This is a genomic window from Conexibacter sp. S30A1 (genome assembly GCF_023330665.1).
GTDB lineage: Bacteria > Actinomycetota > Thermoleophilia > Solirubrobacterales > Solirubrobacteraceae > Palsa-465.
In genome coordinates this window covers 1295224-1349617 of sequence record NZ_CP097127.1, presented here as the reverse complement: position 1 = coordinate 1349617, position 54394 = coordinate 1295224, and the positions used below count along the sequence as shown (strand labels likewise).

General features: G+C 67.9%; 60 protein-coding genes, 3 tRNA genes and 1 pseudogene (2 of these 64 running past the window's edge). 42 read left to right on the top strand and 22 right to left on the bottom strand.

Annotated features, from left to right (window positions below):
- The 16 genes and pseudogenes from rsmA to M3M54_RS06680 form a co-directional block, all read left to right on the top strand.
- Positions 1 to 291, top strand: the final stretch of a protein-coding gene (gene rsmA / locus M3M54_RS06750) for a 16S rRNA (adenine(1518)-N(6)/adenine(1519)-N(6))-dimethyltransferase RsmA (RefSeq protein WP_249021415.1). It extends 471 nt beyond the left edge of the window; 291 of the gene's 762 nt are visible here — the last part of the coding sequence; the start codon falls outside the window, past its left edge; it ends in the stop codon at positions 289 to 291.
- Positions 288 to 1199 (top strand): 4-(cytidine 5'-diphospho)-2-C-methyl-D-erythritol kinase, encoded by a 912-nt coding sequence (locus M3M54_RS06745; protein ID WP_249021414.1) that lies wholly within the window; start codon positions 288 to 290, stop codon positions 1197 to 1199. Before rsmA ends, M3M54_RS06745 begins: the two co-directional genes overlap by 4 nt.
- Positions 1196 to 1417 (top strand): hypothetical protein, encoded by a 222-nt coding sequence (locus tag M3M54_RS06740; RefSeq protein ID WP_249021413.1) that lies wholly within the window; start codon positions 1196 to 1198, stop codon positions 1415 to 1417. Before M3M54_RS06745 ends, M3M54_RS06740 begins: the two co-directional genes overlap by 4 nt.
- 7 nt (positions 1418 to 1424) lie before the next feature.
- Positions 1425 to 2663, top strand: coding sequence for a CdaR family transcriptional regulator (locus M3M54_RS06735; RefSeq protein WP_249021412.1), 1239 nt, complete (start codon positions 1425 to 1427; stop codon positions 2661 to 2663).
- On the top strand, positions 2663 to 3484 hold the full coding sequence (locus tag M3M54_RS06730; RefSeq protein WP_249021411.1) for an MTAP family purine nucleoside phosphorylase: 822 nt from the start codon (positions 2663 to 2665) through the stop codon (positions 3482 to 3484). The genes M3M54_RS06735 and M3M54_RS06730 overlap by 1 nt, the downstream gene beginning before the upstream one ends.
- A complete protein-coding gene (locus tag M3M54_RS06725; protein WP_249021410.1) occupies positions 3481 to 4173 on the top strand; it encodes a DUF2064 domain-containing protein in 693 nt (230 codons plus the stop codon). Before M3M54_RS06730 ends, M3M54_RS06725 begins: the two co-directional genes overlap by 4 nt.
- Positions 4174 to 4277: 104 nt before the next feature.
- A tRNA-Gln gene (locus M3M54_RS06720) sits at positions 4278 to 4349 on the top strand.
- A 93-nt stretch (positions 4350 to 4442) separates the two neighbouring features.
- Positions 4443 to 5876 (top strand): bifunctional UDP-N-acetylglucosamine diphosphorylase/glucosamine-1-phosphate N-acetyltransferase GlmU, encoded by a 1434-nt coding sequence (gene glmU / locus M3M54_RS06715; RefSeq protein ID WP_249021409.1) that lies wholly within the window; start codon positions 4443 to 4445, stop codon positions 5874 to 5876.
- 100 nt (positions 5877 to 5976) lie between these two features.
- Positions 5977 to 6933 carry a ribose-phosphate diphosphokinase gene (locus M3M54_RS06710; RefSeq protein WP_371878651.1) on the top strand — a complete coding sequence of 319 codons (957 nt, stop codon included), beginning with the start codon at positions 5977 to 5979 and terminating at the stop codon, positions 6931 to 6933.
- 178 nt (positions 6934 to 7111) lie between these two features.
- Positions 7112 to 7324 (top strand): annotated as a pseudogene (locus tag M3M54_RS16900) (LacI family DNA-binding transcriptional regulator); the annotation flags it as partial.
- Positions 7325 to 7372: 48 nt separating this feature from the next.
- Positions 7373 to 8209, top strand: a complete 837-nt coding sequence (locus M3M54_RS06705; RefSeq protein WP_249021407.1) for a LacI family DNA-binding transcriptional regulator — start codon at positions 7373 to 7375, stop codon at positions 8207 to 8209.
- Positions 8210 to 8411: 202 nt separating this feature from the next.
- A complete protein-coding gene (locus tag M3M54_RS06700; protein WP_249021406.1) occupies positions 8412 to 8777 on the top strand; it encodes an ATP-binding cassette domain-containing protein in 366 nt (121 codons plus the stop codon).
- 115 nt (positions 8778 to 8892) lie between these two features.
- Complete coding sequence (araA, locus tag M3M54_RS06695; RefSeq protein ID WP_249021405.1) at positions 8893 to 10434, top strand: L-arabinose isomerase; 1542 nt, start codon at positions 8893 to 8895, stop codon at positions 10432 to 10434.
- Complete coding sequence (locus M3M54_RS06690) at positions 10425 to 12056, top strand: ribulokinase (protein ID WP_249021404.1); 1632 nt, start codon at positions 10425 to 10427, stop codon at positions 12054 to 12056. The genes araA and M3M54_RS06690 overlap by 10 nt, the downstream gene beginning before the upstream one ends.
- A complete protein-coding gene (araD, locus tag M3M54_RS06685) occupies positions 12053 to 12796 on the top strand; it encodes an L-ribulose-5-phosphate 4-epimerase AraD (RefSeq protein ID WP_249021403.1) in 744 nt (247 codons plus the stop codon). The genes M3M54_RS06690 and araD overlap by 4 nt, the downstream gene beginning before the upstream one ends.
- 73 nt (positions 12797 to 12869) lie before the next feature.
- Entirely contained in the window at positions 12870 to 13034 is a 165-nt protein-coding gene (locus tag M3M54_RS06680; RefSeq protein ID WP_249021402.1) for a hypothetical protein, read from the top strand.
- Between the two features lie 32 nt (positions 13035 to 13066).
- On the opposite strand, the gene M3M54_RS06675 is transcribed toward M3M54_RS06680, so the two are convergent.
- Positions 13067 to 13354, bottom strand: coding sequence for a DUF4235 domain-containing protein (locus tag M3M54_RS06675; protein ID WP_249021401.1), 288 nt, complete (start codon positions 13352 to 13354; stop codon positions 13067 to 13069).
- Between the two features lie 134 nt (positions 13355 to 13488).
- Between M3M54_RS06675 and M3M54_RS06670 the strand changes: the two genes are divergently transcribed.
- Positions 13489 to 14196 (top strand): hypothetical protein, encoded by a 708-nt coding sequence (locus M3M54_RS06670; protein ID WP_249021400.1) that lies wholly within the window; start codon positions 13489 to 13491, stop codon positions 14194 to 14196.
- 21 nt (positions 14197 to 14217) lie between these two features.
- Here M3M54_RS06670 and M3M54_RS06665 read toward each other — a convergent pair whose 3' ends face one another.
- Positions 14218 to 14544 (bottom strand): hypothetical protein, encoded by a 327-nt coding sequence (locus M3M54_RS06665; protein WP_249021399.1) that lies wholly within the window; start codon positions 14542 to 14544, stop codon positions 14218 to 14220.
- A 79-nt stretch (positions 14545 to 14623) separates the two neighbouring features.
- Here M3M54_RS06665 and M3M54_RS06660 point away from each other — a divergent pair, with 79 nt between their 5' ends.
- The 8 genes from M3M54_RS06660 (at position 14624) to M3M54_RS06625 (ending at position 23677) form a co-directional block, all read left to right on the top strand.
- A complete protein-coding gene (locus M3M54_RS06660) occupies positions 14624 to 15298 on the top strand; it encodes a 50S ribosomal protein L25 (protein WP_249021398.1) in 675 nt (224 codons plus the stop codon).
- Between the two features lie 15 nt (positions 15299 to 15313).
- Entirely contained in the window at positions 15314 to 15931 is a 618-nt protein-coding gene (pth, locus tag M3M54_RS06655) for an aminoacyl-tRNA hydrolase (protein WP_249021397.1), read from the top strand.
- Complete coding sequence (gene mfd / locus M3M54_RS06650) at positions 15928 to 19368, top strand: transcription-repair coupling factor (RefSeq protein ID WP_249021396.1); 3441 nt, start codon at positions 15928 to 15930, stop codon at positions 19366 to 19368. Before pth ends, mfd begins: the two co-directional genes overlap by 4 nt.
- A 105-nt stretch (positions 19369 to 19473) precedes the next feature.
- Positions 19474 to 20727 carry a peptidyl-prolyl cis-trans isomerase gene (locus tag M3M54_RS06645; RefSeq protein WP_249021395.1) on the top strand — a complete coding sequence of 418 codons (1254 nt, stop codon included), beginning with the start codon at positions 19474 to 19476 and terminating at the stop codon, positions 20725 to 20727.
- A complete protein-coding gene (mazG, locus tag M3M54_RS06640) occupies positions 20727 to 21509 on the top strand; it encodes a nucleoside triphosphate pyrophosphohydrolase (RefSeq protein ID WP_249021394.1) in 783 nt (260 codons plus the stop codon). Before M3M54_RS06645 ends, mazG begins: the two co-directional genes overlap by 1 nt.
- A 70-nt stretch (positions 21510 to 21579) precedes the next feature.
- Positions 21580 to 22863 (top strand): phosphopyruvate hydratase, encoded by a 1284-nt coding sequence (gene eno / locus M3M54_RS06635; RefSeq protein WP_249021393.1) that lies wholly within the window; start codon positions 21580 to 21582, stop codon positions 22861 to 22863.
- Positions 22864 to 22956: 93 nt separating this feature from the next.
- Entirely contained in the window at positions 22957 to 23331 is a 375-nt protein-coding gene (locus M3M54_RS06630) for a hypothetical protein (protein ID WP_249021392.1), read from the top strand.
- A gap of 34 nt (positions 23332 to 23365) precedes the next feature.
- Positions 23366 to 23677, top strand: coding sequence for a hypothetical protein (locus M3M54_RS06625; protein WP_249021391.1), 312 nt, complete (start codon positions 23366 to 23368; stop codon positions 23675 to 23677).
- Positions 23678 to 23722: 45 nt separating this feature from the next.
- Here M3M54_RS06625 and M3M54_RS06620 read toward each other — a convergent pair whose 3' ends face one another.
- The gene (locus M3M54_RS06620; RefSeq protein WP_249021390.1) at positions 23723 to 24322 is read right to left on the bottom strand and encodes a hypothetical protein; all 600 of its coding nucleotides are present in this window, start codon (positions 24320 to 24322) and stop codon (positions 23723 to 23725) included.
- A gap of 193 nt (positions 24323 to 24515) precedes the next feature.
- Here M3M54_RS06620 and csrA point away from each other — a divergent pair, with 193 nt between their 5' ends.
- Positions 24516 to 24764: a carbon storage regulator CsrA gene (csrA, locus tag M3M54_RS06615; protein ID WP_249021389.1), complete on the top strand. Its 249-nt coding sequence runs from the start codon at positions 24516 to 24518 to the stop codon at positions 24762 to 24764.
- A 113-nt stretch (positions 24765 to 24877) separates the two neighbouring features.
- Here csrA and M3M54_RS06610 read toward each other — a convergent pair whose 3' ends face one another.
- From M3M54_RS06610 to M3M54_RS06600, 3 genes are all read right to left on the bottom strand, one after another.
- Entirely contained in the window at positions 24878 to 25030 is a 153-nt protein-coding gene (locus M3M54_RS06610) for a hypothetical protein (RefSeq protein ID WP_249021388.1), read from the bottom strand.
- A gap of 316 nt (positions 25031 to 25346) precedes the next feature.
- Positions 25347 to 25787 carry a hemerythrin domain-containing protein gene (locus tag M3M54_RS06605; protein WP_249021387.1) on the bottom strand — a complete coding sequence of 147 codons (441 nt, stop codon included), beginning with the start codon at positions 25785 to 25787 and terminating at the stop codon, positions 25347 to 25349.
- A complete protein-coding gene (locus M3M54_RS06600) occupies positions 25787 to 26326 on the bottom strand; it encodes a cupredoxin domain-containing protein (RefSeq protein WP_249021386.1) in 540 nt (179 codons plus the stop codon). Before M3M54_RS06600 ends, M3M54_RS06605 begins: the two co-directional genes overlap by 1 nt.
- A gap of 228 nt (positions 26327 to 26554) precedes the next feature.
- Between M3M54_RS06600 and M3M54_RS06595 the strand changes: the two genes are divergently transcribed.
- The 4 genes from M3M54_RS06595 (at position 26555) to M3M54_RS06580 (ending at position 29900) form a co-directional block, all read left to right on the top strand.
- Positions 26555 to 26758 carry a heavy-metal-associated domain-containing protein gene (locus tag M3M54_RS06595; protein WP_249021385.1) on the top strand — a complete coding sequence of 68 codons (204 nt, stop codon included), beginning with the start codon at positions 26555 to 26557 and terminating at the stop codon, positions 26756 to 26758.
- A complete protein-coding gene (locus tag M3M54_RS06590; protein WP_249021384.1) occupies positions 26758 to 28965 on the top strand; it encodes a cation-translocating P-type ATPase in 2208 nt (735 codons plus the stop codon). The genes M3M54_RS06595 and M3M54_RS06590 overlap by 1 nt, the downstream gene beginning before the upstream one ends.
- Before the next feature lie 29 nt (positions 28966 to 28994).
- Complete coding sequence (locus M3M54_RS06585) at positions 28995 to 29315, top strand: metal-sensitive transcriptional regulator (protein ID WP_256465841.1); 321 nt, start codon at positions 28995 to 28997, stop codon at positions 29313 to 29315.
- Between the two features lie 294 nt (positions 29316 to 29609).
- Positions 29610 to 29900, top strand: a complete 291-nt coding sequence (locus M3M54_RS06580; RefSeq protein ID WP_249021383.1) for a hypothetical protein — start codon at positions 29610 to 29612, stop codon at positions 29898 to 29900.
- A 23-nt stretch (positions 29901 to 29923) separates the two neighbouring features.
- On the opposite strand, the gene M3M54_RS06575 is transcribed toward M3M54_RS06580, so the two are convergent.
- Both M3M54_RS06575 and M3M54_RS06570 read right to left on the bottom strand, forming a co-directional pair.
- Positions 29924 to 30172, bottom strand: coding sequence for a hypothetical protein (locus M3M54_RS06575; protein ID WP_249021382.1), 249 nt, complete (start codon positions 30170 to 30172; stop codon positions 29924 to 29926).
- 36 nt (positions 30173 to 30208) lie between these two features.
- On the bottom strand, positions 30209 to 31129 hold the full coding sequence (locus M3M54_RS06570; RefSeq protein ID WP_249021381.1) for a 2-deoxy-5-keto-D-gluconate 6-phosphate aldolase domain-containing protein: 921 nt from the start codon (positions 31127 to 31129) through the stop codon (positions 30209 to 30211).
- 137 nt (positions 31130 to 31266) lie between these two features.
- On the opposite strand from M3M54_RS06570, the gene M3M54_RS06565 reads away from it, so the two are divergent.
- The 3 genes from M3M54_RS06565 to M3M54_RS06555 are packed head-to-tail and all read left to right on the top strand — an operon-like array spanning position 31267 to position 33079.
- Positions 31267 to 32022: a rhomboid family intramembrane serine protease gene (locus M3M54_RS06565; RefSeq protein WP_249021380.1), complete on the top strand. Its 756-nt coding sequence runs from the start codon at positions 31267 to 31269 to the stop codon at positions 32020 to 32022.
- Between the two features lie 20 nt (positions 32023 to 32042).
- Positions 32043 to 32396 (top strand): hypothetical protein, encoded by a 354-nt coding sequence (locus tag M3M54_RS06560; protein WP_249021379.1) that lies wholly within the window; start codon positions 32043 to 32045, stop codon positions 32394 to 32396.
- Between the two features lie 5 nt (positions 32397 to 32401).
- Positions 32402 to 33079 carry a metal-dependent hydrolase gene (locus M3M54_RS06555; protein WP_249021378.1) on the top strand — a complete coding sequence of 226 codons (678 nt, stop codon included), beginning with the start codon at positions 32402 to 32404 and terminating at the stop codon, positions 33077 to 33079.
- 23 nt (positions 33080 to 33102) lie between these two features.
- Here M3M54_RS06555 and M3M54_RS06550 read toward each other — a convergent pair whose 3' ends face one another.
- Entirely contained in the window at positions 33103 to 33435 is a 333-nt protein-coding gene (locus M3M54_RS06550) for a tRNA-binding protein (protein ID WP_249021377.1), read from the bottom strand.
- A 172-nt stretch (positions 33436 to 33607) separates the two neighbouring features.
- Here M3M54_RS06550 and M3M54_RS06545 point away from each other — a divergent pair, with 172 nt between their 5' ends.
- Positions 33608 to 34651, top strand: coding sequence for a hypothetical protein (locus tag M3M54_RS06545; protein ID WP_249021376.1), 1044 nt, complete (start codon positions 33608 to 33610; stop codon positions 34649 to 34651).
- A 41-nt stretch (positions 34652 to 34692) separates the two neighbouring features.
- Entirely contained in the window at positions 34693 to 36033 is a 1341-nt protein-coding gene (locus M3M54_RS06540; protein ID WP_249021375.1) for a sigma-70 family RNA polymerase sigma factor, read from the top strand.
- 39 nt (positions 36034 to 36072) lie between these two features.
- Here the strand turns inward: M3M54_RS06540 and M3M54_RS06535 are convergent, their stop codons facing one another.
- Positions 36073 to 37323, bottom strand: coding sequence for an RNA polymerase sigma factor (locus M3M54_RS06535; RefSeq protein ID WP_249021374.1), 1251 nt, complete (start codon positions 37321 to 37323; stop codon positions 36073 to 36075).
- Positions 37324 to 37447: 124 nt separating this feature from the next.
- A complete protein-coding gene (locus M3M54_RS06530) occupies positions 37448 to 38605 on the bottom strand; it encodes an RNA-guided endonuclease TnpB family protein (RefSeq protein ID WP_249021373.1) in 1158 nt (385 codons plus the stop codon).
- Positions 38606 to 38647: 42 nt separating this feature from the next.
- Here M3M54_RS06530 and tnpA point away from each other — a divergent pair, with 42 nt between their 5' ends.
- Entirely contained in the window at positions 38648 to 39088 is a 441-nt protein-coding gene (tnpA, locus tag M3M54_RS06525) for an IS200/IS605 family transposase (protein WP_249021372.1), read from the top strand.
- A gap of 134 nt (positions 39089 to 39222) precedes the next feature.
- Positions 39223 to 39307: transfer RNA gene (locus M3M54_RS06520), tRNA-Leu, on the top strand.
- A 1-nt stretch (position 39308) separates the two neighbouring features.
- Here the strand turns inward: M3M54_RS06520 and M3M54_RS06515 are convergent.
- The 4 genes from M3M54_RS06515 to M3M54_RS06500 all read right to left on the bottom strand — a co-directional run bounded on the left by M3M54_RS06515 (position 39309) and on the right by M3M54_RS06500 (position 43515).
- Positions 39309 to 39950 carry a helix-turn-helix domain-containing protein gene (locus tag M3M54_RS06515; protein WP_249021371.1) on the bottom strand — a complete coding sequence of 214 codons (642 nt, stop codon included), beginning with the start codon at positions 39948 to 39950 and terminating at the stop codon, positions 39309 to 39311.
- A 189-nt stretch (positions 39951 to 40139) separates the two neighbouring features.
- Positions 40140 to 41066 carry a Ppx/GppA phosphatase family protein gene (locus tag M3M54_RS06510; RefSeq protein WP_249021370.1) on the bottom strand — a complete coding sequence of 309 codons (927 nt, stop codon included), beginning with the start codon at positions 41064 to 41066 and terminating at the stop codon, positions 40140 to 40142.
- A 14-nt stretch (positions 41067 to 41080) separates the two neighbouring features.
- Entirely contained in the window at positions 41081 to 42007 is a 927-nt protein-coding gene (locus tag M3M54_RS06505) for a D-glycerate dehydrogenase (RefSeq protein WP_249021369.1), read from the bottom strand.
- Positions 42008 to 42042: 35 nt separating this feature from the next.
- A complete protein-coding gene (locus M3M54_RS06500; protein ID WP_249021368.1) occupies positions 42043 to 43515 on the bottom strand; it encodes an MFS transporter in 1473 nt (490 codons plus the stop codon).
- A 240-nt stretch (positions 43516 to 43755) separates the two neighbouring features.
- Here M3M54_RS06500 and M3M54_RS06495 point away from each other — a divergent pair, with 240 nt between their 5' ends.
- Both M3M54_RS06495 and M3M54_RS06490 read left to right on the top strand, forming a co-directional pair.
- Positions 43756 to 44076, top strand: a complete 321-nt coding sequence (locus M3M54_RS06495) for a helix-turn-helix transcriptional regulator (RefSeq protein WP_249021367.1) — start codon at positions 43756 to 43758, stop codon at positions 44074 to 44076.
- Positions 44073 to 44939 (top strand): N-acetyltransferase, encoded by an 867-nt coding sequence (locus M3M54_RS06490; protein WP_249021366.1) that lies wholly within the window; start codon positions 44073 to 44075, stop codon positions 44937 to 44939. The genes M3M54_RS06495 and M3M54_RS06490 overlap by 4 nt, the downstream gene beginning before the upstream one ends.
- A 43-nt stretch (positions 44940 to 44982) precedes the next feature.
- Here the strand turns inward: M3M54_RS06490 and M3M54_RS06485 are convergent, their stop codons facing one another.
- Positions 44983 to 45198 (bottom strand): hypothetical protein, encoded by a 216-nt coding sequence (locus M3M54_RS06485; protein ID WP_249021365.1) that lies wholly within the window; start codon positions 45196 to 45198, stop codon positions 44983 to 44985.
- 331 nt (positions 45199 to 45529) lie between these two features.
- On the bottom strand, positions 45530 to 45880 hold the full coding sequence (locus M3M54_RS06480) for a transposase (protein WP_249021364.1): 351 nt from the start codon (positions 45878 to 45880) through the stop codon (positions 45530 to 45532).
- A 3-nt stretch (positions 45881 to 45883) separates the two neighbouring features.
- Between M3M54_RS06480 and M3M54_RS06475 the strand changes: the two genes are divergently transcribed.
- On the top strand, positions 45884 to 46573 hold the full coding sequence (locus M3M54_RS06475) for a transposase (RefSeq protein ID WP_249021363.1): 690 nt from the start codon (positions 45884 to 45886) through the stop codon (positions 46571 to 46573).
- Here M3M54_RS06475 and M3M54_RS06470 read toward each other — a convergent pair.
- The 4 genes from M3M54_RS06470 to tdh all read right to left on the bottom strand — a co-directional run bounded on the left by M3M54_RS06470 (position 46533) and on the right by tdh (position 51829).
- Entirely contained in the window at positions 46533 to 47882 is a 1350-nt protein-coding gene (locus M3M54_RS06470) for a transposase (protein ID WP_249019087.1), read from the bottom strand. The genes M3M54_RS06475 and M3M54_RS06470 overlap by 41 nt on opposite strands.
- A 245-nt stretch (positions 47883 to 48127) precedes the next feature.
- Positions 48128 to 49174, bottom strand: coding sequence for an IS1595 family transposase (locus M3M54_RS06465; protein WP_371878650.1), 1047 nt, complete (start codon positions 49172 to 49174; stop codon positions 48128 to 48130).
- A gap of 457 nt (positions 49175 to 49631) precedes the next feature.
- Positions 49632 to 50798 (bottom strand): glycine C-acetyltransferase, encoded by a 1167-nt coding sequence (locus tag M3M54_RS06460; RefSeq protein WP_249021361.1) that lies wholly within the window; start codon positions 50796 to 50798, stop codon positions 49632 to 49634.
- Complete coding sequence (gene tdh, locus M3M54_RS06455; RefSeq protein ID WP_249021360.1) at positions 50798 to 51829, bottom strand: L-threonine 3-dehydrogenase; 1032 nt, start codon at positions 51827 to 51829, stop codon at positions 50798 to 50800. Before tdh ends, M3M54_RS06460 begins: the two co-directional genes overlap by 1 nt.
- A gap of 213 nt (positions 51830 to 52042) precedes the next feature.
- On the opposite strand from tdh, the gene M3M54_RS06450 reads away from it, so the two are divergent.
- Positions 52043 to 52116 (top strand) — tRNA-Met (locus tag M3M54_RS06450).
- 83 nt (positions 52117 to 52199) lie between these two features.
- Here the strand turns inward: M3M54_RS06450 and M3M54_RS06445 are convergent.
- On the bottom strand, positions 52200 to 53246 hold the full coding sequence (locus tag M3M54_RS06445) for an IS1595 family transposase (protein ID WP_371878649.1): 1047 nt from the start codon (positions 53244 to 53246) through the stop codon (positions 52200 to 52202).
- A gap of 605 nt (positions 53247 to 53851) precedes the next feature.
- On the opposite strand from M3M54_RS06445, the gene M3M54_RS06440 reads away from it, so the two are divergent.
- Positions 53852 to 54394 carry the 5' portion of a type IV toxin-antitoxin system AbiEi family antitoxin domain-containing protein gene (locus M3M54_RS06440; protein ID WP_249021358.1) on the top strand. It continues 198 nt past the right edge of the window, so only the first 543 of its 741 coding nucleotides appear in the window; its start codon is at positions 53852 to 53854; its stop codon lies beyond the right edge, outside the window.

Here is a 54394-nt window from a genome sequence, read left to right as displayed (position 1 = left end):
CTGCGGCCCGTCTCCCGACAGGTGTTCCGGCCGGTGCCCAACGTTGACTCGGTGCTGCTCGGGCTGGTCCGCCGGGGTGGCCAGCGGGCCACCCCGGCGGTGCGCAGGCTTGTCCAGGACGCCTTTCGCCACCGGCGCAAGGCGCTTGCACGGTCGCTTGACCTCGCCCGGCCGGGGATCCGTGAGCACGCCCGCGCAGAGCTTGAGCAGATGGGCTTGGTCGCGGACGTGCGCGCGGAGCGGCTTGCGCCCGAGCAGTTCGTGGAGCTGGCGCGGAGGCTTGGCGCATGAGGCTGCGTGCGCTCGCGCCCGCGAAAGTGAACCTCGGGCTGGCGCTCGGCGGTGTGCGTGCCGACGGCCGCCACCGGCTGGTGACGGTGTTTGAGTCGCTGTCGCTGGCAGACACCGTGGAGCTCGACGTCATGGAAAGCGGTGAGGACGTCGTCGTCTGTCCTGGGGTCAGCGGCGAGAACCTGGCGGCCCGGGCGCTTGCGGCACTGCGCGCGCGCGGCTGGGATGGCCCGCCGGTGAGGCTCACGATCACCAAGCGCGTTCCGGTGGCGGCAGGTATGGCCGGCGGCTCGGCGGATGCCGCTGCGGCCCTGCGCCTGGCCATGGCGCTTGTGCCCGGGCGCGCCGAGGAGGTTGAGCAGATCGCCGCCGGACTTGGCGCCGACGTGCCGGCGCAGCTGCTGCCGGGCCTCGCTCTCGGAGCCGGCGCGGGTGAGTTGGTGGAGCGCTTTGAACCACTGCCTGAGCATGCCTACGTGGTTGTCCCCGCGCCGGTCGCGCTGGCCACCCCAGAGGTCTTCCGCGAGGCTGACCGGCTCGGACTGGTGCGCTCAGACGCCGAGCTCGAAGCGCGCCACCGGGCGCTGGCGGCGGTTCTGGCTGCGCGCACGCGCATCCCGATGGAGCTTTTGGGCAACGATCTGCAGGCTGCCGCGGTGTCACTTCGCGGCTGGTGCGGGGAGGCGCTCGAAGCGGTCCGCGCGACGGGCGCCGAGGCGTCGTTTGTGTCGGGCTCGGGCCCCACTGTCGTTGGCCTGTGGTGGGGCGCGTCGGCGGCCGAGCGGGCTGGTGCTGCGGCCAACCTGCTCAAGCGACGCCACCCGGCTGCGACCACGGCGGTGCCGGTGGATGCCAGGTTTGCCGCCGCATCGTTAACCTGTGCTGGAGTAGAGACGAGCGTCGATTGAGCAACACCAACATCACATATCTGGTGGGCGGCGGCTGTGGCCTGATCGCGCTGATCGCGTTCATCATGCTGTTTGTCGCCCCGGCGCTGCAGAGCCACCGGCGGGCCTGGGAGCGTGTTGCTGTCGTGGTGCTATCCGGGTATGTGCTGGCGGCGTTCGTCGGGATCGGCGTGCTGGCTGGTGCGCTGCTGGTCCTCGAGTGGCCGAGCGTTTTCTGACGCGCTCATGGAGTCGGCGCACACGGCTGATGGCGACGCGGTGAGCTCCGGCGCCAGCCGTGGGCCGAACCTCTCAGCGCTGGCGGCGATCACCGAGGCCGTGCAGGCCGGCGCTGGGCTCCCGGAGATCCTGCGGGCGGCCGGCCGGGCGCTCGATGCGAGCCTGATCCTGGTCGACCGCTCCGGCTCGATCCTGGCCGTTGCCGCGCGCTCGCCGGCGGATGAACGCTCGCTGATGCGTGACAGCGATGATGTGCAGATACTCGACCTGAAGGTCGCCGACACGATCGTCGGGCAGCTGCGGATGCGGGCGCGTGAGCCAGAGCTCGATCCCGCCATGCTCAGCCTGGTGCGGACGCTGATCGCCTCTGAGGTCGAGCGCGTGCGGGCGCCGGAGCGCGCCGGCGAGCAGGCGGCGACGGATTTCATGCACGCCGTCATCGCCGGCTGGGGCGGCGACCGCGAGAGTCTGATCGCCCAGGGCAAGGAGTTCGGCACCGACCTGTCCGCCGGCGCTGTGGTGCTGGTTGCGCGCGGGCGGCCACGGCAGGCCACCGAGGGCGACTGGCGGCGGCGCCTGCTGGCGGTCACCGCCCGCGGCGCGCGGTCGGTGGCGCCAGGGGCGCTGGCGGCGCCGCTGGCCGGTGATGCAGCCTCCGTGATCGTGGCGGTTCCCGACGCCGATGGGGAGGCTGGCAGGCGTGTGTCGGCCGCGATCCTGCGGGAGCTCGAGTCGGGGCTTGCAGGCTTCCAGTTCGCGATCGGTCGTTCGCGCCGCGTTGAGGACCCGCTGGAGCTGCAGCGGGCAGCCAACGAGGCGCTGCTCTCCGCCAACGTCGCCGCGGAGGAGCCGGAGGTCGAGCTTGCCTTCGAGGCAACGGGGACCTATCAGCTGCTGCTGCCGTATATGAGCGACCCTGCCGAGCTCGGGCGCTTCTACGACGAGACGGTGCGGCCGCTGGTCGCCTACGACGAGCAGTATGAGACCGATCTGCTTGGCACCCTGGCGACCTTTCTGGAGTGCGACGCCAGCGTCAATGCGACCGCTGCCCGGCTGATCACCCACCGTCACACGGTGCGCTACCGGTTTGAGCGAGTGCGCGAGCTGACGGGCCTTGACGTGCAGTCCACCGATGGTCGCGAGAAGCTCTCGATGGGTCTGAAGGCGATGCGCGTGCTGGGGATCGCCGCGCCGCGTGGGCCCGCCACCGAGCCGGGCGCAGAGGGTGGAAGGGTGCCGCGCTGATGCGTGTGGGGATCATCACGGGTTCGGGCACCTATGCGCTGCGCGGGCTGTCCGCTACCACCGAAGTCCTTGTGGAAACTCCCTACGGGGAGGTGAGGGTCACCGAGGGCAACCTGCACGGGGTGGACGTGGTTCATCTCTCGCGTCATGGCAACGGTCACGAGCGGCTGTCCAACCTCGTCAACCATCGCGCCAACGTCTGGGCACTGCGCGAACGCGGCGCAGAATGCGTGCTTGGCCTGACCGCGTGCGGCGCGGTTGACCCGGACCTCGAGCTCGGTTCGCTGGTGATCTTCGACGACCTGCATTTCATTTCCAACCGCCTTCCAGACGGCTCGCTGTGCACGTACTTTGATCAGGTCGGCGATCCGCAGCGCGGCCACTGGGTGCTGCACGGCGGCCCTTACAGCGCGGCGCTGGTCTCCGCGCTGACCCAGGCTGCGCTGGAAGCTGAGATCTCGTTCCAGACCGGCGGGATCTACGGCCATGTCGACGGCCCGCGCTTCAACACCCCCGCGGAGATCGCTGCGCTTTCGGCCTGCGGGGTCTGCGCCGTCAGCCAGACGGGCGGTCCCGAAACGGTCTTGAGCGGCGAACTGGAGCTGCCCTTTGCGCTGGTTGGGTTCATAACCGACCACGCCAACGACGTGGTGCCTGGCCAGCCGACACCGGTCACCACGCTGTTTGAGCTCGTCGGACGCTCGAGCGAGGTCTTCGCCGAGCTGCTGATGCGAGCGCTGCCGCTGATCGCCGCGGCGCAGGGGACGCTTGCGGCGGCCGGCAGCGTCGTCCGCTTCGCCCCGGCAGACCCGCAGCGATGAGCTTCACGCGAGATCACGGCAGAGTGCCCGCCGGGGCGGCTGACCTGGCCGTGCTCGTGATGGCACGCACCCCTCGGCGCGGCGAGGTGCGCCAGGCGCTCGAGCCGCTGATCGGCCAGGATGGCTGCCTGGCGTTGCAGACGGCGCTGTTGTTGCAGACGCTCGCCTGGGCGCGGGCGCTCTCGCCACGGCTGCTGGGCGTTGCACACGAACCAGCCGATGCCGGTCGTGAGCTCCAGCGCCTGACCGGTCGTGACGTGATGCTGCTTCCCCAGAACGGCGAGGGTGTCGCTGCGCGTGTCGCCGACGCGGTGGCTCGCGTGCACGCGCACAGCCCTGGGCCGGTGCTGGTGCTGTGGCCCGACCTGCCACGCCTGCTTCCCTACCACGCGCAGGCGGTGCACGGCGACCTGCGCGCGGGCGCTGACATCGTGCTCGGCCCCGCGTTTGACGGTGGCTTCTATCTGATCGCGCTCGCGCGCCCGCTGCCTGGACTGTTTGCGCTTTCTGGGCAGGCCTGGCGGGGCCGCGATGCGCTGCAGAACGTGCTCGACGCCGTGGCGCGTGCGCATCTGCAAGCCGGGGTGTTGCGCAGCGAGCGCGCGCTCCACCGCCCGGCTGACGCGCGCGCGGCGCTCGCTGACCCGCTGCTGCCAGAGCCGATCGCCCGCGCGCTGCGGCATCGCTGAGCGCTTGGCCGCAGCGCCGCGTGCAGTAACGTCTGCGCGCGGCCTCGAGTGGCCCCGCGGAGTGGCCCAGCGCCATCCCTGCGAGGACGCTCGGTGGCGGCCGATGGGGAGTGGTCTAACGGCAAGACACAGGTTTTTGGTGCCTTGAGATTCCGGTTCGAATCCGGACTCCCCAGCTGGCCCGCCCGGCGTGCGCCCCGGCTGCGCGCACGGTCGCGGCTGCGGCGGCTCTGGCCACGGACGGCGAGGACTCAATAGCATCACTGCTCGTGAACGAACCCGTCATCGTCATCCTCGCCGCCGGCCAGGGCACGAGGATGCGCTCACGAACGCCCAAGCTGCTGCACACGATCTGCGGGCGCACGATGATCGGTTGGGCGCTTGCAGCGGCGCGTGCGGCCGGCGCCGGTCGCATCGTCGTTGTCGACGCTCCCGGTGAGCCGCTGCGGGCGCAGCTCGACGCCGACGTCGAGCTGGTCGTCCAACCGCTCCCGGACGGCACCGGCGGTGCGCTGCGGGCTGCGGCCGGCGCGCTGGGCGATGCGGAGACGGTGGTCGTCATCAACGGCGACGTGCCGCTGCTCGGCGCCGACACGATCGAAGCGCTCGCGCAGGCGCATGCTCGCTCAGGCGCGGCAGCGACGATCGCCACGAGCGTCCTCGATGAGCCCGCCGGCTGGGGTCGGGTCGTGCGCGGCGCCGACGGTGGCGTGGAGCGGATCGTCGAGACCCGCACGCCCGGCGACGCGAGCTCCGACGAGCTCGGCATCCGAGAGGTGAACACCGGGATCTACGGCTTCAGTGCCGAGGCGCTGGGGCCGGCCCTGGCGCTGCTTACGAGCGACAATGCGCAGGGCGAGTACTACCTGACGCAGCTGCCCGCGATCCTGCGCGCCGCCGGCCACCGGGTGCAGGCGTTCCCGCTCTCAGACGCCGGAGAGGTCTTCAACGTGAACGACCGCGTGCAGCTGGCACAGGCCACGGCCGTCGCGCAACGGCGCATCATCGAGCGCCACATGCGCGCCGGGGTGACGATCGTGAGCCCTGAGACGACCGTCATCGACGCGGATGTGAGACTCGCTCCAGATGTTCTGATCCAGCCCGGAAGCGCGCTGCACGGCGCGACAACGGTGGGGGAGGGCGCGGTGATCGGGCCGCACAGCACGCTGCTTGACTGCTCGGTTGACGCCGGCTCGCAGGTGCTCCACAGCTACGTGGTGGGTGCTGTCATCGGCGAGCGCGTGAGCGTCGGGCCGTTTGCCTACCTGCGGCCCGGCACGGTGCTGCACGCGGGTGCCAAGGCCGGCAGCTTCGTCGAGATCAAGAACTCCGAGGTCGGCGAGCGCAGCAAGGTGCCGCACCTCAGCTACATCGGCGATGCGACGATCGGCGCGGAGACCAACCTCGGCGCGAGCACGATCACCGCCAACTATGACGGCATCGCCAAACACCGCACGGTGATCGGCTCGCGCGTGCGCACCGGCGTCGACACGACGCTGGTGGCGCCGGTCGTGCTCGCCGACGACGCCTACACCGGGGCCGGATCGGTGATCACCAGGGACGTGCCCGCAGGCGCGCTGGCGATTGCGCGGGAGCGGCAGCGAAACATCGAAAACTATGCCGAGCGGGTGGGCGAGCAGCCCGCGCGGCACGATTCCACCCAGGCCCGTACCGGCCATGGCGGCTCAAGTCAGCGTGGGTGAGCCTCGCGGCCGCGGCTGTGCGTAGCATGCAGAGAGGATGAGCGTCGCCGAGATGCCCTACGAGTCCAGTGAGCTGCACGCCGACCCGGATAAGCGCCTGATGCTCTTTTCCGGTCGCGCCAACCGTGGTCTGGCCGCGCGCATCGCCGATCGGCTGGACGTCACGCTGGGACAGGTGAGCACCAAGACGTTTGCCAACGGCGAGGTGTACTGCCGCTACGGCGAGTCGGTGCGCGGCGCTGACGTCTTCATCGTGCAGCCCACCTGTGGCAACGTCAGCGAAGGCTTGAGCAGCAACGATGCGCTGATGGAGCTTCTGGTGATGGTGGATGCGGCCGTCGGCGGCTCAGCCCACCGCGTGGTCGCCGTGACGCCCTGGTACGGATACTCGCGTCAGGACAAGAAGTCAGCCCCCCGCGAGCCGATCAGCGCCCGCCTGGTGGCGCACATGCTGGAGGCCGCCGGCATCGACCGGATTCTCACCATGGACCTGCATGCCGGCCAGATCCAGGGCTTCTTCCAGAAGCCGTGCGACCACATGACGGCGATGTTCATCCTCACCCAGTACTTCACGGACCTCGGGCTCGACGACCTGGTGGTGGTCGCCCCGGATGCCGGGCGCGTGAAGCTCAACAAGCGCTTCGCGTCCAAGATGGGCGCTGACCTGGCGATCCTCAACAAGGAGCGTCCTGCTCAGCAGCAGGCGGAGATCAACTACGTGATCGGCGACGTGCGCGGCAAGACCGCTTTGATCGTCGATGACATCATCGACACGGCCGGCACGCTGCGGGCCGCCGCGGAGGCGGTCAGGGAAGCAGGTGCCCGCCGTGTATACGTTGCGGCCACGCACGGTCTGTTCTCCGGAAATGCCTTTGAGAACCTGGTTGCGGGCGGCTTTGAGCAGGTGGTGGTCACCGATACGGTGCCCCTGCCGCCGGGTGCGCCGGACTTCATCAAGGTGCTCTCGGTCGCCGATCTGCTGACCAGCTCGATCCGGCAGATCTTCACCGACGGCTCGGTCTCCGACGTGTTCGGTGGGGAGAACCAGCTGTTCTGAGCACGCCGTTCGCCCGGACGTCGGCCGACGGACAAACGCTTCGACGCGGAGGGCGCACCGTCTAGCATCATCGGCGCATGCGGTTTCCTCACTTCGAAGAGCGATCTCCAGGATGCCCGCGCCTGTGTGAGCCAGGTGCTACAGCGTGTCCGGCGCCGTCGACCGGGTACGCCTGAGCATGCCTGGTGCTAGGCGCAAGGAAGCTGGACGCCACGGCCGCAAGTCGCCACAGGGCCTGCCGTTGCCAGGTCGGCCGGTGACGATGAGTGATGTTGCCGCCGCGGCTGGGGTTGCTCAGAGCACCGTCTCGAGGATCCTCAACGATGCGCCCGCGCCGATCTCTGTCTCCGCGGAGACCCGCGAGCGCGTCCAGGCGATCGCGCGCGATCTCGGTTACAGCCCACATCCGATCGCGCGTGCGTTGCGCGGAGCCCCGACAATGCTGCTCGGCGCGATCGTGCGCGATATAACCGATCCCTTCTTCGCCGGCGCCATCGAGGCGCTTTCGGTCGAGTGCAAGGCGCGCGGCTATTCCGTGGTTCTGGGCCACGCGCGGGCCACTGAAGACGAGGCGCTCGCGATGACGGCGGTATTGGAGGCACGGCAGTGCGACGCGATCGTGTTGCTGGGCGACTTCACGGCAGAACATCGGCTGGTCGCGGATCTTCGCGACGGCCGAGCCCGCGTTGTCGGGCTCTGGCACGGGTCCGAGCGCGATCGGCCGTTCGTGACCGTTGGCGTGGATAACCACTTTGGCGTGCAGCTCGCGATGACTCATCTCACCAGTCTCGGCCACCGTCACATTGCCTATGTCGGCGTACGTTCGTTGGGAGATATGCAGGAACGCGAATCCGCGTACGCGCGATTCATGCGTGCGCAGGGCGTTGACCCTGAGGCCGGCTACATCCACAAAGTCGAGAACAGTGTTGGCAGCGGCGTACAGGCGCTGGCTGGAATCCTCGAGCGAACTCCGGATGTCACGGCGATCTTTGCGGCCACCGACAATATCGCGATGGGCCTTCTGCACGCAGCCTATGAGCGAGGGCTCAGGATCCCAGACGATCTCTCGGTTGTCGGGTTTGACGACATACCCATGGCCGCCGCTAGCGTCCCGACGCTCACGACCGTGCAGATGCCGATAGCCGAAATCGTGGCGCGCGGTGTCGAATATTGCATCGGTGAGGAAGTCTGGTCCGGCGAGGGGCCCGCACCGCACGAGCTGCTGACTCCGCGGCTCATCGTCAGGCGCTCGACCGGCGCCGTTTCACGGTCCTAGCGCCTCGATGACAGCGGCGCATCCGTGAGCGCGCGCCGCTGACTGGCTGTGCGTGCCGGAACCGGCGGGCCTTTGTTGCGCTTTTGTTAGGCGCGCTTGCGTGGACTGCATACGATTGCTTACAATCGTATGTGAGGAGAGCGATGGAGGCTTTCATAACGCAAAGAACCGGTTTGCTCCGGTCGCGCACGGTATCGGCGGCATGACGGTTGCAACCCCACCGCACAGGTTGCCCGAGCTCGGCTCGATCGCGTCGCCGAGCGTTTATGAGGCATCCGCAATCTCCAAGTCGTTCGCCGGTGCCATGGCGTTGAGCGACGTGTCAGTGTGGCCTGGCGAGATCCACACGTTGGTGGGCGAGAACGGAGCCGGGAAGTCGACCCTGTTGCGCGTGATGGCGGGGATCCATCAGCCCGACAGCGGTCGGCTGGTCATCAACGGCCAACAAATCCACCGCCTGACGCCACACATGACACAGCAGCTGGGCATCTACCTTGTGCCGCAGGAGCCAACGCTGATGCCGCACCTAACGTTCACCAAGGCCAACTACAAGAAGTACGACTTCTAGACACCAACCAGCCTGCGCACCACGAGCCGTGGTGAGGGGCGGGTGGCGGTTCGCGCTGCGGATCGCCACCCGCCCTCGCGGGCATACGTGAAGAAACCCACTTTGGAACCGACAAATGCAAACCTCACCTAGAGAAGCTCCGCGCTCGCGCGGTGATAAGCCGTATCCAGATCTCGAGCTGTGGCTGCTCTGCGGCAGCCAGGAGATGTATGGGCCCGAGACGCTGACGCAGGTGGAGGTCCAGGGGCGCGAGGTGGCAGCTGCGTTGGACGCCTCCGATGTGATCCCGCTGCGCGTTGTCGTGCGGCCGCTCGCAACGAGTTCGGACGGCATCCTCAACCTGTTCCAGGAGGCCAACACTGACCCTCGCTGCGTTGGCGTGATGGTCTGGATGCATACGTTCTCGCCGGCGCGGATGTGGATTGCGGGCCTGACAGCGATGCGTAAGCCGCTGCTGCACCTCCACACGCAGTTCAACCAGGAGCTCCCCTATGCCGAGCTCGACATGGACTTCATGAACCTCAACCAGTCGGCGCACGGCGACCGTGAGTTCGCCTATATCGCAACGCGCATGGGAGTGAGTCGCAAGACCGTCGTCGGACATTGGCGCGATCCACGCACCGTCGCCCGGATCGCGGCCTGGTCTCGCGCGGCCTGCGGATGGCACGAGGCACACCGGCTGCGCGTGGCCCGTTTCGGGGACAACATGCGCAACGTCGCCGTTACCGAGGGCGACAAGGTCGAGGCGCAGATTCGCCTGGGCGTCGCGGTCGATGGCTACGGCGTCGGCGATCTCGCCGACGCCGTAGCCGGCGCCTCGGAGGACTCCGTCAGGGCCATCCTCGACGGCTACGCTGATGCCTACCGTGTGGCTCCGGAGCTGGCGGCGGGTGGAGCCCGCCACCAGTCGCTGGTGGATGCGGCGAGGATCGAGGCGGGACTGCGCGAGTTCCTCGCCAGGGGCGGCCACGGAGCCTTCACCGACACCTTCGAGGACCTTCACGGGCTGGCGCAGCTGCCCGGCATCGCCGCCCAGCGCCTGATGGCCGACGGCTACGGCTTCGGCGCGGAGGGCGATTGGAAGACCTCGGCGCTGCTGCGAATCATTAAGACGATGGCACGAGGGCTTCCGGGTGGCACCTCGTTCATCGAGGACTACACCTACGATCTGATACCCGGGCGGGAGCGGGTGCTCGGCTCGCACATGCTCGAGGTCTGTCCGAGCATCGCCGACGGGATACCGTCGGTCGAGATACACCCGCTCAGCATCGGCGGGCGAGATGACCCCGTACGGCTCGTCTTCAACGCGGCCAGGGGACCGGCCGTACTGGTGGCGATGCTCGATCTGGGTGATCGCTTCCGGCTGGTCGCCAACGAGATCGAGCTGGTCGAGATCGAGGAAAGCATGCCCCGGTTGCCGGTGGCTCGGGCACTGTGGCGACCGCTGCCCGACTTCTTCACGGCAACCGAGGCGTGGTTGAGCGCCGGTGGACCTCATCACAGCGTGTTGACCACGTCGCTGGGGATCGAGGCGATCGCCGACCTGGCTGACATCGCCGGCGTCGAGCTGCTCAGAATCGAGGCGAGTTCGACCCTGTCGTCGCTGCTGAGCGAACTACGTTGGAACCGTCAACTGTTTTCCTGCCGATGTCGTTGAGCGCGACCTACGCGATTGGAATCGACTTTGGCACCGAGTCCGGCAGGGTGCTGGTGCTCGACTTGCTGGAGGGCCGACAGCTGGCCGTTGCGGTTGTGCCGTACCGCAACGGCGTCATCGACAGTGCGCTACCGGGGACCGCGGAGCAGCTGCCGCCGGACTGGGCGCTGCAGGACCCTGAGGACTGGAAGCGGGTGGTTCTCGAGGGCGTTCCGGAGGCCGTCGCCCGCGCCGGCATCGACCCGACGAAAGTGGTTGGCCTGGGAGTCGACTTCACCTCGTGCACGGTGCTGCCGGTGGCCGAGGACGCCACGCCGCTGTGTTGCAAAGGGCGTTGGCGTGGACACAAACATGCGTGGCCGAAGCTCTGGAAACACCATGCTGCGCAGGGCATAGCGGATCGCCTCAATGACGTCGCGCACCGACGTGCAGAGGGGTTCATCGCGCGCTATGGCGGCCGGATCTCGGCGGAGTGGACGTTTCCGAAGCTCATTGAGATCTGGCAGCAGGACCGCGCCGTCTACGACGCGATGGACTCATTCATGGAGGCGACAGACTGGATCGTTGCCTGGATGACGGGCGTGCAGGTGCGCCAAGCATGCACAGCCGGTTACAAGGCGCTCTGGTCTCCCGACCACGGGTTCCCGAGCGCGGCGTACTTCGCCGCTGCGTTTCCCGGGATCGGTGACCCGGCTGCCAAGCTGGGAGGCAGCTTCGTGCCGCTCGGCTCTCGGGCGGGGACACTGCGGCCAGAGCTCTCTGAGCGCATTGGCCTGACACCCACCGTCGCGGTCGCCGTCGGAAACGTCGACTCCTTCGTGTCGGTGCCCGGTGCGGGAGTCGAGGATCCGGGGACCTTCGTGGCGGTGATCGGCACGTCGATCTGTGACATGGTCGTGCACCCTGACGAGGTCCTGCTGCCCGGCGTCACGGGGGTGGTCAAGGATGGAATCCTGCCAGGCCTCTACGGCTACGAGGCAGGCCAGGCGGCCGTCGGTGACATGCTCGCGTGGTTCACGCGCACGCTTGGCGCGGGCCGGACTCATGCCGACTTCGAGGCCGAAGCGGCTGGCCTGCGCGCGGGTGCCACCGGCCTGCTGGCGTTTGACTGGTGGAGCGGTAACCGCGCGATCCTTGCGGACGCAGACCTATCGGGCGTCGTGCTCGGCCTGACGATCAGCTCGACCGCGGCGGAGATCTATCGAGCGTTGCTCGAGTCGATTGCGTTCGGCAGCCGGCGGATCATGGATAACTTCGAGGAGCACGGATTGCGGCTCGAGCGCATCGTCGCGTGCGGCGGCATCGCCGAGCGGAGTCCACTGATGATGCAGCTATTGGCGGACACCAGTGGCCGTACCGTCTCGGTCCCCGCAGAAGGTGACGTGCCGGCGCGCGGCTCTGCGCTGTTCGGCGCGGTGGCTGCCGGAGTCTTCCCGGACATTCGCGCTGCCGTGGCGGCCACCAGGTCGGCGCACCTCAAGCACTTCGAGCCCGAGCCACGGGCTGCATCCGTCTATGACGCCGTGTACGCCGTCTACCGTCGGCTCTATGAGCGGCTGGGCCGTGACGACGCGGAACTGCTGCACCGGCTCAAGCGCATCCGCCTGGAGGCGCGGGGATGACGGGCGAGGCAGACGACCGGAGGCAGGCTTCGACGCGCGGAGCTGAGCCTCGTTTCGAGCAGCTGCGTGCTGAGGTGCTGCGTGCCAATCAGGCGCTCCCGGCCGTTGGGCTCGTGACTCTGACCTGGGGCAACGCCAGCCAGATAGACCGCGCTGCCGGCGTGATCGCGATCAAGCCGAGCGGCGTCGCCTACGAGACGATGAAGGCCGAGGACATCGTGGTGCTTGGCGTCGACGGGCGGGCGCTCGACGTGGGCACCAGACCGTCAACCGACACCCCCACCCATCTGGTTGTGTATGGGGCGTTTGCGGACGTCGGCGGCATCGTTCACACGCACTCCCCGTGGGCGACCGCCTGGGCGCAGGCGGAGCGAGAGATCCCGCTGCTCGGCACCACACACGCCGATCTCTCTCCGCACCCGATCCCGCTGACCAGGGCGCTCACCGAGCAGGAGGTTGACGAGGATTATGAGAAGGCGACCGGGATGGCGATCGTGGAAGCGGTGGTGGGACTCGGGCCTCGCGAACTGCCCTGTGTGCTCGTGCGCCAGCATGGCCCGTTCTGTTGGGGGCGCAACGCGCAGGAGGCGCTTGAGCACGCCGTGACACTTGAGGCCATCGCGCGTTTGGCGGCGCTGACCTATGGGCTCGAGCCGCGCGCTCCGCTGCTCGATCCCGCTCTGCGGCGTAAGCACTTCGAGCGCAAGCACGGACCGCGGGCGTATTACGGCCAGCGCTAGTTCGACCCGAGCGTTGGACGGTTTTATGTTTTGGTGGGTTCCATTTCGGTGGCGCGAGGCGGACAATTCGACGATGACAAGACGCAGGTCGTTCACCAGCCAGCTCTACAGAGCCGCCCGCATCTCAAACAACATCGGTTCGCTGCGTAGCCCCACACGCGCCGTCAGGCGGGCAAAGAACGTGGCCGTCGGTCGCGCGCTGGGCCGCGCCGGGGTTTGGCGCAGGCTCTGGAAGTGAGACGCCCGGCGCTTGCCTGTCAGGCGCGCGTGTCAGGCGCGCGGGTCTGAGGCGCGCGAGCCGACGGGCCAGGCGCCGAACAGGCGGTGAAAGACGCGCGCCGCCAGCTGCCTGGCCACGGCGGCACCGGCGGCGAGCGTCGCAGCCTCGAGGGCCGCGGCGAGCGCGACCCGCGCGAGGGGCAGCTCAGGAGTGCTCGGGGACGGTGGGCCGGCTTGACCGGAGATCCGCTCCCAGACGGCTCGGAACGCTCGCCTGCCGGCAAACGAGCCAATCGCACCAGCTGCGACCGAGAACGGCAGGTAGGCCAAGCGCTTCATCGCAACTGAGACTACCCGACACGCGAGCCTCAACCGACAGCTAACAGGAGGCGATAAATGACCTAACCACGGCCGCCGCGAAATGTGCATAAATGGTTACGCATATCCCACCGTTGGCTGCTTGGAGGTGAGACATGCAGGAAGAGGCAAGCGAGTATCAGGACGGCGACGCGGAGGACCTGCTCAGGCGCGCTCTGCTCGACGCTGACTCGGCGGTCAGCGTGTCGCTGCGCATCGACGGCCTGCCCGTCAGCGACGCGGTCACGGTGATCTTCTACGCGCGACGCGATCTGGGGACACTTCAGACCTATCTGACGCCTGGGAGCCGTGGCGCGGGTGCGACCGTCTCGCCCGGTGAGCTCCTGCGTGTGCCCTGCGATCTGGATCTCGCGGATGCGGCCGACCGGGCCGACGCGGAGCGACTCTACGCCCAGCAGGCCCGAACCCTGCGCGACACGGTGCTGAGCGCCGATCTGATGCTCGAGCTCTGGCGCGAGGCGCTAGTTGAGCTGCTCGGCAACGTGGTGATCAGCACGTCGGCGAGCGTGCCGGTGCGTGCGCCGCTGCCGCGGCTGCTGCCGACGGCGCTGCTGGCCACGGAGTCGCAGGTGCTCGTCACACCGGTGTGCAGCGCCCGGACGCTCGCGGAGGGCCAGCCGCCGGTGGGCATCGCCTGCATCCAGCAGGAGCTGGCGCGGGTCTATCCGCTGGCCGAAGATCCGGAGGGCTGCGTGATCGACTTCATGGAGCGTGCGGCCCGTCATGCCCACGACCTGGCCGAGCAGATCGCACATCAGGAAGCGTCGGTCGAGCGCTTTCTCGAGTTGAGCGACGCCGCCTGAGCCGGCGCGCTCGCCTGGTCCTCAGCGGTCCGAGCGGACAGGCTTACGCGGCGCGGGCTCGTGCGATGGGCGCCGCTCCGGGGCGCCGAGCCGGTCGGCAACGCGGCCCGGTTCACGCAGGCGCACGCCGGACTGGTCGGCGTCCGGCAGGGGGATGCCTCCGCCCGGCCACCGGCTCGGGTCGGGTTTGACGTTCGGCAGGTTGCCCCAGCCGTCATCCGAGCCGTCGCCATCCTCATCCTGCTCGGGCGGAGACTCGCGCAATGCCGGCAGCAGCAGGATGCCGATCGCCGCGAATCCGAAGATGTGCACGCCGACGAGAAACAGCATCACCTGGAACGCCGTCATTGCTACAGAGTACAGCGCGCGCATAGCTGAGCTGGGGGAAGTTCGCGAACTGACAGCGCTCGCTACCATCGCTTGACCTATGTCAGAAAAGACCACAAGCCTCTCCGCCTCAAGACGCGAGCCAAACGGTTCGCGCGGGGCGCGCCGCCTCCGTCGTGAGGGCCAGGTTCCCGGCACCGTATACGGCGGTGGTAAGGACCCGGTCTCCTTCCAGATCGAAGCTCGCACGCTGCGCAACGCGCTCGCCAGCACCGGCGCCGTCATCGACCTGTCGCTCGACGGCGAAAAGCCCGAGCCGGTGGTGCTCAAGGAACGCGCCCGCCACCCCGTCAGCGGGGAGACCATGCACGTCGACCTGCTGCGTGTGGACCTCGCCAAGCCGATTCAGCAGCCTGTGCCACTCGAGCTCCTTGATGTCGAGGACTCCGACGTCAAGGTCGGCGGGATCCTCGAAAACACCGTGCGCGAGCTCGTGGTGGAGGCCGTCCCGACATCGATCCCCGACGTTATCCAGCACAGCGTCGCGGGCCTGAAGGTCGGCGCCAGTGTCACACTCGGCGAGATCCAGGCGCCTGCGGGCACGACGATCATCGGCGACCCGGAACTCGTGATCGCGACGATGCGCACCTCGCGTGGAATGGTGGCCTCGGAGGCCTCTGGTGTGGTCGAACTCGAGACCGAGGTGATCGGCGAGGAGGTCGCAGGCGTGGAAGACGACGCTCACGCCTCCGACAGCGCCGAGCGCAACCAATAGCCAAGCCGGCCGCGGATGCCGCCGGCGCCAAGCCGCAGCGCTCCCGTCGACTGGCTGCTGGTCGGCCTGGGCAATCCCGGACCGGCCTATGACTGGACGCCACACAACATCGGCTTCATGGTGGCCGCATCGTTGCGGGTGCGGTGGGGGCTCGGCAAGCCGACTACCAAGTACCGTGGGCTGATCAGCCAGGGCTCCGCGATCGTGGGCCACGACCCGCAGACCGGCATGCCGTTGCGGGCGCGTGTCGCGCTGCTCGAGCCGCAGACCTTCATGAACGAGGCCGGCAGGTCGGTCGGCCCCGCCAGTGGCGCGCTGCACGTACCCGCACAGCGAGTGATCGTGGTGCACGATGAGATCGACCTGCCGTTTGCCGAGATTCGCACCAGGCTTGGCGGGGGACTGGCCGGTCACAACGGCCTGAAGTCGGTGAAAGCCGCGCTAGGTACAGCTGAATTCCAGCGGGTGCGGATCGGCGTCGGCCGTCCGCCGAGCACCGACCCGGAGCTGGTCGCCGCCTACGTCCTCGGCCGCTTCAGGCAGCCAAGGGATGAGGTCCAGGCGCTGGTCGTCGCCGCCACGGCCGCGGTTGAAGAGCTGCTCGCCGCGGAGCTGCCCAAGCTGCTTAAGTGAGTGAGGTAGCGATGCTCCGCAGCCTGCTCCGCCACGCCGATGAGGACCCGCAGACCGGCCGACTGCACGCCGACGGCGGCCGTGCCTTCGTGTCGCAGTCGCTGCGCCCGTTCCTGATCGCCGCGCTGCTTGACCGTGAGCCGGCGCGGCCTGCGATCGTGGTGGCCGGCGATGACCGCCACGCGCGCGAGCTGGCCTCAAGCCTGCGGGCGTGGCTCGCGCCACGGCGCGTGCGCCACTACCCGAGCCGCGGGGTCACCTACGAGTCGCATCTCGCGCCGCCCGCGCACCTGACCGGCCAGCGCATCGCGGCCCTGGATGCGCTGCTCGCCCCCGAGTCGGACCGGCACGCCGTCGGTGCGCCGGTCGTGGTGGTGAGCGCCGTGGCGCTGTCGGAGAAGGTGCCCGACCCCTCGCTGCGACCTCACGGCTTCACGCTCCGGCGCGGCGAGCTGATCGATCTCAGCGAGACGCAGGCCGACCTGGTCGCGGCCGGCTACGAGCGGGTCGACCAGGTGGAGGACCGCGGTCAGTTTGCGATCCGCGGCGGCATCCTCGACCTCTTTCCCGCGACCGAGGACCGCGCCGCCCGCGTCGAGCTCTTCGGTGATGAGATCGAGCGGCTGAGCTGGTTCTCGACGTTCACGCAGCGCTCGCTCGGTGACGCCGACGAGGTGGAGGTGGCGCCGGCCGCGGAGCTGGCCGCCGAGTACCGGGAGCTGGCCGAGTTGGCGGCCGCCGAGGGTGAGGACAGCCGGCCCGACATCACCGAGCTTTTGCCGGTCGAGGACTTCCGCAGCCTGCTCGAGCTGATCGACGCGCGCACCAGCGTGCTGTTGGCCGCCGAGGAGGAGCTCGCGCCGGCGCTGGCGGACCACTGGCAGGATGTGACCGTCGCCTTCCACGACCAGGAGGCACACCACCTGTACCTCGCGCCCGAGGCGATCACCGACGAGCTCGAGGCCCGTGCCCACATCCGCCTCTCCTCGATCGACCAGGATCAGCGCTACCAGTTCCGCAGCCAGGCGGCCGACGTCGGCGCGCGCGGCATCCGTGAAGCCGAGCCCGAGCTCGAGAAGCTGACCCGCTCCGGCTACCGCACGGTCGTCACCTTTGCGGTGCGCGGCGAGGGGGAGCGCGCCGCCTACAACCTCGGCCGCCTGAGGGTCGCCTGGCTGGACGGCGAACGCACCGCCGGTGGTCCCGCTGGACCACCGGCGGGAGCGGCAGGCTCAGGCCAACTGAGCTTCGCCCACGCGCGGCTGCGCGATGGCTTCATCGCGCCGCAGTTCCACCTGGCGGTGATCCCGGAGCAGCGACTGTTCCGCCGGCGCCGGGCGACCGGCGGTGCCGACGCTCCCGCTCGCCTCGGTCGCCGTGGCGCGCTGCGCTCGTTCGCGGACCTGCGCACGGGCGACATCGTCGTGCACGAGGACCATGGGGTGGCGCGCTTTGCCGGCTTTGACACCAAGACGGTCGCCGGGATCACGCGCGACTACCTGAACCTGGAGTTCGCCGGCACCGACCGCGTCTTCATGCCGGTCGAGCAGCTCGCCAAGATCAGCCGCTACGTCGGCGGTGGGGGCGAGCACGGGCCGGCGCTCTCCAAGCTCGGCGGCACGCGCTGGGACACGGTCAAGGCGCGGGCGCGGCGTGCCGCCCGGGAGATGGCCGGCGAGCTTTTGAACCTCTACGCCGAGCGCAGGCGCCGCCAGGGTCACGCCTTCCCGCCTGACGGTGAGTGGCAGATCGAGTTCGAGGCCGCCTTCCCCTACAGCGAAACCCCCGACCAGCGCGACGCGATCGACTTCGTCAAGGCTGACATGGAGGCGCCGCGCCCGATGGATCGCCTGATCTGTGGCGATGTCGGCTACGGCAAGACGGAGGTTGCCCTGCGGGCGGCCTTCAAGGCCGTGCAGGACGGCAAGCAGGTGATGGTGCTGGTGCCGACGACGATCCTCGCGCAGCAGCACTACGGCACCTTCGCCGAACGCCTGAAGGACTATCCGGTGAAGATCGAGCACGTCTCCCGCTTCCGACCGGCGAGCGAGCAGAAGGAGGCGATCGCGGCCTTTGCGCGCGGCCAGGTGGACATCCTCATCGGAACCCACCGGCTGCTCTCACGGGACGTGCGGGCCAAGGACCTCGGCCTGCTGATCATCGACGAGGAGCAGCGCTTCGGCGTCAAGCAGAAGGAGCTGCTCAAGTCGCTCAAGCTGAAGGTGGACGTGCTGGCGATGAGCGCCACGCCGATCCCCCGCACCCTGCAGATGTCGCTGGCCGGGATCCGCGACATCAGTGTGATCGAGACCGCCCCGGAGGGCCGGCGGCCGGTGAAGACCTATGTCGGCGAGTACGACGAGGAGCTCGTCAGGGCGGCGCTCGAGCGTGAGCACGCGCGTGGCGGGCAGGCGTTCTTCCTGCACAATCGCGTCGAGTCGATCGACGAGACGGCTGAGCGCCTGCGCGGCCTGGTTCCAGGGATGCGCTTTGCGGTTGCGCACGGCCAGCTGGAGGACGCGGAGCTCGAGCGCCGCATGCTGTCGTTTCTGCGCGGTGACGCCGACGTGCTGGTGGCCACCTCGATCATCGAGTCAGGGATCGACATCCCCCAGGCCAACACGCTGGTCGTCGAGCGCGCCGACACCTTCGGCCTCTCGCAGCTCTACCAGATCCGTGGCCGTGTCGGGCGTTCGCGTGAGCGCGCCTACGCCTACCTGCTCTATCCATCCTCGGCGGCACTGACAGCGGAGGCCGCCCAGCGCCTGGCGGCGCTCAGCGACTACAGCGAGCTGGGGGCCGGTTTCAAGGTGGCGATGCGCGATTTGGAGATCCGGGGCGCCGGCAACCTGCTCGGCGAGGAGCAGTCCGGGCATGTGGCCGCCCTCGGCTTCGAGCTTTACATGCAGATGCTCGACGAGGCTGTCTCGGCGCTCGCCGCCGAGTCAGGGGCGGAGGGGCAGGAGCCGGAGTGGGAGCCGGTACGGCTCGAGGTCTCGGTCGACGCCTACGTGCCGGCCGACTACATCCCCTACGAGCAGGCCAAGGTGGACGTGCACCGCCGCATCGCCGCGGCCCGTGAGGTGGCGGAGATCGGCCTGCTGCGCGAAGAGCTGATCGATCGTTTCGGCGAGCTGCCCGAGCCGCTTGAGAACCTGCTTGTGCTGCAGACCGCCAGGATCAAGCTCGGGCAGGCGGGGGCCACCGCCGTCTCGTTCAAGGGCGGTCGTCTGGCCGTCACCCCGATCGAGCTCGACTCGGCGCGTGTGCGGGCGCTGCGCGCGCAGCTGCCGGAGGCGATCTACGAGTCCGGGCGCTCCCAGCTGTCGATGCGCGTAACCGGTGAGCCACACGCCCAGCTCGAGGCGGTGGTGCGTGCCGCCGATGCGCTGCTCTCGGTCATCGTCGCCGACGTCGGCGAGCCGGCGGCGGCCTGAACCGGAGCGCCTGCAGGCACCGCCGACAGCCCTGCTGAAGAAGCTTCTAAGGAAGATCGTCCGGCGCGCCGCCGCTTTCCCGGCCTGCCGCTACCATCGGCGCGGATGCTGATCTCCAGGAAGCTCGCGGCCGGTGCCGCATTTTTTGTACTGGCGGGCGCGGTGGCTGGCTGTGGCAGCTCAGTCCCGTCGAGCGCGGTCGCGGAGATGGCCGGTAACCCGATCACGCTGCCGGCCTACAAGCACTGGATGTACGTGGCCGCCAAGGACGTCGTCTCACAGGAGGCGGCCCAGGGTGTGAGCGCCCCGGTGATCGTCTCGAGCGACCCCAACAACTACTCGAGCTGCATCAACAACCTTCATACCGGTGTCGCGTCGCTGCACAGCGCGACTCACAGCACACTGCTGGGCTACTGCAAGGAGGTGTTCACCAGCGACACCTCCCAGGTGCTGCAGTTCCTGCTCGAGGGCTACTGGTACCAGGCTCAGGCGCACAAGCTCGGCCTCAAGGCGCCGAAGCTGCTCAAGGACTTTGACGCCTACGTCAAGAAGCAGTGGCCCACCAATAAGGTCTTCGCAAGCTACCTGAAGTCAAGCGGGCAGACCCGCCAGGACCTGCTCTTTCAGTACACGGTCGAGACCTACTACCTGAAACTGCTCAAGGCCGCTGAGAAGCCGGTCACCAAAAAGCAGATCGCCGCCTACTACGCGGCGCACAAGAGCTCCTACGGCACGCCTGAGAGCCGCGATGTGCATCTGCTGCGGACCAAGAGTGCGGCGCAGGCGCAGGCGGCGGTCAACGCGCTCAAGGCGGGCCAGAGCTGGACGGTCGTAGCGCGCAAGTACTCGGCCGACGCGACCGGCAAGCTCAACGGTGGTCTGCTGGATGGTGTGACCTCGGGCGAGTACGAGGTGGCGGCCAACAACGCGATCTTCAACAACCCCGTGGGCAAGCTGGTCGGCCCCGTCAAGGGTGTGCTCGGCTACTACGTCACGCAGGTCACCAAGATCGTGCCTGCGGTGCAGGAGCCGTTGGCCAAGGTCGCGGCGACGATCAAAACCACGCTCGAGAACGCACAGCAGACCGCTGCCGCGACGACGGTGGCGGACGCCGCCAAGAAGGCCTGGTTCAAAAAGACCACCTGCCGCAGTCCTTACGAGTCGCAGCTGGTCTGCAGTAACTACAAGGCGCCTCCGACCACGTCGGTGCCCTCGACCACCAGTGCGCCCTCGACCACCAGCTCGACGCCGACCACCAGCTCGACGGCGACCACCAGCTCGACGGCGACCAAGGCATCGACGACGGCGACCAAGTCCACGTCGACCACTACCTCGACGAAGAAGTCCAAGAAGGGCTAGTGGCTCCCAGCCCGGGCGAGGCGGAGAGCGCCGCCGCGCTCGGGACGCTCGATGCGATCACCAGGCGCCTGCGGCGCGACTGCCCCTGGGATCGCGAGCAGGATGCGCGCACGATCGTGCCGCACACGGTCGAGGAGGCCTACGAGCTGGCTGACGCAGCGCAGCGAGGTGACGATGCCAAGCTGCTTGACGAGCTGGGTGACGTGCTCTTCCAAGTTCACTTCCTGGCGCTGCTGCTCGAGGAGCGTGGCGCCGGCGACCTTGCTGCCGTTGCTCGGCACGCGTCGGAGAAGCTGGTGCGCCGCCACCCGCACGTGTTCGGTGAGGTGAGGGCCGACACCGCCGCCGAGGTGCTGCGCAACTGGGATCAGATCAAGGCGACCGAGCCGGGCCGTGAGGCCGGCGTGTTCGGCGAGGTGCCCGAGAACCTGCCCGGTCTGCTGTACGCGCGCAAGGTCCAGCGCCGCGCCGCCGCCAGCGGCTTTGACTTCGCCGGCACGGACACCGCGCTTGAGGCGTTGCAGGAGGAGATCGGCGAGCTTGGGGCGGCCGAGGGCGCCGAGCGCGGTTTTGAGGAGCTCGGCGACGTGCTGTTTGCGGTGGTCAACGTCGCGCGCAAGCGCAAGCTCGACCCAGAGCTTGCGGTGCGCGCTGCGGCCAGCCGTTTCCGCACGCGCGTCCAGGCGGCGGTGGACCTGGCCGCATCGCGCGGGCGAAACTGGAACGATCTCTCCGCCGACGAGCAGCTCGACCTCTACGCGCGGGTGCGCGTGGAGCAGTAGCGGCCCGAGCGCAGCCGCGGCTCTCATGCCGCGAACATATGGCAAGCACACCGAGGAGACCGACCCACAGATGAGCGAGATCGAGCAAGTCCACGCCCGCCAGATACTTGACAGCCGTGGCAACCCGACGGTGGAGGTGGAACTCGGCGTGCGCTCCGGCGCCTGGGGCAGGGCGGCGGTGCCCTCGGGTGCGTCCACCGGGGAATTTGAGGCCACCGAGTTGCGCGACGGTGGACCTGCCTGGCTGGGCAAGGGTGTCAGCCGCGCGGTCGCGAACGTCAACGGCGAGATCGCAGACGCGGTCCGCGGCCTCGAGGTCTCGGCCCAGGCCGCGCTCGATCGGGCGCTGATCGGCCTCGATGGCACGGCCAACAAGTCGCGGCTCGGCGCCAACGCGATCCTCGCGGTGTCGCTGGCCGCCGCTCATGCCGCGGCCGCGGAGGAGCGGATGCCGCTCTGGCGCTACCTCGGCGGCGAGCATGCCCGGGTCCTGCCGGTGCCGATGATGAACGTGCTCAACGGTGGCGCTCACGCCGACAACAGCATCGACTTTCAGGAGTTCATGATCGTGCCGGTCGGTGCGCCCACGTTCAGCGAGGCGCTGCGCATGGGTGCCGAGGTCTTCCACAACCTCAGGCGGACCCTGCACGATCGCGGGCTGGGCACCACGGTCGGGGATGAGGGGGGCTTCGCGCCAAACCTGTCGTCCAATCAGGAGGCGCTGGAGGTGCTGATGGAGGGCATTCGCGCCGCCGGCTACGCGCCCGGCGAGCAGATCGCCATCGCACTTGACCCCGCAACCTCAGAGCTCTACAGCGACGGTGCCTATCGGCTCGAGCACGAGGGCCGCACGCTCACGGCTGACGAGCTGACCTCCTACTGGACCGAGGTGGTGAACCGCTACCCGGTGATCTCGCTGGAGGACGGGATGGCGGAGGAGGACTGGGACGGATGGGTGAGGCTGACCAGTGCGCTTGGTGATCGCGTGCAGCTGGTTGGTGACGACATCTTCGTCACCAACACCGAGCGCCTGCGGCGCGGGATCGACCTGCACGCCGGCAACTCGATCCTGATCAAGGTCAACCAGATCGGGACTTTGACCGAGACGCTCGCGGCGATCAGGATGGCTCGTGAAGCCGGCTACACGGCGATCATCTCGCATCGCTCCGGGGAGACCGAGGACGTCACCATCGCCGACCTGGCGGTCGCGACGGGTTGCGGGCAGATCAAGACGGGTGCGCCCTCGCGGACTGACCGGATCGCCAAGTACAACCAGCTGCTGCGGATCGAGGAGGCACTCGGGGAGGCGGCTGAATACCCGGGACGGCGTGCCTTCCGCGCTGCCGGCAGCTGAAGCACACGCGCCGCCGCCGGCGGCGGGACGTAGCGACCACGGCACGGGGCAGGCAGGAAGCTGACCGTCGGTGGCGAAAGACGAAGCTCAGGGATGCCGCCCAGAGCCCAGACAACCGCCAGGCGTGACGCTCACACCGCACCGCTGCCGCACAGCAGGCCGCGCGCGGTCACGGGCCGGCTCCCCAGGTCGCGGGTTGGCTGGGACCGCAAGTTCCGGATTGTGCTGATCCTGGTCGTCGGCCTGATCGGATGGATCGGGCTGAAGGCGGGCCTGGCGCTGGTCGCCGCTCACGCCCAGGCGGCAGCCGAGACGAGGCTGGTGGTCTCCCTGCAGCGCCAGCACAGTGCACTGCTCGCGCAGGAGCGCTCCCTGTACCAGAAGGCGACGATCATCCGTGACGCCCGCAGCCTGGGGATGGTGGCCGCCGGCGAGCGGCCGTTCGTCGTGGTCAACCTCGGGCGCTGAGCGCCTCGGCTTGGCGGCTGACTTCGATCTGCTGATGACGCTCTGGCGTGATGGCCAGCAGCGTGTCGACGCGGCCGAGCCGGAGCTGCGCCGGAAGCTGGAGTCGGTGGTGGACGTGCTGGTTGCCGAGCTGCGGCGGCGGCTTGGTGTCACCGTCACGACCGCGGAGATCGCTGAGTACTACCTGTCGGAGGGGACCGATTGGTGTTTCCAGGCCGCGCACGCAGCCGCACCGGACACGCCCGAGGCGTGGGACATCGCCACCGTGGGCGGTGCCGCGTTTGCCAGGTTCTCCCGGGGTGCGCTGGACTGGAGCGGCGGCGTCAGGAAGTTCTCAGAGGATTGAGCGCGCGTCGCGGTCGGTGCCTGAGTGCGGGCCGGTGGCCGGCGCTCAATCTCCGGTGGTCTCGGGCGTTTCGGTCTCGGCTGAGCCGGCGCGCCGGATCGTGATCACGTCCTCGGCGATGGTCACCTCGACCGGACGGTGCCCGGCCCAGGACTCGGCATAGATCGGGTCGTCCTGGACGGCGGGATCAAGCCACAGGCCGATTCCCTCATCGCCGTGATCGAAGGTTGCCTCCCAGGGCCCGCCGGCCCTGGTCTTGCCACGGGCGCGGCCGCCACCGCGCCGGCTGCGGCGGCGCTTGGGCTTCTCCTCACCGTCGTCGTCAGCGGGCGCCTCGGCATCATCGGCCTGTGCTCTGGCGGCCGCCTCAGCCTCAGCGCGGGCGGCTGCAGCCTGAGCCTCAGCCTCAAGCTCGGCGGCGATCAGCGCGTCGTCGGCGGCGCGCAGATCGATCTCGTCGTCGAAGTCGGCGGTCGCCACGCCAGCGTCTGGTCCTGCGTCTGGCTCCAGTCCCTGCTCGCGCTTGAAGGTCTGGATCTGCTGAACGGTGACCTCGAGCTGGTGGGCGATCCAGGCGTCGGTGCGTCCCTGACGCACCCAGCCGCGGATCCTGTTGAGCTCCGGTCGCAAAGATCTTCTTGGCATAGAAACGCTGAGCATACAGAGCTGGCTGGACGCCGTTCGCGCCGGCTCACCGAAGTGGCTTTGGCGCAATGCACTTGCAAGCCGCCGCGTGGTCTGGATATGCTGGGCTGTGCGACTTGCCAACCCACCCCGGGTGCAGGTTCGTGCTCTGGTGGCGGATATCCACTGCAGGCTTTGAACCGGGGAGGAAGCGATGCTGGTACTTACACGGAAGGCGCACCAGAGCATCATGATCGGAGACGACATTGAGGTGTCGGTGCTTGCGATCATCGGCGAGAAGGTGCGCGTGGGCATCCAGGCGCCCCGCGATGTGCCGGTCTTCCGCAAAGAGGTCTACCTGGAGATTCAGGGCGAGCGCGGCGCCACGGTCGGCGCCGACGAACCCCAGGCTGAACTCGATGCGGCTCTGCGCGAGCTCGGGGAGCCTCCGGCCTCCGCCTAGAGCCAATACCGCTAGGTTAGGGTGCAACGCCGGTGATGCGGTGATGGCTTCTTTGGGCGCCTTGGCCGGTTGAGGCGGATCGCGGTGTTCAGGATGCTTGACCGGCCAGTTGCTCATCTTGCGCTTGATGACGGCTGGGTTGTGACGTGGCCGCCGATCACACGGACACGCTGGCCGTCGTTGCCTGCGCCCTGGTCTTTCTGGCTGGGGTAGATGCGGGCCAGGTATGAGCCGTCCGGTGGCTGGCGCTTGCGCGCTTGAACCATGCGACCATCGCGCCGAGAAGACCCGGGCCGCCCGAGCTTCCGCGCGTTGGCGAGTGTGTCGGCGACATCCAGGCAGGTGCCATCCAGGCTCATCAACCGCCACTGACGGTAGAACGCCCCTGTTCGACTCGCTCGCCAACGGGGCGCGCAGCCGTGTGCAACACCATTTCAAGCGGCTCCGGCAGAAAAAGCCCGCGTCAGAACCCCGATCGAAACGTGATCTGAAACGCGCTGATCAGACTGCGGCTTGACCCGACCAGACCGAGGCACACCACAGCACCAACCGGCACCCGGATCCTCACGTACCCTATTGCGTCTAGGCCGGCGATGTCCCGGCTTCGAGCTGCCGCCCGAGTCGGTCGAGCGATGCAGCATCCAGCGACTGTTCGATGTACGGGAACAGCTCGCGCTCCTCGAGCTGCACGTGCGCACGCAGGCGGGTGCCGAGCGATGCCGTTAGTTCGACCGTCGGCTCCAGGCGTCCGTGCCTGAGTGCGTCAGCCTGCTCGCGCAGGTACTCGTGGTCGGCGCGCACCCGTGCCCGCAACGACTCTGCTCTGTCGCCTGGCGGGAGCATCGGGAATAGCAGCGCCTCCTCGACCGCGAAGTGCCTGGCCTCGTGCTCGGCGATGAAGTCCGCGAACAGCGTCGCTGACGAGCGACAGGTGCCCTCGCCGGCGCGGGTGAGCGCGCTCGCGACAACCAGGGCGTGGTGGTGGTCGCGTGAGAGTGGTGCGAGCGCGGCGCTTCGCTTCATCAGGTCCGTACCGTCACCTGGCCGCGCATGTAACCATCATGCACCATCGCCCAGGAATCGCATGGCAGCGCGCACCACCATTGGTAGCTGCCAGGCGTCGCGGGAGCGACGAAGCTGAAGGTCGTCTTGCTTGGTGTGTCCGCCGAGCCGGCGGGGACCGTCGCGTCCACGCCGAGCGCTGAGGACGTGAACGAGTGGGGCATGTCATCGTAGTTGTAGACCGTAACCGTCACCCGCCGGCGGGCGCGCAGCGTGAAGTCGGCTGGCAGGAACGCGTCGTGCCAAGTGCCGTCTGGCCCGCGCCGAGCATGCTCGGCATCCGACCTCACGATGAGCGTCAGTGCCTGCGAGCCTTGTGCCTTGACCGTGCCGGCCCCCGAGTCGCTTTGTGGAGGCGGACTGCCGCCACGCATCATTCCGGAGCCCGGGCCCATCATCGAGTACCCGTCAGATCCGCGCGACGTGCGCGCCGCGAACACGTTTCGTGGGTGGCCATTCATGGCTATGGCGAGCACAACTCCGGCGAGGACGAGAACCAAGACCCCAGCGCCTGCGATCCCGGAGAGGGAGCGACGTGCCCGGTGCATTGGACGATCGTGACGCCATCGGGCGCGCTGCGCGTCCGTGCTTCTGTGCCGAGAGGGCGCGGCAATGCCGTAGCGTCCCCGGGGCATCCCTCGGTGGTGGCGGCCACCTCCTGCGAGATACTCCTCACGGGTATGCGATGTACCCCGTTGGGGTATGCTCTAAGAGACTAGGAGTGAACGATGGCCGACACGATCACCTACCGCGTTCCCGGGATGACCTGCAACCATTGCAAGGCGGCGGTGACGGAAGAGCTTTCCGGCGTCTCCGGGGTGGAATCGGTCGCCGTGGACCTCGACACCAAGCTCGTGGAGGTCAGCGGCGAGACCCTGGATGACAGCGCCCTGCGGGCAGCGATTGTCCAAGCGGGCTACGAGGCGGCGTGATGTCCACCCTGACCGAGCCGGTCCCCGCCCAGGCGCGGCCAGCCGAGCATGTCGAGCATGTCGAGCTGGTGATCGACGGGATGACCTGCGCGTCGTGCGCGACCCGCATCGAGAAGCGCCTCAACAAGCTGGATGAGGTGAGCGCGTCGGTCAACTTCGCGTCCGAGCATGCGACCGTCACCTTCGATGCAGGGAGCCTCTCGGTCGATGATCTGATCGGCGCCGTCGAAGCGGCCGGCTACCACGCCTCACTTCTCCAGGAGGCCACGCAGGAGGATGATCCTGCCCGCGTCTGGCTGCTCAGGTTGCTGATCGCCGCCGCACTCTCGGTGCCGCTGGCGGTGCTCGCCTGGGCGACGCCGCTTCAGTTCAACGGCTGGCGCTGGGTGTCCCTGGTGCTTGCGACTCCGGTGGTGGCCTACAGCGGCTGGCCGTTTCACCGTGCCGCAGCGGTGAATGCCAGGCATCTGGTGGCGACGATGGACACGCTGATCTCGGTGGGCACGCTGGCGGCGTGGATGTGGTCGGTGGTGGTGCTGGTGACCGGGATTCACGAGAGCGTGTACTTCGACGCCGCTGGATTGATCACGGCATTGATCCTGCTGGGGCGTTACCTCGAGGCGCGCGCCAAGCGCCGTTCGGGGGAGGCGATCCGCAAGCTGCTCGAGCTCGGCGCCAAGGAGGCGCGTGTGCTGCGGGACGGACAGGAGGTGCTCGTGCCGGTCGAGCAGCTGCAGGTCGGTGAGCTGTTCGTCGTGCGCCCGGGGGAGAAGGTGGCCACCGATGGGGTCGTCGAGAGCGGCACGTCGGCCGTCGACGCATCGATGCTGACCGGTGAGTCTGTCCCGGTCGAGGTGGCAGCCGGCGATCAGGTCGCCGGCGCGACGATCAACACCTCCGGCCGACTCGTCGTGCGCGCGACCAGAATCGGCGCGCATACCGCACTCGCACAGATCGCACGGCTGGTGAGTGACGCCCAGGCCGGCAAGGCGCCGGTGCAGCGACTCGCGGACCGGGTCTCAGCGGTCTTCGTCCCGGTCGTGATCGCGGTCTCGCTGCTGACGCTGGTCGGCTGGCTGGCGTTCGGCGCCAGCGCCGCCGCCGCTTTCACAGCGGCTGTGGCGGTGATCGTGATCGCCTGCCCCTGCGCCCTCGGTCTGGCCACGCCGACGGCACTGATGGTCGGCACCGGACGGGGCGCGCAGCTCGGAATCGTGATCAAGGGCCCGGAGATCCTCGAGCGTACACGCCAGCTCACCACGATCGTGCTCGACAAGACCGGCACCGTGACCGAGGGCAGGATGGCCGTCAGCGCAGCACTGACCGCTCCGGGCACCGAGCAGACCGAGCTTGTCCGGCTTGCGGCGGGTGCCGAGGACGCTAGCGAACACCCGATCGCGCGCGCGGTCGCGGAATACGGCCGCGCCCAGCTGGGCGCGCTTCCGACCGCCGAGAGCTTCGCCAACCGGGCAGGCCTCGGTGTCCAGGCGGTGGTCGACGGTCACGCCGTCCTGGTCGGCCGCCCAGCGTTCCTCGCCGAGTGGAGCGTCAAGCTGCCCGACGATCTCAATGCACAGGCTGAGCGGCTCGAGCAGAAAGGCAACACGGTCATCGCGGTCGCCTGGGACGGCGCCGCCCGCGGGCTGATAGCCGTTGCCGACCAGATCAAGCCGAGCAGCGCGCAGGCGATCGCCGAGCTGAAAGGCCTCGGTCTGCAGCCCGTGCTGCTGACCGGTGACAACGAGCGCGCCGCCCGCGCGGTCGCCGATCAGGTCGGCATCGAGCGCGTGCTCGCCGGTGTACTTCCCGACCAGAAGGCCGCCGAGGTCATACGGCTGCAGCAGCAGGGTGAGGTCGTGGCGATGGTCGGCGACGGTGTCAACGACGCACCCGCGCTGGCCCAGGCCGACCTCGGCCTGGCGATCGGCACCGGCGCCGACGTCGCGATCGAAGCCTCGGATCTCACGCTCGTCTCCGGCGACCTGCGCGCCGCCGCGGACGCGATCCGCCTGGCTCGCCGTACCCTGACGACGATCAAGGGCAATCTCTTCTGGGCATTCGGGTACAACGTCGTCGCCGTCCCGTTGGCGGTCGCCGGTCTGCTGAACCCGATCATCGCCGCCGGTGCGATGTCCTTCTCGAGCGTGTTCGTGGTCACCAACTCGCTGCGGCTGCGCCGCTTCCAATCCCGAAGGGAGACCCTGTGACGCGACCTGCAGCCAGCGCGACCGCCACACTGACCGCTGCCGCCACTCCGTCCGGCGCGCCGACCTACGGCTACACGGCCGACAAGGAGGCGCTCACCCGGCGCCTGCACCGCATCGAGGGCCAGGTCCGCGGGATCGAACGGATGGTCAACGACGAGCGCTACTGCATCGACATCATCACCCAGATATCGGCCATCACCACGGCGCTGGAGTCGGTCGCGTTCAAGATCCTCGACCAGCACGTCAACCACTGCGTGGCCGGCGCACTCGCCTCGGGCGACGAGGCCGTCGCCACCGAGAAGAGCCGCGAGCTGCTGGAAGCCGTTCACCGCTTCACCCACAGCCGCTAGAGGTCACACCAAGTGAGTAACCGGGTGCCCGAACGACGAGCACGCCGCCGCTCGCAACGACATTGATCCCGCACGTCGGGGACGCGCTGTCGTTCTCGTTCGGGATGTTCTGGGAGATCCCCTGGGCGCTGATCCTGGGTTTTGCTCTCTGAGCTAGCGTGCAGGCGGTTGTCAGCAGGCGCCAGATGTGGGAGCTGCTGACCGACGACGCGCTGAGCGGCTGGCAGTTCACCGCCACGCTCACAGGCCAAGCGCGGCGTCCTCGGCCGCATGGAGGGCGATGCCGAGATGGACATGAGCGTCGGGGACAGCGGCACGGTCTGGCAGCGAGTGCGCTCCGTGGATGGCTTTACGGCGACCAGCAACCACTTCGTCAGGGCCTGGGGAGCCGTGTGGACGGATGTCCTCGGCGGCCTGCTTTACGCTGCCGCCCCTCAGCCGATGTCGACCCAGACCGACTCTCGCTCACGCGCAGCCTGCGCAACCGGCCCCGGCGAGCGAACGCGCGTGTCGGCGAAGGCAAAAATGTCCAACTTCGCAGTCAAGCGTGCCCACCACAGGACCTGGCCGCAGCCGAAGTCTTGAATCTTGGGTATAGGCCCGGTGGCTCAGGCGAGCAGCAGGTAGAGCGTGGCGAACATGGCCACGGTCACGACGAGGGCCGTCAGCGCCAGCGACGCCGTGAGCAGGTAGAACCGCAGCGAGCTGTGTCGACGCTCACGCTCGCGCCAGCGCTGGCGCGAGCGGACAGCCGCCCTGCGTTCGAGCACCGCGCGTTGCTTTGCCGCCAGCTGGGTGTGCCTGCGGAACTCCTCTTCGAGCTGGTCGAGGCTCTGGCGCATCTTCATTGCCGGCATGGGGGCTACACGCTAGCGCGAAGCGGCCAACCTGCATCAGGCGACGAGGTTGCGCTCGTAGACCTGCACGAAGTGCAGGTAGTTGGCGGCGATCTGCGCGGCGGCCTCGGGGCGTGGCAGGCTGCCGCCGAGGAAGGCTGCCAGGGCGTCCCACCAGATGGAGCGTCCGATCGCAAAGCCGATGAAGCCCTCAACCGGTGCCGCCTGTGCGAGCCAGTGCTCGACCTTCTCGGTGGTGGCGCCGCGGCCGAGCAGGACGCAGGTGACACCCTCTCGCCCCGGGCCGCTGCGGGCCTGGGCGGCGAGCATCTCGGCGTCGGCGCGCTGATCCACGCCTTCGATCTTCCAGATGTCGACCTCGATCCCGAAGTTCTGGATGTCGGCGATCGCGCGCCGCATCAACTCGGGTCGCAGTTCGGCGTCGTAACGCTCGCCGCTACCTGCAACGCTCTGCAGCTGTGATGCTGTCGCGGGGACCAGTAGCTCGAAGAGGAACCTGCGGTCGTGTGCGTGCAGCCAGTCGGCGAGCCGCTTGAGCCGCCCGAGCTGGCGCGCGTTCATGGCGGCGTCGGGGTCATCGGGGTTGTAGCGCACCAGCACCTTCGAGAAACCAGGGTTGAAGCGCTCGATGTGGGCCGCGAAGTCCTCGCCGTATTCGAAGTCGAACTCATCCTGACCTGACTTCTCGACCGGCATCGCCAGGACGAGGCCGTGCTCGCGGGCGCGCTCGGGAACGTCTGAGCCGAACTGCTCGTCCACCAGTACGCCCGTTGCGCCCGCCTTGGCGCCAAGACGGACCGCCTCGAGCATGCCCTCGAAGATCAGGCGCTTGGCGTCCCCGATCCGGTCGACCTGTGCAGGGCTTGGATCGCCTTCGATCCCGAACATCTTCTTCTGGAAGGAGCCGCGATGGTCGAAGGCCAGAATGTAGATTTTGTCCTGATATCCAAGTGGCATTTGGTCCGCCTTCGGAGGGGTGCGTGGAACGTATTTCACGCGAGTCTAGAGCCGGCTCTGGTCGTGGTGCCGCCACCCCTTCCTCGGCGCTGCCACGGTTGTTTGAGCAGAGCCGTCGGCTGCTTACACTTGAGGTTATGAGTACCGGTGGCCCGCCCCTGTTTGTGGTCTGCAAGAACTGCGGGTCAGAGGTCAGCCCCTACATCACGGAGTGCCCCTACTGCGGCACACGGCTGCGTAAACGGGCACCTAAGCTCGACCGCCACGGACAGATCGCAGGCCGGCACCGTCACCGCCAGCTGGCGCCATCGCTGCCGCGGCTGCGTCGCGGCGAGATCCCCGGGATCAGGCATGAGTCACATCCCTACGCGACCGCGCTGTTTGTATCGCTGGGCGTGATCGGCGCGTTGCTGTGGCGCACGAACCTGATCGCCACCGGCAACCTGGTCGTTCTGGGTCCCACCGGGGACCGCTGGTGGCGCGTGCTGAGCGCGCCCTTCATCTATGACAACACCGGCTATGCGGTCCTTGCGCTGCTGGTCATCGCCGTCTATGGCTGGCTGCTCGAGCGACGACACGGACCTGTGGTGGTGCTGGCGCTGGTGCTGGCCGGTGGTGCGGGCGGGCTGGCTCTGGCCGGACAAGTCGGCACCGGGCTCTACATGGGTGGCAATGGCGCTGCGCTCGCGCTGCTGACCGCGTGGGCGGTCCCGGACCTCAGCCTGCGCCTGCGCCGGCGCGAGTACGAGGGCGACCTGATCGGGACCGGTGTGCTTGCGGCGGTGGTGGCACTGATGCCGCTCGCCGCTCCGAGCGCCAGCTGGGTGGCGGCCGGCGTCGGGATCGCGGCCGGCCTGCTGCTGGGATGGTTGCTCACACGTATCCACCACTGATCTGCCAAGCTGCTGAGCACGTGAGCTTCTCGCAGGTACAGCTGGAGGCGGCGATAGCCGCGCTCAGCCAGCCAGGACGGCTCGCTGACGCACAGGCGCTGGTTGCGAGCGTGGCGCCCGGGCTCGAGCGCGTGCTTGTCAGCGCGCTGCACGAGGGCGGCTGGTTTGACGCCGCGCACGAGGCCGCGGTCAGGGACGCCGCCGCTAACGCCGACGTCGAGACGCGGCTGACGGCCGTCCGGACGCTGTTTGCTGAGGAGACGCGGCTGACGATGCTGGTGGGGGTGGCCGTCGGGCTTGAGCTGGCCCGGGAGCTGGGGCACGACGCCGCGGGCGTGGATGCCGTCTCTGAGAGAAACGAACCGGAGGACTAGAAGCTATGGAGATCCGTTTTCACGGGCATGCAACATTTGAACTGGTGGATGGCGAGACGTCGGTGCTGATCGACCCGTTCTTGACCGGCAACCCCAAGGCGGTGGTGGCCGCCGAGAGCCTGAACCCAACCACGATCCTGGTGACCCACGGTCACGGCGACCACATCGCCGACGTCGTGCCGATCGCCCGGCGCACCGGCGCACCGGTGCTGGCGATCGTCGAGCTGGCCGGTGAGTTCGGCCAGGAGGAGGGTGTCAGCGCGCTCGACATCAACATCGGTGGCACGGTCAGCTTCGATTGGGGCTGGGTGAAGATGGTGCCGGCCTGGCACACCTCCACGACGCCCAAGGGCACACAGAGCACGCCCGCCGGTCTGCTGGTCAACTTCAAGGACACGGTCGTATACCACCTGGGAGACACCGCGCTGTTCTCCGACCTCAAGCTGGTTGGCAAACGCACCCCGATCGACTACGCGCTGATGTGCATCGGCGGGCATTACACCATGGATCGTCACGACGCCGTTGACGCCTGTGAGCTGGTGGGGGCCAAGACCGTGATCCCCTGCCACTACAACACCTTTCCGGCGATCGAGACCGACGCCGAGGCGTTCAAGGCCGACGTCGAGTCGGCCACAGGATCGCGCGTGGTGGTGCTCGCGCCCGGCGAGAGCCACAGCGTTTAGGGCTGACGCGGAGGGCTTGCGGCTCAACCGATCCGCGAGCCCACCTCGGCCTCCTGGTCGGGCCGCAGCAGAACCACGCCCAGCTGCGGGTCGAGCGCGCCGAGCACCAGCACCTCTGACATGAAGGGCCCGATCTGGCGCGGTGGGAAGTTGACGACGGCGACGACCAGCGTGCCCAGCAGCTCGTCGCGCGTGTAGCTGGTGATCTGGGCCGACGAGCGCTTGGTCCCGATCTGCGGGCCGAAGTCGAGCGTCAGCTTCCAGGCGGGCTTGTGCGCCTCGGGGAAGGTGTCGACGGCCATGATGCGACCGACGCGCATGTCGACTTTCATGAAGTGGTCGAAGTCGATCTCCATGTCGGGCCCATGGTATGCAGCGCGTGAGCGCGGTGCGCTCTGGCTCGCTGCCGGGGGGTGTGCCGGCCACGCGCCGGCCCGGGTAGCACTCGTACGTTCGTTGAGTCTCTGCGTGACCTTTCGGCTGGACGCACGTCTAACGCGATGTAAGCGGCCAACCGAAGGAGACGCGATGTTCCCCAGACCCAACTCACGTTCACTTGCCCGCGGGCTGACGCTCGGCGTGGTGGCGGGCGCCGCCGGCTTTGGCTTGGCTGGCGTGGCGGCGGCCGGGGGCGTGCGCGCGCACGCTCGTGCTCAGATCGTGCGCGGCACCGTGGTGCACGAGAACCGGCGAGCACATTCGTTCGTGGTTGTGGACGCACGTGGTGAGCTCTACGCGATCCACGCCGCCCGCAGACCGGCGCTTGCGAGCGCCGTCACGGTGGCCATCCGCCGCCTGCGCAACGGCACATATGCGCTCGAGCGGGTGCGAACGGACGCATCCCGGCACAGCGCCCAGGTGCGGATGCGCGGTGTGGTCACGTTCGTCGATCGGCGCAGCCACAGCTTTGTGCTCTCCGCCCCTGGTGTCTCGATGCTCGTCCACCGTGGCACTCGCAGGGCCGGGATCGCCTCGGCGGCCGGAGCCTCACCGTCGGTTGGGTCGGTGGACACGGTCTCGGCCAGCGTCGATGATCAGGGGTCGGTCGCGGCCACCGGCGTCACCCAGACGGCGCAGGCCACGAACGTCAACCTGGAGGGGATCGTGCTGGGCATTGATCCAGCCACCAACTCGATCACGATCTCGGCCACCGACAACAGCACGACCAGTGGTTCGATCACGGTCTCCATACCCAGCACGCTGAGCATCTCGCTGTTCAGCCTCGGCCAGGAGGTCGAGCTGACCGCGGCCACCGGGGCTGGCGGAACCTACACGCTGGTGGGCTCCTCGGGCGACCAGAGCCAGCAGGCGGCTGGGGATCAAACCGACCAGCAGGGCGTGCAGAACGACAGCGTCGACAGCCCGGACAGCGTCCAGAGCGGGGACAATCAGTCCGTGGGCGACGGCCAGTCCTCGAGCGACGGCCAGTCCTCGAGCGACGGCCAGTCCTCGAGCGACGGCCAGTCCTCTGGTGACGGCCCGGTCACGTCGCAGACAGGCACCGAGCAGTCGACGACGAGCACCGCGACAGTGCCCCCAACGACGACCCCGGCTGGGGGCGGCGATAACTGAACGGTCAATGATCCTGCTCTATCCTCGGGCGAGGGTCCGAGATGAAGAGTGACGGACGGCTTTACGGCCTGATCCTCGGCAGTCAGACCGACGAGCGCCTCTGTGCGCTCGTCGGCGCTGGTGATGAGCGGGCATTCGCGGTTCTGGCTGACCGTCACCGGGCGGAGCTGATCCGCGCTGCCGTCAGGGCTGGGGCGCAGGACAACGCTGAGGACGCGGTTCAGGACACGCTGCTGAGCGCCTGGAAGGCGCTGCGCGGCGGGGTGCAGGTGCGGCACCCGCGTGCGTGGCTGCATCAGATCGTGCGCCACGCCGTAATCACGCAGGCACGGCGGCGGCCAGGGGCTGAGCCATTGGGCGAGGAGCTGGCGGGAGCCGAGCTGGTTGTCGAGCAGCTGGTCAACCGTGACCTTGCACGCGAGGTGCTCTCCGAGATCGCGTCCCTGCCTGAGCGCCAGCGCGAAGCGCTGATCGCGACCGAGTTCGGCCAGCAGTCCCGGCGTGAGATCGCCGCTGAGCTCGGGGTCAGCGAAGGCGCGGTGCGTCAGCTCGTCTACCGTGCGCGCGACTCTGTGCGCATGGCGTTCAGCGCGGTCATGCCGCTGCCGCTGGTCACCTGGCTGCTGCGACCCCGCCTCGGTCCTGCCGAACGGCTCACGCGAGCGCTCCTCCGCGCCAACGGCTCGAGCTTAACGCAGACTCTGCTGAGCCAGCGCGGAGCGAGCAATCTGGTGCGCGGCGGTGCCGTGCTGTTGGCGGCCGGCGCGGCCGGCACGCTCGCGCTACCCCATCTGGTTGGTCACAGCCCACTTTCAGGCGGTACCGCCCCGCCCCTCGCGAGCCCTGGTTTGACGACCAGCCCCGACGGGGCTTCCGTTGGCCGGCTCTCGGGCGGTGCTCTCGGCCTGTCATCCGCGCGGGGTGGTGTGGCTGGCGCCGGGTCGCTGGCTCTGCTGGCCGGGGCCGAGCCGGAGCTGACAACGCACAAGCTGGAGGACTCTGGCGTGACCGTGTCGGGCTCTGACCTGCTCGAGTCGGTCGCGCACCACGCTGAGCTGGGCGACCGTGCCGAGCGTGCCCTCACCGGACCTGGTGGCTCACGCGGGCCGAGTTCAGGCGACGGCGGTGCGACTGCCACAGGCAGCTCCAGGTCTGCGGATGGCAGCCAGTCGGCCACATCCGCCGGCTCAGACGCTTCGACCGGTGCGCCAACAGTCAGCCCGCTGGCCGGTTCAGGCTCGACGGGTGGCACCGGCGAGAGCTCCTCTCAGTCCGCAAGCAGCTCCACGGATACTGCGAGCAAGGGCTCCGCCGATGGCAGCTCGTCGACTGACTCCTCGAGCCGATCCACCACCGGCAAGACGGGCTCGTCGGACAACTGAAGGCGCGCGCGGCTGGCTGCGGCCGCGTTCTGTCGAGTTCTACCTGTGCGACGCCGGGCGCTGGTCTCGGGCGTTGCGGTGACGGCGTGGCGTACTCGGGCCGGCGGCCAGTCGAGTGGCCGGGGTGCCGGTGATGGCGGCAGCGACGCTGCCGATCTGGGCCGCAGGTTGCCGCAACGTGGCCGCGGGGGGGAGCGCCGCCAAGGCTGGGATGGCGTCGGCGATCCCGACCGACGCGCCGCCGCCGAGCGCGCCGCGCAAGCCCGTGTCAAGCGCGCGTGCGACGAGCACCTTGGAGCTCGGGCCGCTCGCGTGTGCTTGGACACCCTGGCTGACGGCCACTGTGCCGACGGTGAGGATCGCTGCCGCTGCCAGGCCTGCTGCCGCCTTCGTCGCCGCGGCACCGGCACCGAGCAGGCCGGCGGAGGCTCCACCGACGCCGGTGGCGCTGGCGACGCCGGCCGAGCCGGCCGAGTGGGTGAGCGCGTGGGCGAAGAGCAGCTTGCGTGCCAGCGTCAAAAGTCCGACCGGCGCCAGTGCGGCAAGCACACGGTCGGTTCTGCGCAGCTCGCGCTGGAAGACCCGGCAGCGCTCGCAGTGCTTCACGTGGCGTCTGACGGCCGCGCCGCGTTTGGCGCGGAGCCCTTCAGCCTCCTCAACGAGCTCTTCACGCACCTGGTCGCAGCTCAGCAGCCGGGCCTCGGCGGCCTCGGTCAACGAAACCCGCGCGCGGACCAGCAGCGACTTCACGCTGGGGATCGTGGTATCCATCGCCACGGCAATCTGCTCGTAGGAGAGCGCCTCCATCTCGCGCAGCACGAGGGCCGTGCGCTGCGTCTCGGGCAGGTCACGGATGTCCTCTAGCAGCTCGCGAAACTCCTCGCGCTCGTGTGCCTTATCGGCTGTGGTTGCGCCGTGTTCGGCGAAGTGGACGTCCATCGAATCCACGCCGACGGCGCGTGCGCGCCGCAGGTGATTCAGGCAGCGGTTGCGTGCGATTCGGTAGAGCCAGGGGCGCACAGCGATCGCGCGATCGTCGGCGAGCATGGCGCTGTAGGAGGCGGTCAACACGTCCTGCAGTACATCCTCAGCGTCCTCGCGTGAGCCCAGCATGTGCCTGCAGAACGACAGCAGACGCGTCTGGTAGCGCCCGACGAGCACCTCGAAGGCCGCCTGGTTGCCGCGGCGAGTGAGGGTTACCAGCCGCTCGTCTGACTGCAGTCGTAGCAGCGGAGAGCGGACGTACGTGCCGCCGCCCCCCCGCGTGTATCTGAGCGCAGAAACGTCCATTTCAGTCTCTAGCCCCATTGCAACAACCTAGCAGCGGGGAAGTTGCGGTTGCGTGTCGGTCATGTGAGCCCTTGATGTCCACTTTTTGAGTCCTCCCCACGCCTGAAGGCGGGGGATTCCTGGCTCACGCTGCAAGGGAAACCCCTTGTCTTACGCGATCAGCACCAGCAGGGTCGAAACCGGCCCTGGCCGCCACGTTGCGGGCGGCGTTCATGTCTCGGTCTGCGACGAAGCCACAGGAATCGCACTCGAAGGTGCGATCCGAGAGGGTGAGGTGGTGCTTGGCTCTCGCACCGCATGAGCTACACGTCTGAGTCGTCCCGGCGGCCGGGACGACCATGAGTTCGCGACCGTGTTTCGCGGCGGCGTCCTCCAACGCCCGCCGGGCCGCCGCCGTACGCGCGCTGGCAGCACGAGCCGCGAGCGTTCCGCCGAACATGAACAGCGGCTTGAAGTCCTCGACCGCGATCTGGTCGAACTCGCGCACCAGCCGGACGGCCCACTTACGGGCCTCATCTTGCCGTCGCGCCTTGAGCTGCGCGTGCTCGCGGGCGGCTCGTCGCTTCGCTGCCTTGTAGCCCTTCGAGGCGGCCCGTCCGGGCGCTGGACGGCGGCGAGCCATCTGTCGCTGACGCCTCGCCAACGCCCGCTGGGCGCGGTCACGGTGCGGCGTGTGCGGCAAGTCGAACTGCTGATCTGTGGTGGCCGCTACTGCCTTGACGCCCCAGTCAACGCCGACGGCACGGCCGGTTGCGGGCAGCGGATCGGCCTCGCGCTCGACCACGAAGCTCGCATGCCAGCGCCCGAGTGCGTCACGGAAAATACGTACGCTCGACGGGTCACTCGGCAGCTCGCGCGACCACACGGGCCTGAGCACAATCCCGTGCGGCAACAGCAAGCGGCCGTCCCTGAGGCGGAACGGGCCAGATCGCGTGAAGTTCAGTGTTGGTAGCGCCCGCCGCCGGGACCGGAACCTCCGGTCGCCGCGCCGGCCGCCGCGCTTGCGGATCGCCCGCGCGTCCGCTCTGGCCTGACAGAAATCCCGGATCGTTTGTTGCTGCGCGTTCTGTGAGCACGCCCGCAGCCACTCGTGTTCGGCCCGCCAGGCCGTCAGCAGCCGGTCGAGGTCACCGTTCTGGGGGCGTGCCACGCTCGCGCGACGACTCTTTGAGTCCAGTTCGACACACTGGTTCCACACCCACCGGCAGGCGTCCCACTCAGCCTCAAGCAGCCGGACACTCGCGCGGCTTACGCGAACCCGGTACGTGTATCGAACCTTCATGTCAGCTAGTTCTATCACGCTGTCCTGATAGAACTAGCTGACATGGGTAAGCCAGGCCGGAATAACAACATCGTGCATCGCTGCACCTACCACGTTGTCTGGTGCTCTAAGTACCGGCGCAGGGTGCTTACGAGCCTCGACCCGGCGGTCAACAATCCTCCGCAACCGGATGATCCCGGCCCTATCGACGCACGCCTACTCGAAGTGCTCCGGGAGGTCGCTGCCGACACCGGCTCCACGATCATCGAAGCCGAGGTCATGCCCGACCACGTTCATGTACTCGTACAGGTCGATCCCCAGTTCGGAGTAGCCAAGCTAATCCGGTTGATGAAAGGCCGCTCGTCGCATCACTTACGAGCCGAGTACCCCTCGCTCCGCCGCCGCATCCAAACCCTCTGGACCAACAGCTACTTCGTCGCCACCGTTGGCGGAGCGCCACTCGCGCAAATCAAGCAGTACATCGAGAACCAACGTCACGTCTGAACGCCCCTCACGGGGGCGTTGCGGCTATCCCTCCCCACGGCTAAAGCCGGGGGCACCCCGCCGCAATTCGGTGGGGCGAGCATGCGCGTGGCTGCGGGTCGTGGGTCCCGTAAGATCAGCCTCCAGCCAGCCTGGCCCGGGTAGACAAATTGGCAAAGTCGGCGGTCTTAAAAACCGCTTCCCGCGAGGGAGCTGCGGGTTCGATCCCCGCCCCGGGTACTCACCTGCCGGTGTTGGCGTCGTCCTCTGCCACCGTCTCGGGCGCGGCGCGGCGGTGAGTGCTCAGCGCGGTCAGCAGCTGCTCGGCGAGAGGCCGCTCGCCGCTCACGCGCAGCGCGCTTGGGCTGCCGCCCGGGGACAGGGCGGCGATCCAGGCGTCTTTGTCGCCCGAGATGCGGGCGGTCGGGGCGACGGCCGGTCGCTCCTCCATGGTGCAGGCTGCGGCCGTAAGCGTCAGCGTTGCGTGAAAGGCACCGCCGTCCCTGGCGCCATCGGTGACGACGCATTCCACGACCCCCGGGTGCTCATGGGCGTCGACCAGCCCCGGCAGCAGGCGCAGAATCGCGCCGATGTCGACGCGCTCCTGGTCGCGCGGCTCGCTCCAGGCCCACGTAAGGCCCCAGATCGCCAGCTGCGCCAGCACGGGCAGCAGCTCGCGCGCGCGTGGGGTGAGCTCGTAGTCGACGCGCGGCGGTACCTCGCGGTAGCGGGTTCGGGTCAGCAGGCCGTCGGCGACCATGCGGTTCAGGCGCGAGCGCAGCTGCTCGGTTGAGATGCCGGGCAGCACTCGCTGCAGTTCCACGAACCGCCGCGGCCCCGTGGTCAGGTCGCGCACGATCAGCAGCGTCCACTTGTCCCCCACCAAATCGAGCGCACGCGTGTCAGGCGACCACTGGTCGTACGGATGTCGCTTCGCTGGGGGTGCCCCGGGCACGTGATACCTCGATCCGGTGAAACCGACCTCGCGGAGTCTACGCCCGTGACGGGCGGCCCGGCGAAAACCTTTGGCCTGCCGGGGGTCCAGCGGGACCCCCGGCAGGAGCGTGGCCGTTCAGCGGGTCGCGTAGCGAAGCGCCGCGCCGCGCAGGATGTCGTGCTCAGAGACTTCGATCTCGTCGAGCGCGAACAGCCGCATGATCTCTGTGAGGATCACGATTCCGGGGAGAATCGCGACCGCTCGGTCGGGGTGCAGCCCGGGCACCTGCTTGCGCTCCCGCAGCGGCATCGCCGCCAGCCTTGAGAGGATCGCATCGCGCTCGCTGGCGCTGAGCCTGTAGCCGTGCACGCGCGACGGGTCGTAGGGCTCAAGGCGCTGGGCGATAGCCGCCAGCGAGGTGGGTGTTCCCGCCACGCCGATGGCTCGTCCGGGGCGGGTCCGGCGGGCATCGGGCACGGCCAGCTCCAGGGCCGCCCTGGCATCGTCTGCGACCGCCTGCAACTGCTGTGTGGTTGGTGGGTCGGTGTGGATGTGGCGGTCGGCCTGGCGCACGACGCCAACCTGCGTCGAGACGTGAAAGTCCGGCTCTGGGCCGTGGCCGATCACGAGCTCGGTTGAGCCGCCGCCGATGTCGAAGACGAGCGTACCGCGGTCGTCGGGATCGGGATCGAGCTCGTCGGTGGCGCCACGGTAGGTGAGCTGCGCCTCCTCTTCGCCGGACAGCACATGCGCCTCGAGTCCGTAGTGGGCTGAAACCTCACGAGCGAACTCGCGGCCGTTGGTCGCGTCCCGGACCGCACTGGTCATCACCGCGACGGCGCGGTCATGGCCGTACTCCTCGATCAGCGCGTGAAACTCATCAAGCACCGCGAACTCGCGCTCGAGCGCCGCCTCTGCAAGCTGGCCGGTGGCGTCGACCCCGGCGCCGAGGCGGGTTACCCGGCTTTCGCGCTCAAGCTCTCTGGTGAAGCGGCCGTCGGTCACCTCCGCCACATAGAGCCTGGTGGTGTTGGTGCCGATGTCGACTACGGCGATCCGCATGGTCTGCGTCCGGCTCAGGCCGGCACCGGGTAGGGGAGTGGCGTGCCCGCCAGCCCGGCCAGGATGTTCTCGACCGCCATCTCGGTCATGCGCTCACGCGCCGACCAGGTGGCAGAGCCGATGTGAGGGACGACCAGCAGGTTCGGGGCGCTCCACAGGGGATCGTCTGCGGCAAGCGGCTCCGGGTCTGTGACGTCCAGGGCTGCGCCGGCGAGCTGGCCGGTGTGCAGCGCCTTGGCAAGCGCGTCGCGGTCGACGATCGCGCCGCGCGCGGTGTTGACGAGAATCGCGGTCGGCTTCATCAGCGCGAACGCCTGCGCGCCGATCAGCTTGCGCGTGCCGTCAGTCAGCGGCAGGTGGATCGAGACGAAGTCAGATCTTCTGAGCAGATGCTCGAGGTTGTGCTGGTCGCGGGTCTCTGTGGTCAGGACCTCCATCCCGAAACCGGCGGCGCGGCGTGCCACCGCTTGCCCGATACGGCCGAGCCCGATGATTCCGAGCGTTGCGCCGTGCACGTCTGCGCCGAGGAAGCCGGCTGGCTCCCACGTCTGCCACTGCCCGTTGCGCGCGAACGCAGCCGCCTCGGTGATCCGGCGGGCCGCCGCCATCAGCAGCGCGAAGGTCAGGTCTGCGGTAGCGTCGGTCAGCGCGTCGGGCGTGTTGCCAACCTGGATCCCGCGAGCGCCGGCGGCCGCCACGTCGATGTTGTCGTAGCCAACGGCGTAATTGGCGATCACCCGGAGCTTCGGCGCACCCGCGATGAGCTGCGCGTCGATCCGGTCGGTGAGCAGGGTCAGCAGGGCGTCGGCTTCGGCTGAATGCTCGCGCAGCTGCTCGTAGCTGGGGGGAAGCTGCCCCGGCCAGACGGTTGTGTCGTGGCTTCCCTTGAGCCGCGCGAGCGCTGCTCCGGGGAGCTCGCGAGTGACGAAAATGCGTGCCATGCCACGCATTTTCGTCTAACTCGCGTTTCGGTCGCTCAGATCTCCGCGATCGCGAGGGTCTGCGGCGTGAGCGCCTCGCTGTGGCGCGTGGCTGGCATGCCGAACAGCGAGACGAGGATTCCGGCTGCGGCGATCCCGCCGGCGACCACGAACGCCAGCTTGAAGCCGCCGACGAGTGCCGCTGCGGCGACGTGCGTGGTTGCCGTTGGGTGGTGCAGCAGCGCCGTCGACCGGGACGTCGCGATCGTCGCAAGGATCGCCAGTCCAAGGGCGCCGCCGAACAGCCGTGCCGTGTTGGCGACGGCTGAGGCCAGCCCGGCCTCGTGTGGCGCGACCCCTGAGGTGGCGGCGATCGTGCCAGGTATGAAGGCGAAGGGCATCGCAAAGGAGGTGAGCAGACCCGGAATCAGCAGCTCACCCAGGTAGTTGCCCCGCACGCCGATGTCGCTCAGCGAGAACATGCCAACGGCCAGCACCGTCATGCCGATCAGCAAAAGCCGCTTGGCGCCGAAGCGCATCGTGACCCGCGAGGCGATCGTCGAGCCCACGACGATCGCAAGCGTCATCGGCAGGAACACCAGACCGGTCTTGATCGGTGAGTAGCCGAGCACCTCCTGCAGGTAGAGAGACAGGAAGAACCACATCGCAAAGGTCGAAGCACCAACCAGCCCGATGACCAGGTTTGCCGCCGACAGCTGTCGCGAGCGAAACAGGCGCAGGGGCATCAGCGGTGCCTTGGCGAAGCGGCCCTCGATCAGCAGGAACAGGGCCAGCAGGCCGAGCCCGGTGGCGATCGCAACGATCGTCGTCGGGTTACCCCAGCCGGACGTGTTCGTTCGAACGATCCCGTAGACCAGCGCCGAGAGGCCAAGCGTTGCGGTCAGTGCGCCACCGAGGTCGAAGTTGCGCATGGCGTTCTCGTTGCGTCCCTCGGCCAGCATGCGCAGCGAGAAGTACGCGGTGGCCAGGCCGATCGGCAGGTTGATGAAGAGGATCCAGCGCCAGTCCAGCAGGTCGGTGATCACGCCTCCTGCCAACACGCCCGCCGCGCCTCCCGCGCCGCCCATCGCGCCCCACAGGCCAACGGCGCGGTGACGCTCCTTGGGCTCGGTGAAGGTGCTGGTCAGAATCGAAAGTGAAGCTGGCGCCACGATGGCGCCGCCGAGGCCCTGCACGAGCCGCGCGCCGATCAGCATCGAGCGGGTGTCCGCAAGACCGCCCGCCAGCGACGCGAGCGCAAACAGGAGGAGTCCCGCCACGAACACCTTGCGGCGGCCCAACAGGTCGGCGGCCCGCCCGCCGAGCAGCAGGAACCCGGCAAAGGTCACGGTGTAGGCGTTGACGACCCATTGCAGCCCGGACTCAGAGAAGTCCAGCGCATGCTTCATCGATGGCAGCGCGACGTTGACAACCGAGACGTCCAACACCACCATGAACTGGGCTAGGCAGGCGAGGATCAGCGTTGCGGTCAGATGCGGCGTGGCTTTTGACTTCAGGGTTTCGGTCATCGATTGGTCTCCGTGTTAGGCGCGTTTTCAGACCCTCTCCAGCCCGCGAGCTCGCCGCACTCCGGGACCACCGCGGCCCAGGAGCGCCTGCGCTTGTTGAGCACTACCGCCAAGTTCATGTGCTCACCACTGCGCGTTCAGTACGACGAGCATCGAACTATAGCGCACCGTTCGACGCTTGTCGTACTATGATCGTGATATGCGGCCTGCGCATGATGAAACGTCCGAGCTGGGCGAATCGTGAGCCTTGCCGTCGCGGATCCGGCTGAGGTTGGAGCCGTTGGGCCGCTCAGCCTGCCCGCCGTGCTGCACGCACTGAGTGACCCGGTGCGGTTGAGCATCGTCTCCCAGCTCGCTGATGGCGCCGAACACACCTGCAACAGCCTGGATGTCACGGTCGCCAAGTCAACCTGCTCGCACCACTTTCGCGTGCTGCGCGAGGCGGGCGTGGTATCACAGCGCGCCGACGGCAAGTGCCGTTTCAACCGCTTGGAGGTCGAGGCGCTCGAGGCATCCTTCCCGGGCCTGCTGGACGCCGTGTTGCGGACAAGCCAGCGGTGACGGTCGGTCCTGCCCCAACCGGCCTTGAGCTGGTCGAAGCGGTGGAAGAGCACTGCTTGCACGCCTGGCCGGCCGAGGTCCACGAGACCACCTCTGAAGGGTGGGCGCTGCGCGCGACCCCGGGCCTCGAAGGACGCGGACGTTCAAACCACGCGCTGACGCCGGCGCGCCCGCTTTCGCTTGACGCCTATGAGCGCGGCCTGGCCGCGGCCGCTGCCTTTGCCAGCGAGCACGGGATCGCCTGTGGGGTCCAGGTGAGTCCTCTCTCAAGCCACCCCCTGCTGCTCCGCGAGCTGGGCGCGCGCGGATGGGTGGTTCAGCAGCCTGTGGTGGTCATGACCGGCGACACCGCGCAGATCGCCGCCGGGTTGGCCGGCGTGGCGCCATTCGGGTCAGGGTTGGCCGACCTCGTCGGTGATGAGGGCCTCGCGCTGACGGTGACTGACTCTCCCACACCTGAGTGGGTCTCGACGTGGACGCACTGCGACCCCCGTCCCGATGCCGATGCGCACGTGCAGACCGTGTTTCAGAAGATGGCCGGGACCGCGCGCTTTGCCCACGCGCCCGGCCGGGCGGTGGGGATCAGCGTCGAGCTTGACGGCATCGTCGGCCTCTACTGCATCGCTGTGGCACCCGAATGGCGTCGCCGAGGGGTCGGCAAATGGCTTGTGCGGGGCATGCTCGCGCAGCACGCAGCGCCGCTGACCTACCTTCAGGTGTTCGGCGCGAACACCGCTGGCATTGCGCTCTATCGCAGTCTCGGCTTCCACGAGCAGTACCGCTACTGCCATGCGGTGCTGCCGCCGTCCGTTCAGGCGGACTCGGCCGGCGGCGCAGCCGCCGCCGGTGGCGGCGGCTGCTGACCAGCCTTGGGGGGAGAGGTGCGGACGGGCGGCGCGGTTCACCTCACGCCGTGATGCCCTCCCGCGTGTTGGCGCCATTGGCGTCAGCGGCCTCGAACTCCTCGTCGAGCTCAACGACCACAGCGACCCGTCGGTCAAGCCAGAGGAAGCGAACGCAATCGGTCCCATGTTGCACCTCGTCTGGCAGCGGTAGCCCGCTGTCCTCCAACAGCGCCAGCATCCGGCGCTCAGCGAGCTCTCGACGATCGATCGGTTGCATGCCAGAAGCATGAGCCGCGGGGTGTGGGCAAACAAGACTCATTCGTAACTAATTTGTGTCAGTTGGTCCATGTGCGCCGCCTTGGGCGCCTTTGTTTGGAGCTTTCGTCGCGGCGCTCCGCCGCGACGCTGGCGCGTCCGGTGGCAAACGCTTCCCGGTCGCGGGCTCGGTCGAGGCGGTAGAAGAGGTGTGACGAGTGCCTATGTCTCGGGGTGAAGCTGCCAAGCGCCTCGTCGTTGAAGTTTGAGGCCACGATCCACCCGTCGGTGGCGTCCCTGTGCCGCTGTAGATTCGTGACGGCGTAGGCTCCGTTGCTTACCTGGGTTTTATCTCAGGCGGCAGCCACCTCCTCGGGGCCGGGGACGGGGTGCCTGTCTTTGAGGCGCTTGAGCGCTTGGTGCTCGAGGTCGGTGGACACCACCTTGGTGGACTGGGTGATGATCAGGTCGAGCACTGCCCGGCACAGCGGCAGGCAGCTGCTCTCGCCGGGGAACCGGCCGATGAGGTTGGTGCGGCGGCGGACTTCGCCGAGTGAGCGCTCGAGCGGGTTCGTTGACCGCCGCTTGCGGCGGTGCCTGAGCGGGTACTTCAGGCGGACCAGCAGCGCGGCCAGGTCGTCGGCCAGGCACGCGGCCGCTGAGTGGTAGCCGCTGTCGGTCAGCTGGGCGATCAGCGCCCGCATCTCTTGCTCGTCGTCTGCGACGGCGCGTTGGGTGCGTGGGCTGCGCTCAGAGACGTCTACCCCGGCGCCTCAGAGCAGCGCTGCTGGTTTCACGCGTCGGGGAACATCATCGACTGCTTCCCCAAGCGCATGCAGTCCAAGGCCAAGCAGCACCTGGACGAGATCATCGCGGCCCCGACACGCAACGACGCCCGCGGCGCGCTCGAGATCTTCCGGAAGGAATACGGCGCCAAGCATCCCAAGGCGCTTGCCAAGCTCGATCGTGACTGGACAGATCTGACCGCGCTCTATGACTGCCCCGCCGAGCACTGGCGCCACCTGCGGACCACCAACCCGATCGAGAGCGCGTTTGCCACGGTTCGGCTGCACACCCGGGTCACCAAGGGCGCGGGCTCCAAGACAGCCGCGCTCGCGATGGCCTACAAGCTACTGGCCACCGCGCAGGAACGCTGGCGCAGGTTCAACGGCCACGAGCTCGTCGCTGACGTGCTCGACGGCGCCAGGTTCAAGGACGGCATCCGGGTCACAGACAACGACAACCACGGAGACGACGGACAGCAGGCCGAGGGGTCACCGCCTGATCATCTCGTCATCGCTCATACACAACATTTGACAAACGGGTCCTCCATCTCAGTGCCTCGGGTTTCGCAGTTCATAGGCCGGCGGCTGCCCATGCTTGCTGGACTGCGCTGATTTCTCGGGTTGTGGGCGTTCGGGCCTGTTGTGGCTGAAATTGGGTGGCGATGATCACTCGTCGTAGCTTGGCGAGCATGTCCTGGAATGATGGGGTGGTCTTGGAGACATACCAGGGGGCGCGGGCGCGGTGCTCTGTGACGATGTCGGGGTGATGTCCGTAAATGGCGTACCAGATGGTCGTGAGGTCCATCGCCAGGAACTGGAATGGGACGGTCCGTTGCACGGCTTTCTCGGTCCGGTTGCGGGCATCGCCGATCCCGAAGATCTCTTTGCCGTCCTGGAAGGCGACTTCGATCGGCCAGCGGTCTGCGTAGCGCTCAACGATCTGCGCGGGCGTGGCGCTCGGGTCGGTGGTGATCAACGCGATCTGGTAGCCGGAGGGCTTGGCGGGGTCTTTGACGAGGATCACCCGGACGGGGGTCTCAGAACCCAGCGGCTCCCATAGGCAGTTGATCTCGGCCAGCTGGAGGGTCTCGGTTTTGTTGTAGCGCCGGACGGTCGCTTGAGCCCACTTGGTGGCCGGGCTGGTTGCGAGCTGCTTGAGCGTTGCGAGCCGCTCTCCCCATTCGCGTGGCCGGCCGCGTTTGCCGGTGCGTGGCGGCGCGGGGGCATAGAGCGTGGCGTTCACACGCAGGCGGCTGGTGATCCTCACATGATCCCCAACGCCACGCCACGCCTGGCTGATGTAGGCGCTGTCACCGACCACGTCGATCATCCGGCCGGGTAGCCGGGTGGCAAGCAGGCAGACAAGCTCCCTGGCCAGCGTGACCTTCCCGGGCCGCTCAGGATCGGGCTTGTGCTGCTGGACAAACTGTTTGCGCCGCGGCTGCCACAACCGGAACAGAACCGGCAAACAGACCGTGCGCTCCAGAAACGGCAGCTTGACACAGATCCCGGCGCACACCCAGTTGTTCCCCCAGGCGACCGAGCCTGAGCGGCTGTTGGCGGTCGCGTCATGATGCCAAAAGGTGCCGTGGATCCGGCGTCCCCTGCGTTTCAGCAGCGTGTCATCGACCGCGACCAGCACGCTCGCACCCGGTTCTGTGAAGCGCTCAACGATCAGCACCGCCAACCGCAACCCGAGCTCATCCGCTGACCAACGGGCGTTTGCGAAGAACCGATGGCAGCGGGCGTGATGCCACACCCCGGACAAGCGCGCGCCGACCAGCATCCCGGTCACGCACCGCAACCGGGTCTGGGAGACCTGCCCCACCACCAGCGCACAGAACGTCTCAAACGTCGGACGGGTGAAACACGACTCAAACAGGACAAGCAGCTCGTTCAGCGAAGATGGGACGCAGAGCATCGGCGGCAGCCTCCAAGAGAAGCCGCGCAGCGTGCCTCCCCTTGGCCGCGACGGACGGGTTATGTTGACAGCAACCGCTTTCGCGCAAGCCGCCGATGCTCCTTCTCCACCCTCTCGCCAACGACCGCCACCACCCCCGCTACAGCCGGCCCGTGATCACCCCCGCCAGCTACGCGCTAAGCCGCCCCGCGCCGCAAAAGTGCGAAACCCGAGTCAGTGCAGTAACCTCGCGATTTGCAGCACGTTTAGCGTTCGGGTCGCCATGGGCGGTCGAGCGGGACGCCGGCGAGGCTCGGTGGCCTGACGCGCTTGTCAGCGGGTGGCGGGGTTGGCGACCGTCGTGTGCCCGCGGTGCTGTCGGCGGTGAGGGAGCGGTAGGTGCGGCGTTCGCTCTGCACGGCGTGTTCGAGGAGCCGATAGAACAGCATCCCGCGCGAGCGTGAGTGACGACGGTTGAAGCGGAATGTGAACTCGTCGAGGTAGGCCTGTAGGTGCTCTGGCTTGACGGCGCCCTGATGTGTACCAAGCAGCCAGCGTTTGGCCAGCGCTGCGACACGATGTACGGCTGGCAGCAGCTCGTGGGCTTGCATGCCTGAGGGCCCGACCGGCTCAGGGCGATGCTCATAGTCGCCGCCGCAGGCTGGCCCGTAACTTTTGAGCCCGTCAGTCAGGACGATCGCTCCAGGTTCGACATGGGCCAGCAGGAACTCTCTGATCGCGGCGGTGTCGATCTTCTCGATCACGTGCATGCGACAGCGCCCGATGCCGCGATCGCCTTGCTCCACAGCGATCTCCACGATCGTCTTGCCTGCTGCGCCGCGGCCACGACGACCCGGCGCTGGGGCGCCGAACACCGTTTCGTCGACCTCCACGACACCTCCCAGCCGCTCGCGTCCCGGGCGCACCATCGCTGTCCGGTAGCGGTAAAGCATCGCCCACGCCGTTTGCTCGGACCCGATCGCGAGGGTCCGCTTGAGTCCGAGTGCGGAGATCCCATGCTTCCCGCTGACCATCATCCAGCCCGCCGCGAACCACACCGTCAGCGGCGTACGCGTTCCGTGAAAGATCGTGTTCGCCGTAGCGGACACACGACGACCACAGCGCCCACAGGACCAGCGGCCATCATCGAGCTTCCACGCCTGCTCACCGCGACAGATCGGACAGCGAAACCCCTCAGGCCAGCGCAGCCAGTCGAGATAGTCCAGACAGGCTGCGTCAGTCGGGAACCACGCGCGCAGCGCGGCATCAGAGCCGGGATAGTCCACGCCAACCCGTGGCGAATCGCGAGAGATCGGCCCAGACTACTGCACTGAGATGGAGGACCCGTTTTGACAATAACCCTGAGCAGGCAGGGATCAGCGAGTTCGTAATCCACTGGTCGCATCCGTGGGACAGCCTCATGACCGGCGCCGCCGCAGCGGTGCTCGAGCACGTCGCAAACTGAGCCGCTGGTTCCCGGACCTGGCGTGCGGGCGGCCCGGGGGCCACATCTCGGTCAGATCAGGCTGTCGGGGTGAGCCCGGCGCCTACCCAATCCCATAACTACGGGCAATTCAGGAAAGCCTTGCGCCCACCAACTGCGGAAGTGATGTCGCCGATCACAGATGATCGGCCAACTGCGATCGCGGCTTGCCCGCGACCGAACTTACGGCTCGGCGTGAAAAGTCCCGCGTTTTGTGGCCAGAGCGACCACGCCACGGTGACGCCAAGCGCGACGAGCTAGTCGGTGTTCAAGCGCGTTGAGCGCTATCAGCCGCGCGACGCGTTGAAGCACTCGACCGCGAAGTCGACGTCCTCGGTGGTGTGGGCCGCCGACAGCTGCGTGCGGATCCGCGCTTTGCCGCGCGGCACAACAGGGTAGGAGAACGCGATCACGTATAGACCGAGCTCCAGCAGCCGTTCGGCGGCCGCCGCCGCGGCGTTCGCCTCGCCGTACATGATCGGGACGATCGGGTGCTCGCCCGGAAGCACATCGAATCCGGCCTCCGTCATCGCGCCGCGAAACCTTGTCGCGTTATCGCGTAGTCGGACGCGGAGGTCGCCGCTTTCCTCCAGCAGATCGAGCACCTTCAATGAGGCAGCGACCACGGGCGGCGCGACGCTGTTGGAGAACAGGTACGGGCGTGACCGCTGTCGCAGCAGCTCGATGATCTCGCTGCGCCCGCTCGCATAGCCGCCCGTCGCACCGCCGAGCGCCTTACCCAGCGTGCCGGTGATCACGTCGACGCGGTCGGTCACGCCGCAGTGTTCGGGGGTGCCGCGACCCGTCGGCCCGATGAACCCGACGGCGTGCGAGTCATCGACCATCACCAGCGCGCCGTACTTCTCAGCCAGGTCGCAAATCCCGTCGAGCGGCGCAAGGTAGCCATCCATGGAGAACACGCCGTCGGTCGCGATCAGGATCCGCCGTGCGCCCGCCGCCTCCTTCAGCCGGGCCTCGAGCTCCTCGAGGTCGCGGTTTGCGTAACGCAGCCTGCGCGCTTTGCACAGCCGGATGCCGTCGATGACCGAGGCGTGATTGAGCGCGTCCGAGATCACCGCGTCCCGCTCGTCGAGCAGCACCTCGAACAGCCCGCCGTTCGCGTCAAAGCAGGAGCCATACAGGATCGTGTCCTCTGTCCCGAGGAATTCAGACAGCCGCTCCTCCAGCTGCTTGTGGATCTCTTGGGTGCCACAGATGAACCGCACCGACGCTAGTCCGAAGCCCCAACGGTCCAGTGCCTCGTGCGCTGCCGCGAGCACCTCCGGGTGGTCGGCGAGCCCGAGGTAATTGTTCGCGCACAGGTTGAGCACCGGCCGTGTGCCTCGCAGGCCGATCCGCGCGTTCTGCGGTGTCGCGATCAACCGCTCTCGCTTGTACAGGCCCGCCTTTTGGATCTCGGAGATCTCGGTCTGAAGCTCGTCGAGTACAGACATCAGATTGCCTCCCAGTCGAGGATCACCTTGCCCGAGGCTCCGTTCGCCGCGGTCGCGAACGCCTCCTCGAACTCCGTCGCGCTGAAGCGGTCCGTGATCACCGGGCTGATGTCGAGGCCGGACTGGAGCATAACCGTCATCAGATACCAGGTCTCGTACATCTCCCGGCCGTAGATCCCGCGAAGCGTCAGGCCCTTGAACACGACCTCGTTCCAGTCGATCGCCACCTCACCGGGCGGGATCCCAAGCAGCGCGATCCGCGCACCGTGGCACACCTGGGCGAGCATGTCTCGGATCGCATCGGCGCTGCCCGACATCTCGAGCCCGATGTCGAAGCCCTCCTCCATCCCAAGCTCGCGCTGAACGTCCGCAAGTCTCTCCTCCAGCACGCTGACAGCCCGGGTCACGCCAACCTTCCTGGCAAGCTCCAAACGGCGCGGATTCACGTCGGTCACGACCACATGCCGGGCGCCCGCATGACGGGCAACCGCCGCGGCCATGATCCCGATTGGGCCGGCCCCCGTGATCAGCACGTCTTCGCCGAGCACGGGAAACGCCGTCGCAGTGTGAACCGCGTTCCCGAAGGGATCGAAGATCGCCGCTACGTCGCGATCGATTCCGTCCGCGTGATGCCAGACATTCGCCACCGGCAGCGACACGAACTCGGCAAAAGCGCCAGGTCGCTCCACGCCGAGCCCACGCGTGTGCGCACACAGATGCCGGCGGCCCGCCATGCAGTTCCGGCAGCGGCCACAGACGATATGACCCTCCCCGCTGACGATCTCCCCGACGACATGACTGCGCACGGCTGAGCCGACCTCCACGATCTCACCAACGAATTCATGACCAATCACAAGCGGCGTCGGCACCGTGCGCGCAGCCCACTCGTCCCACGCATAGATGTGAAGATCGGTGCCGCAGATCCCCGTGCGCAGAACGCGGATCAGGACATCGTCAGGGCCGACGGGGGGAACCTCCACCTCGCGCAACCACAACCCCGGCTCAGCTCGCTCCTTGACGAGAGCCTTCACAATGCCTCCTCTAGGTTGGACAATGCGTCCCGCAACATACACTCCATGCGGCCGTTATGTGGTTCGCCTCGAGAGCGTCCTGGGCCAGGCCGCGTGGTATGAGCGCGTACCGTCGACCTTACCTTGACTGCCGGCTGGCGGTCTTTTCTCGTCGTGATGCCCGACCCGCCTGCTGGGATTCGGGCCACAATCTGCTATGAATATGTGTTCAGCCGCGGGGTGGAGCAGTCTGGTAGCTCGTCGGGCTCATAACCCGAAGGTCGCAGGTTCGAATCCTGCCCCCGCTACTAAGTAAAGGCCCTCATCTGCAGGGCCTTTTTCTTTACAGGTCCTCCATCTCAGTGCAGTAACCTCGCGATTTGCAGGACGTTTAGCGTTCGGGTCGCCATGGGCGGTCGAGCGGGACGCCGGCGAGGCTCGGTGGCCTGACGCGCTTGTCAGCGGGTGGCGGGGTTGGCGACCGTCGTGTGCCCGCGGTGCTGTCGGCGGTGAGGGAGCGGTAGGTGCGGCGTTCGCTCTGCACGGCGTGTTCGAGGAGCCGATAGAACAGCATCCCGCGCGAGCGTGAGTGACGACGGTTGAAGCGGAATGTGAACTCGTCGAGGTAGGCCTGTAGGTGCTCTGGCTTGACGGCGCCCTGATGTGTACCAAGCAGCCAGCGTTTGGCCAGCGCTGCGACACGATGTACGGCTGGCAGCAGCTCGTGGGCTTGCATGCCTGAGGGCCCGACCGGCTCAGGGCGATGCTCATCGTCGCCGCCGCAGGCTGGCCCGTAACTTTTGAGCCCGTCAGTCAGGACGATCGCTCCAGGTTCGACATGGGCCAGCAGGAACTCTCTGATCGCGGCGGTGTCGATCTTCTCGATCACGTGCATGCGACAGCGCCCGATGCCGCGATCGCCTTGCTCCACAGCGATCTCCACGATCGTCTTGCCTGCTGCGCCGCGGCCACGACGACCCGGCGCTGGGGCGCCGAACACCGTTTCGTCGACCTCCACGACACCTCCCAGCCGCTCGCGTCCCGGGCGCACCATCGCTGTCCGGTAGCGGTAAAGCATCGCCCACGCCGTTTGCTCGGACCCGATCGCGAGGGTCCGCTTGAGTCCGAGTGCGGAGATCCCATGCTTCTGGCTGACCATCATCCAGCCCGCCGCGAACCACACCGTCAGCGGCGTACGCGTTCCGTGAAAGATCGTGTTCGCCGTAGCGGACACACGACGACCACAGCGCCCACAGGACCAGCGGCCATCATCGAGCTTCCACGCCTGCTCACCGCGACAGATCGGACAGCGAAACCCCTCAGGCCAGCGCAGCCAGTCGAGATAGTCCAGACAGGCTGCGTCAGTCGGGAACCACGCGCGCAGCGCGGCATCAGAGCCGGGATAGTCCACGCCAACCCGTGGCGAATCGCGAGAGATCGGCCCAGACTACTGCACTGAGATGGAGGACCCGTTTTTCTTTTGATCTCGACCGGTCTGGTGGACAAACACGCCGTGGTTAACACTTTTGGGGCCGTTTGGCGACCTTCGGTTTGTTTCCCCGAACGTTCTGCAGCATGTCCATGAAGCAGAAATGCGTCGAGAAACGGCGGGATCACGACCCATTGACCGCCCATCTTCTTGAGCGGGAAGGTCGGGTTCTTCTTCTTCCAGTTCACGAGAGTCTGGCCGCTCCACGGGAGGGAGCTCGCGGCCTCGGCCAGCGTGTTGATGTCGCGCGGCTCGAGAGGGCGCTCCAGGCGGCAATCAGCAATCTGATCATTGCCGTCGAGCTTGATCAGCACGTCGGGCACTGCACTTGGCAGCCACCGACCGTCTCGCGGAAGTCGCGTCGGCGCGCTCACGTTGCCCATCACGAGTCCGCAGCATGTTTTGCGACGTCGTCTGCGGCGCCGTCATCGCTGAGGGGGTAAGGGTCTAACGACTTGCTGTAGCGCGAAGACCCACGAATGTGGGGGGTAAAGTAGTCATGGACGCGCCAGCCACTTCAAATTCCCCCAGATATGGGGTGTAATGTGGTAGTTATGAGTGAAACTCCTCGAGCACGTGTTGCCTCCGTGGCCGAAGAGCAATGGGGACTCATCACGCGCCGGCAAGCGCGCGAGCTTGGCATCCCAGAGACCACCTGGGAGAGGCTCATTGGCTCCGCACGCGAGCTCCGTCGCGTTGGGTACGGCGTCTACCAGCTCGCTGGTGCTCCCGAGCCTGACCACCTGGGGCTGCGCGCCGCATGGCTGCAGCTCGCACCGGGGATACCAGCTTGGGAACGCGAACCCGGTGACGGGGTCGTCTCCCATCGATCGGCCGCGGAGATGTACGGGCTCGGCCACCTTGCCGCTGACGTCCATGACTTCACGGTTAGCGGCCGGCGGCAGTCGCGACATCGGGACATCAGACTCCACACTCGGCGGCTCGCTGACGACGAGTGGATCCGCCTCAGAGGACTGCCCGTAACGCGCCCCTCGCGGATCGCCTCGGATCTGCTCTACGCGCACGAGGATCCGGAGTCGGTGGCTCACGTCATCGCGGACTCACTTCGCTCGGTGTATGACTATCCCGGGACCTTC

Bases quoted from the DNA above. Each gene is read 5' to 3' on its own strand.
- M3M54_RS06620 (WP_249021390.1), bottom strand. From the start codon at position 24,322: ATGCCAAGAAGATCTTTGCGACCGGAGCTCAACAGGATCCGCGGCTGG.
- M3M54_RS06565 (WP_249021380.1), top strand. From the start codon at position 31,267: ATGAGTACCGGTGGCCCGCCCCTGTTTGTGGTCTGCAAGAACTGCGGG.
- M3M54_RS06540 (WP_249021375.1), top strand. From the start codon at position 34,693: ATGAAGAGTGACGGACGGCTTTACGGCCTGATCCTCGGCAGTCAGACC.
- M3M54_RS06510 (WP_249021370.1), bottom strand. From the start codon at position 41,066: ATGCGGATCGCCGTAGTCGACATCGGCACCAACACCACCAGGCTCTAT.
- M3M54_RS06705 (WP_249021407.1), top strand. From the start codon at position 7,373: ATGCTGCTCGGCGCGATCGTGCGCGATATAACCGATCCCTTCTTCGCC.
- M3M54_RS06665 (WP_249021399.1), bottom strand. From the start codon at position 14,544: ATGACGGCGTTCCAGGTGATGCTGTTTCTCGTCGGCGTGCACATCTTC.
- M3M54_RS06670 (WP_249021400.1), top strand. From the start codon at position 13,489: ATGCAGGAAGAGGCAAGCGAGTATCAGGACGGCGACGCGGAGGACCTG.
- M3M54_RS06690 (WP_249021404.1), top strand. From the start codon at position 10,425: ATGTCGTTGAGCGCGACCTACGCGATTGGAATCGACTTTGGCACCGAG.
- M3M54_RS06660 (WP_249021398.1), top strand. From the start codon at position 14,624: ATGTCAGAAAAGACCACAAGCCTCTCCGCCTCAAGACGCGAGCCAAAC.
- M3M54_RS06680 (WP_249021402.1), top strand. From the start codon at position 12,870: ATGACAAGACGCAGGTCGTTCACCAGCCAGCTCTACAGAGCCGCCCGC.
- M3M54_RS06730 (WP_249021411.1), top strand. From the start codon at position 2,663: ATGCGTGTGGGGATCATCACGGGTTCGGGCACCTATGCGCTGCGCGGG.
- M3M54_RS06460 (WP_249021361.1), bottom strand. From the start codon at position 50,798: ATGTCTGTACTCGACGAGCTTCAGACCGAGATCTCCGAGATCCAAAAG.
- M3M54_RS06480 (WP_249021364.1), bottom strand. From the start codon at position 45,880: ATGCGGGCGCTGATCGCCCAGCTGACCGACAGCGGCTACCACTCAGCG.
- araD (WP_249021403.1), top strand. From the start codon at position 12,053: ATGACGGGCGAGGCAGACGACCGGAGGCAGGCTTCGACGCGCGGAGCT.
- pth (WP_249021397.1), top strand. From the start codon at position 15,314: ATGCCGCCGGCGCCAAGCCGCAGCGCTCCCGTCGACTGGCTGCTGGTC.
- M3M54_RS06470 (WP_249019087.1), bottom strand. From the start codon at position 47,882: ATGCTCTGCGTCCCATCTTCGCTGAACGAGCTGCTTGTCCTGTTTGAG.
- araA (WP_249021405.1), top strand. From the start codon at position 8,893: ATGCAAACCTCACCTAGAGAAGCTCCGCGCTCGCGCGGTGATAAGCCG.
- M3M54_RS06605 (WP_249021387.1), bottom strand. From the start codon at position 25,787: ATGAAGCGAAGCGCCGCGCTCGCACCACTCTCACGCGACCACCACCAC.
- M3M54_RS06725 (WP_249021410.1), top strand. From the start codon at position 3,481: ATGAGCTTCACGCGAGATCACGGCAGAGTGCCCGCCGGGGCGGCTGAC.
- M3M54_RS06700 (WP_249021406.1), top strand. From the start codon at position 8,412: ATGACGGTTGCAACCCCACCGCACAGGTTGCCCGAGCTCGGCTCGATC.
- M3M54_RS06625 (WP_249021391.1), top strand. From the start codon at position 23,366: ATGACGCTCTGGCGTGATGGCCAGCAGCGTGTCGACGCGGCCGAGCCG.
- M3M54_RS06595 (WP_249021385.1), top strand. From the start codon at position 26,555: ATGGCCGACACGATCACCTACCGCGTTCCCGGGATGACCTGCAACCAT.
- csrA (WP_249021389.1), top strand. From the start codon at position 24,516: ATGCTGGTACTTACACGGAAGGCGCACCAGAGCATCATGATCGGAGAC.
- M3M54_RS06675 (WP_249021401.1), bottom strand. From the start codon at position 13,354: ATGAAGCGCTTGGCCTACCTGCCGTTCTCGGTCGCAGCTGGTGCGATT.
- M3M54_RS06485 (WP_249021365.1), bottom strand. From the start codon at position 45,198: ATGCAACCGATCGATCGTCGAGAGCTCGCTGAGCGCCGGATGCTGGCG.
- eno (WP_249021393.1), top strand. From the start codon at position 21,580: ATGAGCGAGATCGAGCAAGTCCACGCCCGCCAGATACTTGACAGCCGT.
- tnpA (WP_249021372.1), top strand. From the start codon at position 38,648: ATGGGTAAGCCAGGCCGGAATAACAACATCGTGCATCGCTGCACCTAC.
- M3M54_RS06630 (WP_249021392.1), top strand. From the start codon at position 22,957: ATGCCGCCCAGAGCCCAGACAACCGCCAGGCGTGACGCTCACACCGCA.
- M3M54_RS06580 (WP_249021383.1), top strand. From the start codon at position 29,610: ATGAGCGTCGGGGACAGCGGCACGGTCTGGCAGCGAGTGCGCTCCGTG.
- M3M54_RS06735 (WP_249021412.1), top strand. From the start codon at position 1,425: ATGGAGTCGGCGCACACGGCTGATGGCGACGCGGTGAGCTCCGGCGCC.
- M3M54_RS06555 (WP_249021378.1), top strand. From the start codon at position 32,402: ATGGAGATCCGTTTTCACGGGCATGCAACATTTGAACTGGTGGATGGC.
- M3M54_RS06545 (WP_249021376.1), top strand. From the start codon at position 33,608: ATGTTCCCCAGACCCAACTCACGTTCACTTGCCCGCGGGCTGACGCTC.
- M3M54_RS06645 (WP_249021395.1), top strand. From the start codon at position 19,474: ATGCTGATCTCCAGGAAGCTCGCGGCCGGTGCCGCATTTTTTGTACTG.
- M3M54_RS06550 (WP_249021377.1), bottom strand. From the start codon at position 33,435: ATGGAGATCGACTTCGACCACTTCATGAAAGTCGACATGCGCGTCGGT.
- M3M54_RS06745 (WP_249021414.1), top strand. From the start codon at position 288: ATGAGGCTGCGTGCGCTCGCGCCCGCGAAAGTGAACCTCGGGCTGGCG.
- M3M54_RS06710 (WP_371878651.1), top strand. From the start codon at position 5,977: ATGCTCTTTTCCGGTCGCGCCAACCGTGGTCTGGCCGCGCGCATCGCC.
- M3M54_RS06505 (WP_249021369.1), bottom strand. From the start codon at position 42,007: ATGGCACGCATTTTCGTCACTCGCGAGCTCCCCGGAGCAGCGCTCGCG.
- M3M54_RS06575 (WP_249021382.1), bottom strand. From the start codon at position 30,172: ATGCCGGCAATGAAGATGCGCCAGAGCCTCGACCAGCTCGAAGAGGAG.
- M3M54_RS06590 (WP_249021384.1), top strand. From the start codon at position 26,758: ATGTCCACCCTGACCGAGCCGGTCCCCGCCCAGGCGCGGCCAGCCGAG.
- M3M54_RS06610 (WP_249021388.1), bottom strand. From the start codon at position 25,030: ATGGTTCAAGCGCGCAAGCGCCAGCCACCGGACGGCTCATACCTGGCC.
- M3M54_RS06535 (WP_249021374.1), bottom strand. From the start codon at position 37,323: ATGGACGTTTCTGCGCTCAGATACACGCGGGGGGGCGGCGGCACGTAC.
- M3M54_RS06530 (WP_249021373.1), bottom strand. From the start codon at position 38,605: ATGAAGGTTCGATACACGTACCGGGTTCGCGTAAGCCGCGCGAGTGTC.
- M3M54_RS06500 (WP_249021368.1), bottom strand. From the start codon at position 43,515: ATGACCGAAACCCTGAAGTCAAAAGCCACGCCGCATCTGACCGCAACG.
- M3M54_RS06570 (WP_249021381.1), bottom strand. From the start codon at position 31,129: ATGCCACTTGGATATCAGGACAAAATCTACATTCTGGCCTTCGACCAT.